The sequence below is a fragment of the Fusobacterium massiliense genome (genome assembly GCF_900095705.1).
Lineage (GTDB): Bacteria > Fusobacteriota > Fusobacteriia > Fusobacteriales > Fusobacteriaceae > Fusobacterium > Fusobacterium massiliense.
The window spans coordinates 1-57,671 of sequence record NZ_LT608324.1 but is presented as its reverse complement, the minus strand read 5'-3'; the positions used below and the strand labels follow the sequence as shown (position 1 = coordinate 57,671).

50 protein-coding genes, 1 rRNA gene and 1 riboswitch (1 of these 52 running past the window's edge) are annotated in these 57,671 nt (G+C 27.8%); of the genes, 38 read left to right on the top strand and 13 right to left on the bottom strand.

The window, feature by feature from the left end; translation table 11 throughout:
- From rplI to BQ2505_RS00255, 7 genes are all read left to right on the top strand, one after another.
- A protein-coding gene (rplI, locus tag BQ2505_RS00285) for a 50S ribosomal protein L9 (RefSeq protein ID WP_074015840.1) crosses the window boundary here: on the top strand, positions 1 to 7 show its end. Its footprint begins 443 nt before the window's first position; only the last 7 of its 450 coding nucleotides appear in the window; its start codon lies off the left edge, out of view; its stop codon occupies positions 5 to 7.
- A 28-nt stretch (positions 8 to 35) separates the two neighbouring features.
- On the top strand, positions 36 to 1,379 hold the full coding sequence (dnaB, locus tag BQ2505_RS00280) for a replicative DNA helicase (RefSeq protein ID WP_074015839.1): 1,344 nt from the start codon (positions 36 to 38) through the stop codon (positions 1,377 to 1,379).
- 30 nt (positions 1,380 to 1,409) lie between these two features.
- Positions 1,410 to 2,633, top strand: coding sequence for a peptidase U32 family protein (locus BQ2505_RS00275; protein ID WP_074015838.1), 1,224 nt, complete (start codon positions 1,410 to 1,412; stop codon positions 2,631 to 2,633).
- A 226-nt stretch (positions 2,634 to 2,859) separates the two neighbouring features.
- Positions 2,860 to 4,680 carry a molecular chaperone HtpG gene (htpG, locus tag BQ2505_RS00270; protein WP_074015837.1) on the top strand — a complete coding sequence of 607 codons (1,821 nt, stop codon included), beginning with the start codon at positions 2,860 to 2,862 and terminating at the stop codon, positions 4,678 to 4,680.
- A gap of 160 nt (positions 4,681 to 4,840) precedes the next feature.
- A complete protein-coding gene (locus BQ2505_RS00265; RefSeq protein ID WP_074015836.1) occupies positions 4,841 to 5,728 on the top strand; it encodes a fructose bisphosphate aldolase in 888 nt (295 codons plus the stop codon).
- Between the two features lie 247 nt (positions 5,729 to 5,975).
- A complete protein-coding gene (locus tag BQ2505_RS00260; protein ID WP_074015835.1) occupies positions 5,976 to 6,911 on the top strand; it encodes a PTS sugar transporter subunit IIA in 936 nt (311 codons plus the stop codon).
- 22 nt (positions 6,912 to 6,933) lie between these two features.
- The gene (locus tag BQ2505_RS00255; protein ID WP_074015834.1) at positions 6,934 to 8,208 is read left to right on the top strand and encodes an ArsB/NhaD family transporter; all 1,275 of its coding nucleotides are present in this window, start codon (positions 6,934 to 6,936) and stop codon (positions 8,206 to 8,208) included.
- A 187-nt stretch (positions 8,209 to 8,395) separates the two neighbouring features.
- On the opposite strand, the gene BQ2505_RS00250 is transcribed toward BQ2505_RS00255, so the two are convergent.
- The 4 genes from BQ2505_RS00250 to BQ2505_RS00235 form a co-directional block, all read right to left on the bottom strand.
- Positions 8,396 to 8,974, bottom strand: coding sequence for a cob(I)yrinic acid a,c-diamide adenosyltransferase (locus tag BQ2505_RS00250; protein WP_074015833.1), 579 nt, complete (start codon positions 8,972 to 8,974; stop codon positions 8,396 to 8,398).
- Between the two features lie 11 nt (positions 8,975 to 8,985).
- Positions 8,986 to 9,432: a single-stranded DNA-binding protein gene (locus BQ2505_RS00245; protein ID WP_074015832.1), complete on the bottom strand. Its 447-nt coding sequence runs from the start codon at positions 9,430 to 9,432 to the stop codon at positions 8,986 to 8,988.
- Between the two features lie 165 nt (positions 9,433 to 9,597).
- Positions 9,598 to 9,816, bottom strand: a complete 219-nt coding sequence (locus BQ2505_RS00240; protein WP_074015831.1) for a hypothetical protein — start codon at positions 9,814 to 9,816, stop codon at positions 9,598 to 9,600.
- An 81-nt stretch (positions 9,817 to 9,897) separates the two neighbouring features.
- Positions 9,898 to 11,517: an ABC-F family ATP-binding cassette domain-containing protein gene (locus BQ2505_RS00235; RefSeq protein ID WP_074015830.1), complete on the bottom strand. Its 1,620-nt coding sequence runs from the start codon at positions 11,515 to 11,517 to the stop codon at positions 9,898 to 9,900.
- Positions 11,518 to 11,853: 336 nt separating this feature from the next.
- Between BQ2505_RS00235 and yqeK the strand changes: the two genes are divergently transcribed.
- The 5 genes from yqeK to thrS all read left to right on the top strand — a co-directional run bounded on the left by yqeK (position 11,854) and on the right by thrS (position 20,621).
- Complete coding sequence (gene yqeK, locus BQ2505_RS00230; protein WP_074015829.1) at positions 11,854 to 12,426, top strand: bis(5'-nucleosyl)-tetraphosphatase (symmetrical) YqeK; 573 nt, start codon at positions 11,854 to 11,856, stop codon at positions 12,424 to 12,426.
- An 8-nt stretch (positions 12,427 to 12,434) separates the two neighbouring features.
- Positions 12,435 to 14,537, top strand: a complete 2,103-nt coding sequence (gene rnr / locus BQ2505_RS00225; protein ID WP_074015984.1) for a ribonuclease R — start codon at positions 12,435 to 12,437, stop codon at positions 14,535 to 14,537.
- A gap of 43 nt (positions 14,538 to 14,580) precedes the next feature.
- Complete coding sequence (gene smpB / locus BQ2505_RS00220; RefSeq protein ID WP_074015828.1) at positions 14,581 to 15,027, top strand: SsrA-binding protein SmpB; 447 nt, start codon at positions 14,581 to 14,583, stop codon at positions 15,025 to 15,027.
- Between the two features lie 59 nt (positions 15,028 to 15,086).
- Positions 15,087 to 18,587 carry a hypothetical protein gene (locus BQ2505_RS00215; protein ID WP_074015827.1) on the top strand — a complete coding sequence of 1,167 codons (3,501 nt, stop codon included), beginning with the start codon at positions 15,087 to 15,089 and terminating at the stop codon, positions 18,585 to 18,587.
- A gap of 120 nt (positions 18,588 to 18,707) precedes the next feature.
- Positions 18,708 to 20,621 (top strand): threonine--tRNA ligase, encoded by a 1,914-nt coding sequence (thrS, locus tag BQ2505_RS00210; RefSeq protein WP_074015826.1) that lies wholly within the window; start codon positions 18,708 to 18,710, stop codon positions 20,619 to 20,621.
- 213 nt (positions 20,622 to 20,834) lie between these two features.
- Here thrS and BQ2505_RS00205 read toward each other — a convergent pair whose 3' ends face one another.
- Both BQ2505_RS00205 and BQ2505_RS00200 read right to left on the bottom strand, forming a co-directional pair.
- Positions 20,835 to 22,121 (bottom strand): ISL3 family transposase, encoded by a 1,287-nt coding sequence (locus BQ2505_RS00205; RefSeq protein ID WP_083232296.1) that lies wholly within the window; start codon positions 22,119 to 22,121, stop codon positions 20,835 to 20,837.
- 220 nt (positions 22,122 to 22,341) lie between these two features.
- Positions 22,342 to 22,701 (bottom strand): hypothetical protein, encoded by a 360-nt coding sequence (locus BQ2505_RS00200; RefSeq protein ID WP_074015824.1) that lies wholly within the window; start codon positions 22,699 to 22,701, stop codon positions 22,342 to 22,344.
- A 225-nt stretch (positions 22,702 to 22,926) separates the two neighbouring features.
- On the opposite strand from BQ2505_RS00200, the gene BQ2505_RS00195 reads away from it, so the two are divergent.
- The 3 genes from BQ2505_RS00195 to mscL are packed head-to-tail and all read left to right on the top strand — an operon-like array spanning position 22,927 to position 25,111.
- Complete coding sequence (locus tag BQ2505_RS00195; protein WP_074015823.1) at positions 22,927 to 23,562, top strand: LysE family translocator; 636 nt, start codon at positions 22,927 to 22,929, stop codon at positions 23,560 to 23,562.
- Positions 23,563 to 23,583: 21 nt separating this feature from the next.
- Positions 23,584 to 24,672: a tRNA 2-thiouridine(34) synthase MnmA gene (gene mnmA / locus BQ2505_RS00190; RefSeq protein ID WP_074015822.1), complete on the top strand. Its 1,089-nt coding sequence runs from the start codon at positions 23,584 to 23,586 to the stop codon at positions 24,670 to 24,672.
- A 31-nt stretch (positions 24,673 to 24,703) separates the two neighbouring features.
- A complete protein-coding gene (gene mscL, locus BQ2505_RS00185; RefSeq protein WP_074015821.1) occupies positions 24,704 to 25,111 on the top strand; it encodes a large-conductance mechanosensitive channel protein MscL in 408 nt (135 codons plus the stop codon).
- 120 nt (positions 25,112 to 25,231) lie between these two features.
- On the opposite strand, the gene BQ2505_RS00180 is transcribed toward mscL, so the two are convergent.
- A complete protein-coding gene (locus tag BQ2505_RS00180; RefSeq protein WP_074015820.1) occupies positions 25,232 to 25,597 on the bottom strand; it encodes a hypothetical protein in 366 nt (121 codons plus the stop codon).
- 277 nt (positions 25,598 to 25,874) lie between these two features.
- Between BQ2505_RS00180 and plsX the strand changes: the two genes are divergently transcribed.
- The 11 genes from plsX to disA all read left to right on the top strand — a co-directional run bounded on the left by plsX (position 25,875) and on the right by disA (position 36,724).
- Positions 25,875 to 26,870 (top strand): phosphate acyltransferase PlsX, encoded by a 996-nt coding sequence (gene plsX, locus BQ2505_RS00175; protein WP_074015819.1) that lies wholly within the window; start codon positions 25,875 to 25,877, stop codon positions 26,868 to 26,870.
- A gap of 2 nt (positions 26,871 to 26,872) precedes the next feature.
- Complete coding sequence (locus BQ2505_RS00170) at positions 26,873 to 27,859, top strand: beta-ketoacyl-ACP synthase III (protein WP_074015818.1); 987 nt, start codon at positions 26,873 to 26,875, stop codon at positions 27,857 to 27,859.
- A 40-nt stretch (positions 27,860 to 27,899) separates the two neighbouring features.
- A complete protein-coding gene (fabD, locus tag BQ2505_RS00165; protein WP_074015817.1) occupies positions 27,900 to 28,799 on the top strand; it encodes an ACP S-malonyltransferase in 900 nt (299 codons plus the stop codon).
- A 66-nt stretch (positions 28,800 to 28,865) separates the two neighbouring features.
- Positions 28,866 to 29,090, top strand: a complete 225-nt coding sequence (acpP, locus tag BQ2505_RS00160) for an acyl carrier protein (RefSeq protein ID WP_074015816.1) — start codon at positions 28,866 to 28,868, stop codon at positions 29,088 to 29,090.
- Positions 29,091 to 29,404: 314 nt separating this feature from the next.
- Positions 29,405 to 30,646 carry a beta-ketoacyl-ACP synthase II gene (gene fabF, locus BQ2505_RS00155; RefSeq protein WP_074015815.1) on the top strand — a complete coding sequence of 414 codons (1,242 nt, stop codon included), beginning with the start codon at positions 29,405 to 29,407 and terminating at the stop codon, positions 30,644 to 30,646.
- A gap of 19 nt (positions 30,647 to 30,665) precedes the next feature.
- The gene (gene rnc, locus BQ2505_RS00150; protein WP_074015814.1) at positions 30,666 to 31,370 is read left to right on the top strand and encodes a ribonuclease III; all 705 of its coding nucleotides are present in this window, start codon (positions 30,666 to 30,668) and stop codon (positions 31,368 to 31,370) included.
- On the top strand, positions 31,357 to 32,367 hold the full coding sequence (locus BQ2505_RS00145; RefSeq protein WP_074015813.1) for an elongator complex protein 3: 1,011 nt from the start codon (positions 31,357 to 31,359) through the stop codon (positions 32,365 to 32,367). The genes rnc and BQ2505_RS00145 overlap by 14 nt, the downstream gene beginning before the upstream one ends.
- Before the next feature lie 28 nt (positions 32,368 to 32,395).
- Positions 32,396 to 33,799, top strand: a complete 1,404-nt coding sequence (locus BQ2505_RS00140) for a ribonuclease E/G (RefSeq protein ID WP_074015812.1) — start codon at positions 32,396 to 32,398, stop codon at positions 33,797 to 33,799.
- Positions 33,800 to 33,808: 9 nt separating this feature from the next.
- A complete protein-coding gene (gene coaD, locus BQ2505_RS00135; RefSeq protein ID WP_074015811.1) occupies positions 33,809 to 34,300 on the top strand; it encodes a pantetheine-phosphate adenylyltransferase in 492 nt (163 codons plus the stop codon).
- 2 nt (positions 34,301 to 34,302) lie between these two features.
- Positions 34,303 to 35,682 (top strand): DNA repair protein RadA, encoded by a 1,380-nt coding sequence (gene radA, locus BQ2505_RS00130; protein WP_074015810.1) that lies wholly within the window; start codon positions 34,303 to 34,305, stop codon positions 35,680 to 35,682.
- Complete coding sequence (gene disA, locus BQ2505_RS00125; protein WP_074015809.1) at positions 35,675 to 36,724, top strand: DNA integrity scanning diadenylate cyclase DisA; 1,050 nt, start codon at positions 35,675 to 35,677, stop codon at positions 36,722 to 36,724. Before radA ends, disA begins: the two co-directional genes overlap by 8 nt.
- Positions 36,725 to 36,946: 222 nt before the next feature.
- Here the strand turns inward: disA and groL are convergent, their stop codons facing one another.
- Positions 36,947 to 38,566, bottom strand: coding sequence for a chaperonin GroEL (gene groL / locus BQ2505_RS00120; protein ID WP_074015808.1), 1,620 nt, complete (start codon positions 38,564 to 38,566; stop codon positions 36,947 to 36,949).
- A 12-nt stretch (positions 38,567 to 38,578) separates the two neighbouring features.
- On the bottom strand, positions 38,579 to 38,854 hold the full coding sequence (locus BQ2505_RS00115; RefSeq protein ID WP_074015807.1) for a co-chaperone GroES: 276 nt from the start codon (positions 38,852 to 38,854) through the stop codon (positions 38,579 to 38,581).
- A gap of 185 nt (positions 38,855 to 39,039) precedes the next feature.
- A riboswitch (SAM riboswitch) is annotated at positions 39,040 to 39,124 on the top strand.
- A gap of 168 nt (positions 39,125 to 39,292) precedes the next feature.
- On the opposite strand from BQ2505_RS00115, the gene metF reads away from it, so the two are divergent.
- Together metF and BQ2505_RS00105 are read left to right on the top strand one after the other, a co-directional pair.
- Positions 39,293 to 40,159, top strand: a complete 867-nt coding sequence (metF, locus tag BQ2505_RS00110) for a methylenetetrahydrofolate reductase [NAD(P)H] (RefSeq protein WP_074015806.1) — start codon at positions 39,293 to 39,295, stop codon at positions 40,157 to 40,159.
- Between the two features lie 66 nt (positions 40,160 to 40,225).
- A complete protein-coding gene (locus BQ2505_RS00105; RefSeq protein ID WP_074015805.1) occupies positions 40,226 to 43,474 on the top strand; it encodes a homocysteine S-methyltransferase family protein in 3,249 nt (1,082 codons plus the stop codon).
- 198 nt (positions 43,475 to 43,672) lie between these two features.
- Here BQ2505_RS00105 and BQ2505_RS00100 read toward each other — a convergent pair whose 3' ends face one another.
- Together BQ2505_RS00100 and BQ2505_RS00095 are read right to left on the bottom strand one after the other, a co-directional pair.
- Complete coding sequence (locus tag BQ2505_RS00100) at positions 43,673 to 45,013, bottom strand: MATE family efflux transporter (RefSeq protein ID WP_074015804.1); 1,341 nt, start codon at positions 45,011 to 45,013, stop codon at positions 43,673 to 43,675.
- A gap of 252 nt (positions 45,014 to 45,265) precedes the next feature.
- The gene (locus tag BQ2505_RS00095) at positions 45,266 to 46,564 is read right to left on the bottom strand and encodes an ATP-dependent nuclease (RefSeq protein ID WP_074015803.1); all 1,299 of its coding nucleotides are present in this window, start codon (positions 46,562 to 46,564) and stop codon (positions 45,266 to 45,268) included.
- Positions 46,565 to 46,727: 163 nt separating this feature from the next.
- Between BQ2505_RS00095 and trhA the strand changes: the two genes are divergently transcribed.
- From trhA to BQ2505_RS00070, 5 genes are all read left to right on the top strand, one after another.
- A complete protein-coding gene (gene trhA / locus BQ2505_RS00090; RefSeq protein ID WP_074015802.1) occupies positions 46,728 to 47,375 on the top strand; it encodes a PAQR family membrane homeostasis protein TrhA in 648 nt (215 codons plus the stop codon).
- Between the two features lie 15 nt (positions 47,376 to 47,390).
- Positions 47,391 to 47,705: a thioredoxin family protein gene (locus BQ2505_RS00085; protein ID WP_074015801.1), complete on the top strand. Its 315-nt coding sequence runs from the start codon at positions 47,391 to 47,393 to the stop codon at positions 47,703 to 47,705.
- A 233-nt stretch (positions 47,706 to 47,938) separates the two neighbouring features.
- Positions 47,939 to 48,628, top strand: a complete 690-nt coding sequence (locus BQ2505_RS00080) for an AzlC family ABC transporter permease (RefSeq protein WP_074015800.1) — start codon at positions 47,939 to 47,941, stop codon at positions 48,626 to 48,628.
- Positions 48,628 to 48,951 (top strand): branched-chain amino acid transporter permease, encoded by a 324-nt coding sequence (locus BQ2505_RS00075; protein ID WP_074015799.1) that lies wholly within the window; start codon positions 48,628 to 48,630, stop codon positions 48,949 to 48,951. The genes BQ2505_RS00080 and BQ2505_RS00075 overlap by 1 nt, the downstream gene beginning before the upstream one ends.
- Positions 48,952 to 48,988: 37 nt before the next feature.
- Positions 48,989 to 50,476, top strand: a complete 1,488-nt coding sequence (locus BQ2505_RS00070; RefSeq protein WP_074015798.1) for a subtype B tannase — start codon at positions 48,989 to 48,991, stop codon at positions 50,474 to 50,476.
- A 188-nt stretch (positions 50,477 to 50,664) separates the two neighbouring features.
- Here the strand turns inward: BQ2505_RS00070 and BQ2505_RS00065 are convergent, their stop codons facing one another.
- Both BQ2505_RS00065 and BQ2505_RS00060 read right to left on the bottom strand, forming a co-directional pair.
- Positions 50,665 to 51,198 (bottom strand): phosphoribosyltransferase family protein, encoded by a 534-nt coding sequence (locus tag BQ2505_RS00065; protein WP_074015797.1) that lies wholly within the window; start codon positions 51,196 to 51,198, stop codon positions 50,665 to 50,667.
- Positions 51,199 to 51,216: 18 nt separating this feature from the next.
- Complete coding sequence (locus BQ2505_RS00060) at positions 51,217 to 52,281, bottom strand: NCS2 family permease (RefSeq protein ID WP_074015796.1); 1,065 nt, start codon at positions 52,279 to 52,281, stop codon at positions 51,217 to 51,219.
- A 155-nt stretch (positions 52,282 to 52,436) separates the two neighbouring features.
- Between BQ2505_RS00060 and BQ2505_RS00055 the strand changes: the two genes are divergently transcribed.
- The 5 genes from BQ2505_RS00055 (at position 52,437) to BQ2505_RS00035 (ending at position 57,659) form a co-directional block, all read left to right on the top strand.
- A complete protein-coding gene (locus tag BQ2505_RS00055; RefSeq protein WP_074015795.1) occupies positions 52,437 to 53,501 on the top strand; it encodes an alanine racemase in 1,065 nt (354 codons plus the stop codon).
- A gap of 13 nt (positions 53,502 to 53,514) precedes the next feature.
- The gene (locus BQ2505_RS00050; RefSeq protein ID WP_074015794.1) at positions 53,515 to 54,297 is read left to right on the top strand and encodes a DUF368 domain-containing protein; all 783 of its coding nucleotides are present in this window, start codon (positions 53,515 to 53,517) and stop codon (positions 54,295 to 54,297) included.
- A gap of 15 nt (positions 54,298 to 54,312) precedes the next feature.
- Entirely contained in the window at positions 54,313 to 55,176 is an 864-nt protein-coding gene (gene lgt, locus BQ2505_RS00045) for a prolipoprotein diacylglyceryl transferase (protein WP_074015793.1), read from the top strand.
- 315 nt (positions 55,177 to 55,491) lie between these two features.
- On the top strand, positions 55,492 to 55,851 hold the full coding sequence (locus BQ2505_RS00040; protein ID WP_074015792.1) for an MliC family protein: 360 nt from the start codon (positions 55,492 to 55,494) through the stop codon (positions 55,849 to 55,851).
- Positions 55,852 to 56,153: 302 nt separating this feature from the next.
- A 16S ribosomal RNA gene (locus BQ2505_RS00035) occupies positions 56,154 to 57,659 on the top strand.
- The last annotated feature ends 12 nt before the right edge of the window (positions 57,660 to 57,671 follow it).

Genomic DNA, 57,671 nt, shown 5'->3' with positions numbered 1-57,671 from the left:
TAAGTAAAATAACTAAAAAATTTTAGGAGGATATCTTGGAAGAAAGTATTTTACAAAAAATTCCTCATAGTTTAGAAGCTGAAAAAGCTTTGATAGGGGGGATATTTTATGATAATGAAATTTTTGATGAGATACAAGATTTAGTAAGAGCAGATGATTTTTATAACTCAGAAAACAGTGCTATTTTTGAGCTTATGAATAAATTACATTCTGAGAGTAGAGGAATAGATCCTGTCTTAGTTGCTGATGAAATCAAAAGAAGTAATTTTAAAAATAAGGAAGAAATTCAAGAAGTTTTGAGTGAAATATTAGAAGATATTACAAGCTCATATAATTTATTGGAATATGCAGAGCTAATAAAAGAAAAAGCTATGCTTAGAAAATTAGGTAATATTGGAGCTAAGATAACAGAGATAGCTTATAGAGAAGAAGGAACAGCAGATTCCATAGTAGATAAAGCTGAAGAAATGGTTTTAAATTTATCTAATAAAATATTAAAAAGCGAGATAATAAATATAGGTTCCTTGTCTGTTGATGAATTGACAAGACTTGATGAGATGAGAAAAAATAGAGATAAAATTTTAGGAATCCCAACAGGTTTTGTTGATTTAGATAGAATGACAGGGGGACTAAATAATTCGGATTTAATAATTCTAGCAGCTAGACCTGCAATGGGAAAGACAGCTTTTGCTTTAAACTTAGCTTTAAATGCAGCAAATATTTCTAATAAAAATGTATTAATATTTAGTTTAGAAATGCCAGCTCAACAACTATATCAAAGATTACTTGCTATGGAAAGTGAAATTGGTCAAGGAAAGATAAAAATGGGTAATCTTACAGAAGATGAATGGGCAAGAATGGCTTTTTCTATGGGAAATTTATCTTCAAAAAATATATTTGTTGCAGATTTGCCAAATACAAATGTATTGGAGATAAGATCTTATGCTAGAAAAATGAAAAGTAATGATAAATTAGATTTAATAGTAATAGATTACTTACAATTAATAAATGGAACGAGAGTGTCTAGGGGAGAATTTAATAGACAACAAGAAGTTTCAGATATATCGAGAGCTTTAAAAGGGTTGGCAAGAGAGTTAAATGTACCAATAATAGCTTTATCACAACTCTCAAGAAGCGTTGAGCAAAGAATGGATAAAAGGCCAATGCTTTCAGATTTAAGAGAATCGGGAGCAATAGAACAAGATGCTGATATAGTTGCTTTCTTGTATAGAGAGGATTACTATATACCGGAAACTGAGAATAAAGGAATAAGTGAACTTATAATTGGAAAACATAGAAATGGTGCTGTTGGAACAATTAAGTTACTTTTCTTAAATGAAATTACTAAATTTAAAAGTTATACAGATAAAATAAAATAATAAAAAGATAATTTAGAAGGGATTGATATTTTGAAAAAGGTTGAATTACTAGCACCTGCTGGAAATATGGAAAAATTTAAAATGGCTTTACACTATGGAGCAGATGCTGTTTTTATGGGTGGAAAGATGTTTAACTTAAGAGCAGGGAGCAACAATTTTTCAGATGAAGAATTAGAGGAAGCTGTACAGTATGCACATGAAAGAGGGAAAAAAGTATATGTAACTTTAAATATAATACCTCATAATGATGAACTTGAAGCTTTACCTGATTATGTAAAATTTTTAGAAAAAGTTGGAGTAGATGGAGTAATAGTTGCTGACTTAGGAGTTTTTCAGGTTGTTAAGGAAAATTCTAACTTAAATATAAGTATAAGTACACAAGCAAGTAATACTAACTGGCGTTCTGTAAAAATGTGGAAAGATATGGGAGCCAAGAGAGTAGTGTTAGCAAGGGAAATTTCACTTGAAAATATAAAAGAAATAAGAGAAAAAGTTCCAGATATAGAACTAGAAGTTTTTGTTCATGGAGCTATGTGTATGGCTATTTCTGGAAGATGTCTACTAAGTAACTATATGACTGGTAGAGATGCAAACAGAGGAGACTGTGCTCAAGCATGTAGATGGAAATATTCATTAGTTGAAGAAACTAGACCTGGGGAAACTATGCCTGTTTATGAAGATGAACATGGAACATATATTTTTAACTCAAAAGATTTATGTACTATTGAAATGATAGATAAAATCTTAGATGCAGGAGTGGATTCACTTAAAATTGAAGGTAGAATGAAAGGAATTTATTATGTGTCTAATTGTGTAAAAGTATATAAAGATGCATTAAATTCTTATTATAGTGGGAATTATGAGTATAATCCTGAATGGAAAACTGAGCTTGAGTCTATTTCAAATAGGTCATATACAGAAGGTTTCTATCATGGAAAAGCAGGTAAAGAATCTTTAAACTATAATAATAGAAATTCTTATAGCCAAACTCATAAATTAGTTGCAAAAATTGAGAAAAAGTTAAGTGATAACGAATATCTAGTTGCAATTAGAAATAAATTATTTGTTGGACAAGAAGTTCAAATTGTTAGTCCTGAAATAAAGGTTAGAGATTTTGTGATGCCTGAAATGATTTTACTGGATAAAATGGGTAGAGAAACTGAAAGTGTAGAATCGGCAAATCCAAATTCTTTTGTAAAAATAAAAACAGATGTGCCTATGAATGAACTTGATATGTTAAGAATAATTTTGTAAGAAAATTAGCTGTTGCAAATTTGTAACAGCTTTTTTATTTATTATCACTATCTCATTATTACATAAAAAATTAACTATTAATTGAAATTTTTTCCAGAAACACCATTTAGTAATACAACCAAAATAATTCTCTCGTTTGACAAAATAAAAAAAATGTGATATATAATATATAAAATTATTAGCCATATATAGTATAGAGTGCTAAAAATAAATGGGAGGAAATTTTATGAAAAAAGAAGCAAAGGTTTTTAAAGCAGAAACAAAAGAATTATTAAATCTAATGATACATTCTATTTATACAAATAAAGAAATATTTTTAAGAGAATTAATTTCTAATGCTAACGATGCAATAGATAAATTAAAATTTAAGGCATTAACAGATACTAATATTTTAAATGGAGATGATAGATATAAAATAGAAATTTCTATTGATAAAGAAAATAGAATTTTAACTATATCTGATAACGGTATAGGAATGACTTATGATGAAGTTGATGAAAATATTGGAACTATTGCAAAGTCTGGGTCAAAATTATTTAAGGAACAGCTTGAAGAAGCAAAAAAAGGTGAAGTTGATATTATAGGTCAATTTGGAGTAGGATTTTATTCAGGATTTATAGTAGCTGATGAAATAACTATAGAAACAAAATCTCCTTATTCAGAAACAGGAGTAAAGTGGGTATCTTCTGGAGATGGAGATTATGAAATTGAAGAAATTTCTATAGAAAATAGAGGTACAAAAATTAGTCTTCATATAAAAGAAGATGATACATGTAATGAATTTTTAGAAGATTGGAAAATAAAAGAACTTGTAAAAAAATATTCTAATTACATAAGATACGAAATTTATTTTGGAGATGAAGTTATTAATTCAACAAAACCTATTTGGAAAAAAGATAAAAAAGAATTAAAAGATGAGGATTATAATGAATTTTATAAAGCTACATTCCATGATTGGAACGACCCTTTATTACATTTTAATCTAAAAGTTCAAGGAAATATAGAGTATAATGCTTTACTATATATTCCTAAAAAATTACCTTATGATTACTACACTAAATCTTTTAAAAGAGGTTTACAACTATATACAAAAAATGTTTTTATAATGGATAAATGTGAAGACTTAATTCCGGAATACTTTAGCTTTATAAATGGTCTTGTAGATTGTGATAGTTTATCACTTAATATTTCAAGAGAAATATTACAACAAAATAGTGAATTACAAACTATATCTAAAAATTTAGAAAAGAAAATTATTTCTGAACTGGAAAAAGTCTTAAAAAATGATAGAGAAAAATATATTGAACTTTGGAAAGAGTTTGGAAGAAGTATTAAAGCTGGAGTTCAAGATATGTTTGGTATGAACAAGGAAAAGCTACAAGATTTATTAATATTTATGTCTTCAAATGAGGATAAATATGTAACTTTAAAAGAATATGTAGATAGAATGGGAGAAAACAAAGAAATTCTTTATGTTCCTACAGAAAATATAGATACAGTAAAATCACTTCCAAAAATGGAAAAATTAAAGGAACAAGGTAGAGAAGTTTTAATTTTAACTGATAAAATAGATGAATTTACTTTAACAGCTATGATGGATTATAGTGGAAAACAATTCAAATCTATAAATAGTTCAGATTTTAAACTAAGTGATGATGTAGAAAAAGAAGAAAAAGTAAAAAAGATAGCTGATGAAAATAAAAAGGTTATTGAAAATATTAAAGAAATTTTGAAAGATAAAGTTTCTGAAGTTGAATTAAGCAATAATATAGGAAGTGGAGCTTCAGCTTTACTTGCTAAAGGTCCTATAAGTTTGGAAATGGAAAAAGTACTTGCTGACATGCCAGGTGGAGAAATGAATAAGGCAACAAAAGTTTTAGCTTTAAACCCAGAACATACACTTTTTGATAAATTAACTTCATCTGTTGGAACAGAAGATTTTGATAAATTAGTAAATGTTTTATACAATCAAGCTTTAATTTTAGAAGGATTTAATATTGAAAACCCAAGTGAATTTATTAAAAATTTAAATAGTTTAATAAAATAAAGTTTTTTTGATAATATACTTATCTTTTTAGAGTATAAAGTATCCATTTAAAAAAAAATTAAAAATAGTGATTTAAAAAAAACAAAAAATATGGTAAAGTATACTAGGTAATTTGAAAAAACTTTCAGGTTGATATTTTTTTAATATAAGGAGTGAGATAATGAACGAAAAATTAGAAAAAATGAGAAATGGAAAAGGTTTTATAGCTGCATTAGACCAAAGTGGTGGAAGTACTCCAAAAGCATTGAAACTATATGGTGTAAATGAAGATCAATATTCAAATGAAGCTGAAATGTTTGATTTAATCCATAAAATGAGAACTAGAATAATCAAAAGTCCTGCTTTCAATGAAAATAGAATATTAGGAGCTATTTTATTCGAACAAACTATGGACAGTAAAATTGATGGGAAGTATACAGCTGACTTTTTATGGGAAGAAAAAAGAGTATTACCTTTCTTAAAAATAGATAAAGGACTTAATGATTTAGATGAAGATGGAGTTCAAACAATGAAACCAAATCCAGGTCTTGCTGATTTATTAAAGAAAGCTAATGAAAGACATATATTTGGTACAAAAATGAGATCTGTTATTAAAAAAGCTTCTCCTGCAGGAATAGCAAGAGTTGTTGCTCAACAATTTGAAGTTGGAGCTCAAATAGTAGCTGCTGGACTTGTACCTATTATAGAACCAGAAGTAGATATAAACAATGTTGATAAAGTTCAATGTGAAGAAATATTAAGAGATGAAATTAGAAAACATCTTAATGCTTTACCAGAAACATCAAATGTAATGTTAAAATTGACTTTACCAACAATAGAAAACTTCTATGAAGAATTTACAAAACACCCAAGAGTAGTAAGAGTTGTTGCTTTATCTGGAGGATATTCAAGAGAAAAAGCAAATGATATCTTATCTAAAAATACAGGAGTTATTGCAAGTTTCTCAAGAGCTTTAACTGAAGGTTTATCTGCACAACAAACTGATGCGGAATTTGATAAAACTATAGGAGAAACAATAGAAGGAATTTACGAAGCATCTATAAAATAATAGAATAATTAAAAAATAAATTAGAGAGCTATTAATAATTGATGATTTTATCATTAACTATTAATAGCTTTTTATTTACAAGGGAAGTATAAATTTAAATAATGAAAATTAGTCTCTGACATCTGTATTAGTTTGAAGAGACTATGTTCATTGAGTTTATAAAATATGAATCGAGGAACTTTATTTGTTTGCAATAGACATTTTTTAGATGTATAATACTATATTATTAGAAATCGAGGAGGAACATATGAAATTTTCAAGTTATCTAAATCCGGATTATATATTTCCAAGTTTGGAAGTAAATTCTAAAGAGGAAATAATTAGAAAAATAGTTGAAAAAGTTGCAGAGGATAATAAGACGGTATCTAAACAAAAAGATGAAATTATTAAAAATATTTTGAAAAGAGAAGAAGAAATATCTACTTGTATAGGAAGTGGAATATTTTTACCTCATACTAGAATGAAAGATTTCTCAGATTTTATAATAGCTGTTGCTACTGTAAAAAATGATTTAGAAGCAGAAGTTGGTGGAACTAATGAGAAAGATAATATTAAAATAGTGTTTCTAATAATTTCAGATGTTTTGAAAAATAAAAACTTATTAAAAACTATGAGTGCTATTTCAAAAATAGCTTTAAAACGTCCAGAAATAATAGAAAAATTAAAAGGAACATCTCATCCAAAGCAAATAATAGAATTATTAACATCTAATGATATAGAAATAGAGCATAAAATAACTGCAGAAGATGTTTTAAGCCCAGATCTTACAACTGCAAAAGAAGATGATACTTTGGAAGAAGTAGTAAAAAGATTAATACTAGAAAAAAGATCAGCTTTACCAGTTTTATCTGATAATGGTGAACTTTTAGGAGAAATTACAGAAAGAGAATTAATAGGTTTTGGTCTTCCAGAACATTTATCACTTATGAGTGATTTAAATTTTTTAACTGTTGGAGAACCTTTTGAAGAATATTTGATTAACGAGGATACGGCAACAATCAAGGATATTTATAGAAAAGATGTCAAATATTTAGTTATTGATAAAGAGACTCCTATAATGGAGATTTGTTTTAAGATGGTGTACAAAGGTATTCACAGACTTTATGTTGTAAATCCTAAAACAAATAAATACATAGGAACAATAAATAGGTTTGATATTTTGAAGAAAGTTTTACATATTTAGTAGTAATAATGAAGGAGAAAAAATGTTAATTATAGGAATAATTATATTTGTAGCAGTTTTTTATTGTATAATCACAGAAAAAGTTCCTAGTTCTTGGGCAACAATGGCTGGTGGATTACTTATGACTTTAATAGGAATTACCACACAAGAGCAAGTTCTTGAGACTATATATGAAAGATTAGAAGTTCTATTCCTTTTAGTAGGAATGATGATGATAGTTTTACTTGTTTCAGAAACTGGATTGTTTCAATGGTTTGCAATAAAAGTTGCTCAACTTGTTAGAGGAGAGCCATTCAAGTTGATAGTACTTTTATCTGTTGTAACTGCTTTATGTTCGGCATTTTTAGATAATGTTACAACAATATTACTTATGGCACCAGTATCAATATTGTTAGCAAAGCAGTTAAAATTAGATCCATTCCCATTTGTAATAACAGAAGTTATGTCAGCAAATATTGGAGGTTTAGCTACTTTAATAGGAGATCCGACTCAACTTATTATTGGAGCTGAAGGAAAATTAACTTTCAATGAATTTTTGTTTAATACAGCACCAGTAGCTGCACTTTCAATGATATCTCTATTAGCAACAGTATATTTTATGTATGCAAAAGATATGAAAGTATCTAATGAATTAAAAGCTAAGATTATGGAATTGGACTCAAGTAGATCATTGAAAGATATAAAACTTTTAAAACAATCAATGATAATATTTTCATTAGTAATAATTGGTTTTATATTAAATAATTTTGTTGATAAAGGACTTGCAATGATATCTTTATCCGGAGCTGTTTTATTAGCTCTAGTTGCTAAAAAGAAGCCAAAAGAAATGTTTGAAGGAGTAGAATGGGAAACTCTATTCTTTTTCATAGGTTTATTTATGATGATAAAAGGAATTGAAAATCTTGATATAATTAAATATATTGGAGATAAAATGATAAGTTTAACAGAAGGAAAATTTGCAGGAGCTGTGTTCTCAACAATGTGGATGTCTGCTATATTTACATCAATTATTGGGAATGTTGCTAATGCTGCAACTTTCTCGAAAATTTTACATATTATGATTCCATCTTTTGATTCTCTTGGAACAACAAAAGCATTTTGGTGGGCATTGTCATTTGGTTCGTGTTTAGGAGGAAATTTAAGTTTGTTAGGTTCTGCAACAAATGTTGTTGCCGTTGGAGCTGCAGATAAAGCAGGATGTAAGATAAATTTTGTTCAATTTTTTAAATTTGGTGGCTTAATAGCCATAGAAAATTTAATAATAGCAAGTGTTTATATTTATTTTAGATATTTATAATTTTAAAGCAGAATAATTTTTATAAAAAAAGTCTCTTGACAGCCGTATGAGTTCTACGAGCTTAATGAACACAGGCTCTTCGAACTAATGGACGTCAGAGACTAATTTTCTCTACTTATTTTTTATACTTTTCTATACAATAAACAAAAAGCCGTAAAAAATTTTACGGCTTAATTTTTTATAAGTTCTAAATATTTAAGTTAGATGATCTCCATTTTTTATTTTCCACTTCTTCAGAGTATCTTGCTAAAACAAACATTAAATCTGATAATCTGTTAACATATTTTTGAATAAGAGGATTTAAACCAGGTTCTTGAGCAGTAAGAGATACAATTCTTCTTTCAGCTCTTCTGACTACTGTTCTAGCAACATGAAAGTAAGCAGCTACTCCGTCATCACCAGGTAGTATAAAATGTGTTAGAGGAGGTAATTTTTGGTTATACTCATCTATATACTCTTCTAACAATTTGATATCATCTTCTTTGATTTGATCTTTCATCATTTCTTTACCTTTTTCATCACTGGCTAAGAAACCACCAAGAACAAGCATTTTATTTTGTATTCCTTTTAATCTATCTTTCATAACTTTATTTTTTGTATGAAATCTTGCAAGTCCTATAAAAGAAGATGCCTCATCGATGCAACCATAAGATTCAACTTTTAGACTATCTTTTCTAGCTGCACTACCACCAAGTAAGTCAGTTTCTCCTTTATCTCCTCTTTTAGTATAAACTTTTGTAATATTAACATATTTTTTTTCTTCCATTATTACCTCCACTAGAATGGGAACTCATCATCAACATCTGCTCCAGAATGTTCCTCAAAACTTGGTTCTTCAATATGATTATTTGTATTATTTTTATTGCCAGCAGGAGCTGAATAACTATTGTTTGAATAAGAACCTTCACTAGTTCCCTTGCTTTCTCCAAATTCAACATTATCAACTATGACATTATAGGTAGTAAGCTTTTTACCTTCACTTTCATATTGGCTCATTTGTAGAGAACCTTTTAATAATATTTTTCTACCTTTTCTAAAGTATTCACCAACAAATTCAGCCGTTTTACCAAAAGCAACACAATTTATAAAATCAGCCGTTTTATTTTCTCCAGAAGAGAAAGGTCTATCAACAGCTATTGAAAATCTAGAATAAGCATTTCCACTTTGTCCATATTTTAATTCAGGATCTCTTGTAAGTCTTCCATTCAATATAACTACGTTCATTTTAACCTCCTAGTATATAAGAAATTTCATTATTTTTTAATTTTAATATTAATTTAAGATAAGAGAAAGTTATTAACTTTAAATAATTAATATATTTCTATAAAATGAAAAAAGGCTATTGCAAATATTCAAAATTAAGAAAAAATGCAATAGCCTTAAAAAAGACTATAAATCACGTGGAACAAATACTGGAGCTCCAACTCCTTCTTTAGCTTCAACTATAATTCTAACAAATTGTAGATTAATTAGCACTTTTTCTTTTTCATCTGTTTCAATTAAAACAAAGTTATCACTCACATCTAAAATAGTAGCATCTTCAAATTTATGATTTACTGTTGAGATGTGACATTTTTTCCAACCTAATTTTGCAACCAATTCTTTCATAATAAAGCCTCCCTACAAAACTAAAATTAATATAATATATTTTACCATTTCTTTTAAGAAAAAAAAAGAAAAATTTAAAAATTAATTATACATTTCTTCCAATCTAGCTTGAATATTTTCATCTTCTAAATATTCATCATAAGTCATCATTTTATCAACGACACCTTTAGGAGTAATTTCAATTATTCTATTAGCAACTGTTTGAATAAATTCGTGGTCATGTGCTCCAAATAAAATTGTTCCATTAAATTTTATAAGAGCTTTGTTTAAAGATGTAATAGATTCCAAATCTAAGTGGTCACTAGGGTTATCAAATAACAATACATTTGCCCCAGAAAGCATTAATTTTGATAACATACATCTAACTTTTTCTCCTCCTGATAAAACTGAAACTTTTTTCAATGTTTCATCACCAGAGAATAACATTCTACCTAAGAAACCTCTTATAAATGCTTCGTGTTCATCTGGAGAATATGGTCTTAACCAATCAATTAAATTCAAATTAGAATTGTTAAAGTATTGGCTATTATCTCTTGGCATATATGCTTGACTTGTTGTAACTCCCCAAGTATATGAACCAGAATCAGGCTCTATTTCTCCAGATAAGATAGATAATAGAGTAGTTTTTACTAGGTCATTTTTAGCTAAGAAAACAACTTTATCCCCAGTTTCAATTGTAAATGATACATTATCTAGAACTTTAACTCCATCTATTGTTTTTGTTAGATTTTCAACTTTTAACATATTGTTTCCAGCTTCTCTATCTGATTTAAATTCAACAAACGGATATTTTCTGTTAGACATTTGCATATCTTCAAGTTGTAATTTTTCTAATTGTTTCTTTCTTGAAGTAGCTTGTTTAGACTTAGAGGCGTTAGCACTAAATCTAGCAATAAATTCTTGTAATTCTTGTCTTTTTTGTTCCAATTTTTTGTTTTTATTGTTGATTAGAGTTTTCATAAGCTCATTTGATTCATACCAGAAATCATAGTTTCCAACGTACATTTTTATTTTTCCATAATCAATATCTGTAATATGAGTACAAACTTTATTTAAAAAGTGTCTATCGTGTGATACAACAATAACTGTTGAATTTTCAAGACCCATAATAAAGTTTTCTAGCCAAGCTATTGCTTTAACATCAAGACCGTTTGTAGGTTCGTCTAAAAGTAGTACATCTGGCTCTCCGAAAAGTGCTTGTGCAAGTAAAACTTTTACTTTTTCAGGCTCTGTTAATTCTTTCATTAATTTGTGATGTAATTCTGCTCCAATTTTTAATCCCATAAGTAAAGTTTCAGCTTCAGTTTCGGCTTCCCAACCATTTAGTTCAGCAAACTCTCCTTCAAGTTCAGAAGCTCTCATACCATCTTCATCAGTAAAATCTTCTTTTGCATAAATAGCATTTTTTTCTACCATTATATCCCATAATTTTTTATTTCCCATTAAAACAACATTCAAAACTTCTTCTTCTTCGTATTGGAAGTGGTCTTGTTTTAAAACAGACATTCTTTTTGTTTTTTCAAAAATAACTTCTCCCTCAGTTGCTTCTAATTCTCCAGAAAGTATTTTAACAAATGTTGACTTTCCAGCTCCGTTAGCTCCTATAACTCCATAGCAGTTTCCAGGAGTAAATTTTAAATTTACATCTTCAAATAATTTTCTACCTGAAAATCTCATTCCAAGATTAGCAGTTGCTATCATTAATATCAAACCTCCATATTTTTTGTTTCTTACACATTATAACATATAATCCAATATTTCTATTCTATTTTTTTGATTTATTAGAAAATTAGGTAAATTACAATAGTAAGTTTTCCATTATTAATAAAAATTATAAATAAATAAAGTCTTTTGACAGTTGTATGAGTTCTACGAGCTCAATAAACACAGGCTCTTTAAACAAATATGGACGTCAGAGACTAATTTTACTATTTAATTTTATACTTTTTAAATAAGCATAAAATATAAAACCTAATTTTTTATTTTATAAAGAATGTGATATAATTAAATGTTAAGAATAAAATGTTGAGGTATGTTATGAAATACGATTTTAAAAGTTTAGAAAAAGTTGTAAAAGAAAAAGTTAGTCTAAAAAGATTTAAACATATAATGGGTGTTGTTGAAATGGCAACAAGACTTGCAAAATTAAATAATGCGGATATTGAAAAATGTCAAATAGGTTCTCTTTTACATGACATTGCAAAAGAAATGGATATAGATTGGATGAAAAAAGTTTGTAGAGAAAATTATATGAATGATTTGACAGAAGAAGATTTAGAAAATAATGAAATTTTACATGGTTTTGCTGGAGCTTATTGGGTAGAAAATAATTTGGGAATAAAAGATACAGATATATTAAATGCAATTAAATATCATACTATTGGTTGTGAAAAAATGAATTTAGTATCAAAAATTGTATATATTTCAGATGCAATAGAACTTGGAAGAAATTATCCAGATGTTGTTGAAATTAGAGAGGAAACTTATAGAAATTTAGATAAAGGAATACTTCTAGAAATAGAAAAAAACGAAAAATTTTTAAAAAGTATTGGTAAAAAACAACATATCAATACAGTAAAAATGAAAAATGAAATTTTAAAGGAGGCATGATGGTGTATATAAATATAGAAAAAGATCTTTTAAAAATAAAAAAAATTTTAAAAGATGTAAAATGTTTATCTTTTAGACAAGTATCAAGTCTTTTAGATTGGTCTCCTAAAAAGAGAAAAGATAACAATATAATTATAATGTCTTGGGTTGAACAAGGAGATTTAGCCTTAGATAAAAATAATAAACTTGTTTTGCCAGATGATACAAAGTTTATTAAAGGAATATTTAGAATAATAAAAAATAAATTTGCTTTTGTAGATGAAATAGATAGTGAAGATAAAAAGGGAATATTTATTCCCAAAGAATATTTTGCTACAGCTCTTGATGGAGATACCGTACTTGTTGAAATATTAAAAGATAAAACAAGTGATAGAGGAGCAGAAGGAAGAGTTTTAAAAATAATAGAAAGAAGAAAAAATATTGCTGTAGGAATATTAGATATGAATAAAAACTTTTCTTTTGTTATACCGACAAACTCTTTAGGAAAAGATATCTATATTCCAAAATCAAAATTAGGAAATGCTAAGGATAGAGATTTAGTAGCAGTAGAAATAACTTTTTGGGGAGATGAAAGTAGAAAGCCGGAAGGAAAAGTTATAAAATGTTTGGGCTCAGCCAATGACAGTGATAATATGATAGAAGCATTAATCTTTAGAGAAGGTTTAAGTGAAACTTTTTCAGATGAAGCTATGAATGAAGTTAAGACTATAATTAATAATGAAAAGATAACTTATAAAAACAGAAAAGATTTAACTAAGCTATCAATTATAACAATAGATGGAGCAGATGCAAAAGATTTGGACGACGCTGTTTATGTTGAAAAGTTGGAAAATTCGAACTATCGACTAATTGTGTCTATTGCTGATGTATCTCACTATGTAAAAAAAGATTCGGCTCTTGATATAGAAGCAAGAGAAAGAGGAAACTCAGTTTATTTGGTAGACAGAGTATTGCAAATGTTTCCAAAAGAAATATCAAACGGTATTTGTTCTTTAAATGAAAAAGAAGAAAAACTAACTTTTTCTTGTGATATGGAAATAGATAAAAATGGGAATGTTGTAAATTATGAGGTCTATAAGTCGGTAATTAAATCTGTTCACAGAATGACTTATTCTGATGTCAATAAAATATTGAATGATGACCAAGAATTAAAAAATAAATATATAGATATTTACGATATGTTAAAAGAAATGCTTGAATTATCAAAAATATTAAGGGAAAAGAAATATGTAAGAGGAAGCATAGATTTTGAATTGCCGGAAATAAAAGTTATACTTGATGAAAATAAAAAAGTTATGAAAGTAGATCTAATAGAAAGAGGAGAAGCAGAAAAGATAATAGAAGATTTTATGATAGCTGCAAACGAGAGTGTAGCTGAAAGAACCTATTGGATGGAACTTGCTTCTGTATACAGAACTCATGAAAAACCAAACAGAGAAAAAATATATAGATTAAATGAAATATTGGCAAAGTTTGGATATAAAATTCCAAATATAGATAATGTCCATCCTAAACAATTTCAAGAAATTATTGAAAAATCAAGAAATAAAGATGTTAGTATGCTAGTTCATAAAATGATTTTGACCTCTTTAAAACAAGCAAAATATACAGTAGAAGATATAGGACATTTTGGGCTATCTTCATCACATTACACTCACTTTACATCACCAATTAGGAGATATGCTGATTTGTTAGTTCATAGGGTCTTATTTTCTAGTATAGATGAAAGCGTGAAAACTTTAAAAGCTTCACTTTTAGAAGAGATAGCTAATCATATATCGAAAACAGAAAGAATTGCTATGAGAGCCGAAGATGAAAGTGTAAAAATAAAATTAGTTGAATATATGAGAGCTAAAGTTGGATCTGTATTCGAAGTTATGGTTACAGGCTTTAGTCAAAGAAAAGTTTTTTTTGAAACAGAAGAACATATTGAATGTAGTTGGGATGTAACAACGGCAAAACATTTTTATGAATTTGATGAAGAACATTACTGTATGTTTGATAGAGATGATAAAGAAATTGTATTTAATTTAGGAGATAAATTAGAAGTTCTTCTTGAAAAAGTTGACATGTTTAATTTAGAAATAGTTGTTAGTCCGATATCACTTTAAAATAAAAAATATAAAGATAAAAGATAAAAGATAGAGGTGAAATATGATAATTGCAAACAATAAAAAAGCTTTTTTTGATTATTTCATAGAAGATAGATATGAAGCTGGAATAGAACTTAAAGGTAGTGAAGTAAAATCTATAAAAGCTGGAAAAGTTAGTATTAAAGAATCTTTTGTGAGAATAATAAATGATGAAATTTATATAATGGGAATGTCGGTTGTTCCATGGGAGTTTGGAAGTGTTTATAATCCAGAAGAAAGAAGAGTTAGAAAGTTATTGTTACATAAAAAAGAAATAAAAAAAATACATGAAAAGGTAAAAATTAAAGGTTATACAATAGTACCTATAGATGTTCATTTATCAAAAGGCTATGTGAAAATTCAAATTGCCATAGCAAAAGGAAAGAAAAATTATGACAAGAGGGAAAGTATAGCTAAGAAAGATCAAGAAAGAAATATAAAAAGAGAATTTAAAACTAATAATAGATAAAATTGACTATTTGTGATATAATTCTTTAAATATAATCAAATGTTTTTAGGGAGAGTTAAATGAAAAGAAAAGTTATTTTTTTACTTATCTTATCGGCAATAATAACAAATTCATATGCAGAAACTGTTACTTCAGATGCAGATGAAGTTGTAATAGATTTAAATGAAAATACTCTAACTTCAGATAATGGAGTAAAAGTAACTAATGGGACTATGAGTGCTTTATTTTATAAACTTAAGAGAGATCCTGCTACAGGTGAAATGTTTTTTTCGGATAATGCTCTTATAAATATAGATCAACCAACGGGAAATATAAAGATTGAAACTGAAAAAGGAAATGTTTCACAAAAGAATGAAAAAGGAGAGCTTTATAATAGTTTTGCCTATATGAATGTGGCTAAAACTACCGGGGCAGAAGCTCCTAATGATAGAGTTTTTTTTGGAAGTCCTTATATAAAATATGAGAACGAGAACATATATGCAAAAGATGCTTGGGTAACAACTGATTTTAAAATAGTAAACTTCCCTAAAGAACCGAGTAAAGCGGGCTATCATTTATTATCTTCTGATATGTTTATAGAGCCAGATAAACAAATAACTTTAAAAAATACTAATTTGTATATAAAAGGAACAGATATTACTCCTTTTAATTTTCCTTGGTTTAGAGCAAATATTCGTAAAGATTCGAAAGTACCTTTATTTGTAACAATTCAATCATCAGATGATTATGGAACAGCAACATCTATGGGAGTTCTATATGGAAATAGAGGAGATAAGTTTAGAGGAGGAATTTCTCCAAAATTTGCAGATAAAATGGGTTGGTTAATAGGTAGATGGGAAAACTGGTATAAAACTGACACCATGGGAGAAACAAGAGTAAATATAGATGATCTTTTGTTAATATCTAAAGCAAAGAAAAATTCTGAAAATAGATTAGAAATCTCAGACTATGAAAAAAAACATAAAAGATATAAAGTAGAAGTTAGTCATAAATATAATGGAGAAAATGGAAGTTTTGATTTTACATCTCAAAACTCTACTAGAAGCATGGTAAGTAGTTTATCAGATGTAATGGAAAAATATGATAATAACAATGTATACAAATCTTTAAAAATGGATAGATATAAATTTGATAAAAATATAGGTTTTTATAATTTGAATGCCAATTTGTATAATTTAGGAGAAGCAAAAGATCTAAGTTTTTCTGGGAAAATGAACTTAGTTAGTGATAAGAAAGCCTATGGCTTAATTGTTTATGATAAAGTTGATGATATTTCGTTCGATTCAAGTATAGATCATGATTTATACACTAATCTAGCTATGAAGAAAGACAATGATAAGTATACTTTAACTACAAGTTATGATTATTTACATGACTTAGACCCTGGATCAACTTCAAATGATTTAATGTCAAAAAATGAAAGAATAAAAGCAGACTTAATACATAAAGAAAATGGAGCTAGTATTTCATTTGACAAAAGAAATGGTGATGATTTTAGAAGATTTAGCTTATGGGAAGAAGATATAAATACAACAACAAAACATAAGAATGTTTTAGGTATAGATGTAAATTATACTCCAACTACTATTGCAAAATATGAACTTAATAACTTTGAAAATATAACAGCATCTTTAGGAAACTATAAAGCTGGAAACTATATTTTTACACCAACAGTTTCATATAAGGCTCTTAATAGAAAATTAGATACAGTTAGAGACAATTATAGAAGTGTTATTTTGGGAGATAATAGAACAGCAGAGTACAATAGATTTGAGAATATAATTTCTGAGGATAGTCTTGAAAGAAGAGCAGATCTTAATCTGAAAAATGACAATGAAATTTATAGAGTAGCTATTGGTAAAACTGATTCAGAAGTTTGGTCTAGAGAAGGACTTTTTGATGATAGTTATAAAGATTATGTGAATAAATCTAAATTTTATGAAGTTGAATTAGGTAGACAAAATATTGAACTTGGAAATTTTGGGAAACTTGGATTAGATGGTACATTTAGAGAAGATAAATACGATGCTTCAAGTGATAAGTCTAACTCTATTAATTTGAAAATGAATAATGATTTATATTTATATAAAAGCCAAGATTTAAATGTTACAAATAAATTTAAAGCTGAATTTCAAAAGTATTCTTTCTCTGGAGAAAAAAATAATGAAGAAAGAAGACTTTATACGAAGAAAAATTATATAAAATTAGATAATAGTGTTGATATTGAGACTAAAAATGTTAATACTACTTATGATATAGGATATAAAGAAACAAAAAATCCATATGGTTTAAAAAATAAAAGTGGAGAAGAATTTTCAACAGGTTTAAAATTTAAGTTTGATAATGATAATAAATTAAGTTTAAATTATAAAAACAATAAAAGGTTTACTGATAAGACAAGAAGTCAAAAAAATATAAATGATTTTTCTGAAGAAAATTATTCATTTGATTATGAAACAAAAAAACATGAATTAGGTTTTTCTAATACAAATATTGATTTTAAAGCTGATGATTTTACTACAACTACAGACTTTAAAGAAAATATTAACGAACATAGAATAAAATATGCTTATAAATTTGATAACAGTAAATTGACAACATCATATGCTCAAGGTAGTGATAAATTAAAAACAGAAGATGATAAATATTTAAACAGAAAAAATAGAGAATATACTGTTTTATACAATATTTATGGAGATGTAGAAAAAGATTTCTACGGTTCGTATAAAACTTATAGATATGGTAATTCTCGTTCTGAAGATGAAATTAGAAATACAGATGTTTACAGATTTTCATTTGATTATAGAGATAAGAGATTTGAAGAAGAAGAACTTATGAAATATGCAACTCTTGAGTATGAAAAACCAAATGAACAAGTTACTTCAGAAGATATTGCTAATATTAGAAGTGTTTTAGATAGAAGACAAGAATATAATAGAAACTTTATGTTTACAAAAATTTCTGATGAAAGTTTTAGATTAGGAAATTATAAGAAAACGTTTAATGGGTATGTAAAACTTGAAAAAAATAATTTAAGATATTCTAAGACAGGAAACTTAAAGGACTCACTATCAAAATTTGAAGGTGGATTGACTTATTCATACAATAGATTAGGAGTAGGATATAAATTTACTGAAAAATCTAGTTGGAAAAAAAGAACAGGAGATTATACTTGGAGTAAAGATACAAGACAACATGAGTTAAGTGCTTTTGCTAAAGTTGGAAAACCAAGTGAAGGTTGGAGAGTAAAAACTTATGCAATGTTTTATGATAATTTTAATGACCAAGATAAAGCTAAAAACAGAAAAAATTCTCTTGACAGTATAGGAATTGAAATAGGAAAAGAAATGGGATTCTACGAATGGGCAATCTCTTATGAAAATAGATATAAAGTTTCTTCTAGAGATTATGAATGGAGAGCAGGAATACACTTTACATTGTTAACATTCCCAAATAATTCATTATTTGGTGCTGGAGCAAAAAATGGTGGTGGAACTTCTTCAACAAAACCTGATGGATACCTACTTGATAAACCAAGTCAATTAAAAAATAGTTATTAAGATTGAATAATTAATATAAAATATAAAACTATAATATATAAATAAAATTTAAAAAGTAAATAATATTATAGTTTTCTAAAAAGTGAATAATATAGAAATAGAAAATTATAAGGAGGAAATATGCTAATAAGTATTAACGGTGAAAAGAAAGAGTATAATAATAATATAAATATGTTTGAGATAGCAAAAGGAATAAGTAATTCACTTGCTAAAAAATCAGTTGGAGCAAAAGTAGATGGAAAAAATGTAGATATGTTCTATGTCTTAGATCATGATGCTACAGTGGAATTTATTGATATGGATAGTCCAGAAGGAGAGGATATAATCAGACACTCAACAGCTCACTTAATGGCTCAAGCTGTTATGAGACTTTATCCAGAAACAAAAGTTACAATAGGACCAGTAGTTGATTATGGATTTTATTATGACTTCGATCCAGTAGAACAATTTACAGAAGAAGATATTCAAAAAATTGAAGATGAAATGAAAAGAATAGTGAAAGAAAATATAAAATTAGAAAAATATGTATTACCTAGAGATGAAGCTTTAGAATACTTTAGAGATGTGGATAAAAATAAGTATAAAGTTGAGATAGTTGGGGCTATTCCTCAAACAGAAGAAGTATCATTCTATAAACAAGGCGATTTTACAGATCTTTGTAGAGGAACACATGTACCATCTACAGGTTATTTAAAAGCATTTAAATTAAGAGGAGCTGCTGGGGCATATTGGAGAGGTAACTCAAAAAATAAAATGTTACAAAGAATATATGGATATTCTTTCTCAAATGAAGCTAGATTAAAAGCACATTTAAAATTTATGGAAGAAGCTGAAAAAAGAGACCACAGAAAATTAGGAAAAGAATTAGAATTATTCTTTATTAGTGAGTATGGACCAGGTTTTCCATTTTTCTTGCCAAAAGGTATGATATTTAGAAATGTGTTGATTGATTTATGGAGAAAAGAACACGATAAAGCAGGATATCAACAATTGGAAACACCTATAATGCTAAATAAAGAATTATGGGAAACTTCAGGACACTGGTTCAATTATAGAGAAAATATGTACACTTCAGAAATTGATGAATTAGAATTTGCTATAAAACCGATGAACTGTCCAGGAGGAGTATTATCATTTAAACATCAATTACATTCATATAAAGATCTACCGGCAAGACTTGCTGAACTAGGAAAAGTACATAGACATGAATTTTCTGGAGCCTTACATGGACTTATGAGAGTAAGATCATTTACTCAAGATGACTCTCATATATTTATGACACCTGATCAAGTTCAAGATGAAATAATTGGGGTAGTAAATCTTATAGATAAATTTTATAGTAAATTATTTGGTTTTGAATACGAAATAGAATTATCAACAAAACCAGAAAAAGCAATAGGATCTCAAGAAATTTGGGATATGGCTGAAGCTGCTCTTGCAGGGGCATTGGATAAATTGGGAAGAAAGTATAAAATTAATCCAGGAGATGGAGCTTTCTATGGTCCTAAATTAGATTTTAAAATAAAAGATGCTATTGGAAGAATGTGGCAATGTGGAACTATCCAATTAGATTTCAATTTACCAGAAAGATTCGATGTAACTTATATTGGTGAAGATGGAGAAAAACATAGACCAGTAATGTTACACAGAGTTATTTATGGTTCAATAGAAAGATTTATAGGAATATTAATAGAACACTATGCAGGAGCATTCCCTATGTGGCTTGCACCGGTTCAAGTTAAAGTTTTAACTCTTAACGATGAATGTATTCCTTATGCAAAACAAGTTATGGATAAATTACAAGAATTAGGAATAAGAGCAGAGCTTGATGATAGAAATGAAACAATAGGATATAAGATAAGAGAAGCAAATGGTAGATATAAAATACCTATGCAACTTATAATTGGAAAAAATGAAGTTGAAAATAATCAAGTAAATATAAGAAGATTTGGTTCTACAGAACAAGAAGCTAAGTCTCTTGAAGAATTTTATAATTTGGTTGTTGATGAAGCAGCTATAAAATTTGATAAATAAAATAAATTATAAAAGAAAAAAGTCCCTTGAATGTAGTACAGTCAAGGGACTTTTATTAATTCTATAGGAAAGTATAAAATTAGGCTATTTGTCAAATAGTGTTGATGAAAAAGTTTAGACTATGACTTAGCATAATTAAGAGAATTTTTGAGAATAAAAACTTGAAAATTCTCTTTTTTTATTGTTACTAAAATTCATTATTGCATAAAAAAATTAGGCATTAATTGAAACAATTCCTTCTTGAATTAATATACGCTTTTTAAAATTGCTAAATTTTGAATATCCAAATGCAGTTCTTTTTATTGATTTAATTTTATTATTTAAACCTTCTATTACTCCATTAGTAATATTAGTTTCAAACATATTTTTAATATATTCCATATATTTTTTAAGAGTTTTTAAAGCAACTCTCATTTTCTCAGAAATTTTTTCTTTACTTCCAAGATATTTTTCTACTATTCCTTCAAATTTTTTAAAATTATTATGTTTAATTGCTTGGATAATATCTTGATATATATTAAAATTAATTTCTAATTCAGGTATTTTATCAAGAATATAATCTACTTTATCTTTACTACTTAATTTGTACTTAAAACTTTGACAGTAGTATTTTATTTCGCAAAGGTCAGGGTAATATTTTAATAATAACTTCCAAAATCTCTTTAATTTTCTTTTTAAAGAAGGATCTTGAATAGAGTTCATAATATATATTCTAGTTTGATTAAATGCTCTGTTAATAAGGTTAACAATATGAAATTTATCTAAAACTATTTCTCCATTAGGAAAGATAGATTTAACTAAGCTAATATATGGAGCATACATATCCATACAAATATATTTCACATTATTTTTAGATTTTAAAGAAAATCTAGAAAAATATTCTGTAAGAGAAGGAAGTCTTCTATCTTCCACTATATCGATAATGCTCTTACTTTGAAAGTCAGCAAAAACAAAAGACATAGCGCCATCAATATTTTTAACAGATTTAAATTCATCAATACAAATAGTTTCTGGTAAATGTTCTCTATTAACTTTAAAATTAGAATAGCAGGTATCCATAATTCTTTGCACAGAAGAGACGGAAATATTATATCTCTTAGCAATAGATGTAAGAGAAATATTTTTTTGAAGTTCAAGCGCGATAGTATATTTAAGATTATTAGATATACTAGAATTATTACTAACAACATTAGTGGAAGGTGAAAAAGTTTTTTTACAATCCTTACAAATATACCTTTGTATAGTAAGCTCAAGTTCAATATTGTAATTCTGGTAAGGAATATACCTAACTTTACGAATTCTTGAACCATTTTTAACAATATTTTTAGAGTTACAATGTGGACAAGCACAGTGATTAGATTTAAGAAATCCTTTAAAAACTTTAATAAAGAAATCGTTTTTTTTAATAATTTGAAAATAGTTTTCTTCTGGAAAAGAAATATTATTATCTTGAATATTTAAGATATTTTTGATAAAATCAGATGGAGACAATGAAATCACTTCCTTTATGGTTATTTTGAGCGATTTAATTTTAACAGGAAAATTTCATTGTCTCAATTTTTTTTTTATTAAAAAATGGCATTAATAGAAATTTTTTCTATCAACACCATTTAGTATACAACCTAAAATTAAATAACAAAATTGGTCTCTGATGTCCGTATTAGTTCTGAGAGCCTATGTTCATTGAGCTTGCAGAACTCATAGGACTGTCGAGGTAAAACTAACCAAATTTTTCTACGGCTTTTATAGTTAGTACTTTTATTTTAGAAAAATCATCGATATTACTAAAAATATTATTACTACAACAACTGCCGGAAGAACATGAGTTTGAAGAATTACAAGATGAGCAACCTCCACCACAACCAGAACTTGCTTTGGATTTACAACAATCCATATCTTCATTTAATTTTTCTCTTTTTATGAAATCATCATAGTTTTCAAGATAACCTTTTTCAGTTAAATTTTGAAAAATATTTTCTAAAGTATTTTTATCTATTCCAAAATTTTTCATTATAGCATTTTCACTAAAAACAGATGCTGACAATAAAAATTTTATAATTTTTATTTCTAATTCTGACATTTGAGCTCCTTTCTATTTTATTTTTCTATAGGAAAGTATAAAATTAAATGCTTATTAGTCTCTGACGTTCATATTAGTTCGAAAAGCCTGTGTTTATTGAGCTCGTAGAACTCATACGGCTGTCAAGAGAGCTTTTTATTTAGTATAGCATTAAAAATTGGAAAAAAAAAGATAAATATGATAAAATAAAGAAAGATTTTTATCAAAAACTATAAGGAGCGAATAGTGGACTTAACTATTTTTAAAGGAATAATAATGGGTTTAATACTATCATTGCCTTTTGGTCCTGTTGGTATATATTGCATGGAACTGACCATTCGTGAAGGAAAATGGAAAGGATATATTACTGCTTTAGGAATGGTAACAATTGATGTAGTATATTCAGGAGTGGCTTTGATTTTTTTAACAAGAGTAAAAGATTATATTATAAAATATGAAAATTATCTTTCTTTAGTCATAGGAATATTTTTATTGATAATTTCTGTAAGAAAACTTATGAATAAAGTTGAAATAAATGAAATTAAAATTGATTTTAAAAGTATATTACAAAATTATTTGACAGGGTTGGGCTTTGCAATTGTAAATATATCAAGCATTTTAATAATTGCATCTGTATTTACAGTATTAAGAGTATTGCAACCAGAAATTCCACTAAAAAAGACTGTTATAGAAACTTTAATAGGAGTTGGGACAGGTGGAATGAGTTTATGGTTTTTAACTTGTACTTTGATAACACATTTTAAAAAATTGTTTAGTGAAGAAAAAGTAATAAAGGCTATAAAGATAGCAAATATAATGATATTTGTTTTAGCACTTATTTTAATTATAATATCATTAAAAAAGTTAATTTTATGCTTTTAAGTAAATAAAGAAAGGAAATAAATGGGAAACACAAATAATATTACAGATGAATTAAAAAAGTATTTAGAATTTAAAGAAGAAAATAAAGGAAAGAAAATAGGAGTTGCAATGAGTGGAGGAGTTGATAGCTCAACGGTTGCATATATTCTAAAACAACAAGGATACGATATTTTTGGTGTTACAATGAAGACTTTCAAAGATGAAGATTCTGATGCAAAAAAAGTCTGTGATGATTTAGGAATAGAGCATTATGTTCTAGATGTTAGAGATGAATTCAGAGAAAAGGTAATGGATTATTTTGTAAACGAATATATGAATGGGAGAACTCCTAATCCTTGTATGGTTTGCAATAGACATATAAAATTTGGAAAGCTTCTTGATTTTATAATAGAAAAAGGTGCAGATTTTATGGCAACAGGTCACTATACTAGGTTAAAAAAAGGTTTTCTTAGTGTTGGAGATGATGCAAACAAAGATCAAGTATATTTTTTGTCTCAAATAAAAAAAGAGAAGCTATCAAAGATAATGTTTCCGGTAGGGGATTTAGAAAAACCAAAACTTAGAGAACTTGCAAAATTCCTTGGAGTTAGAGTCTACTCAAAGAAAGATTCACAAGAAATATGTTTTGTTGATGATGGAAAACTAAAAGAATTTTTAATAGAAAAAACACAAGGTGAAGCAGAAAAAGTTGGAAATATAGTGGATAAAACAGGGAAAATCTTAGGAAAACATAAAGGTTTTTCATTTTATACTATTGGACAAAGAAAAGGTTTAGGGATTTCAACAGAAGAGCCTTTATATGTTTTAGAATTTGATAAAAAAACAAATTCTATAATAGTTGGAAGTAATGAAGATTTACAAAAAGATGAATTGATAGCAACAAACTTAAATTTATTTTTAGTTAATTCAATAGAAAACTTAGATGGATTAGAATGTTTTGCAAAAACTAGATCGAGAGATATTTTACATAAATGTGTATTGACAAAAATCGGAGATAAATTTAAAGTGAAATTTATAGAAAATAAAGTTAGAGCTGTTACACCTGGTCAAGGTATAGTTTTTTATAATGCTGAAGGAATTGTAATAGCCGGAGGCTTTATTGAAAAATAATATATTAAAATTTTAAGGAGAGATGTACAGAATGAAATTTTTTGAAGAATTTAAGTCATTTGTAATGAGAGGAAACCTAATAGATATGGCTGTTGGGGTAATCATAGGGGGTGCTTTTGGAAAGATAGTGACTAGTCTTGTTAATGATGTAATAATGCCAATATTTGGAATTATTTTAGGTAACATAGATATATCTAGTCTTGAATATAAAATAGGCACTCCGGTTGAAGGGGTTGAACAAGCTGCAATAAGATATGGAATGTTTTTACAAGATGTAATAAACTTTTTAATTATAGCTTTTTGTATCTTTATTTTTATCAAAATAATGAATAAATTACATAAAAAGAAAGAAGAAGCACCAGCTCCACCAAAACCATCAAATGAAGAAATATTATTAACAGAAATTAGAGATGCTTTAAATAATATTGCTAAAAAATAAAAAGTAAAAAAAGTCTCTTGACAGCCGTATGAGTTCTATGAACTCAATAAACACAGGTTCTTTAAACTAATACGGACGTCAGAGACTAATTTTATTATATTTTTAAATATACAACCTTAATTAATTTTGTTTAGTAGTACTATTTTTGATTTCATTAACAACTTTTTTAACTTTTTTTTGTACTTTAGTTTTTATTTCTTTTATATTTTTGTCTTCTGAGATTTCTTTCTTTAAATCTGCTGTTTTTTCTTCTAAAGTTATTTTCATATCTTTCATATCTTTTTTCATCTTATCCATATTATCCATCTTCTCAGTAGAACATGCATGACCAGAGCAACAATCAGATTTTTTATCTCCGCAACAACAATCATGTTTTTTTTCACTAGAGCAACAATCAGTTTTTGTGTCAGCAGAACAACAATCTTGAGCATTTACAACTCCACTAATACTTAAAACAAGACCTAAACAAATCATTAATTTTTTCATAAAAAAACCTCCTTAAAATTTTTTCAAATACATAATATAATTTTATTTTATATATGTCAAACTTATATTGAAACAAAATTTTAGCTCTTTACAATTTTAAAGACATAGCATATAATAGATAATATAAAAAACACTTGTTTTTTTATTTTTAAAACATTTTAGACTATTTATGAAGTTTTTAAGTCTAAAAAATAAGAAAAAGATATTTTGGATAAAGAATCTAAGAATTTGTGATATAATAAGCTGATATAGTAAAAAAATTAAGGAGTTAAAAATTATGAAAGTAGCTTTAGATGCTATGAGTGGAGATTTTGCCCCTTTCTCGACAATAAAAGGTGCTATTGAAGCTTTAGAAGAAAATAAAAAATTAAATATTATTTTAGTTGGAAAAAAAGAAATTGTAGAAGAAGAATTAAAGAAATATAAGTACGACGATTCAAGGTTAGAGATTGAAAATGCAGATGATGTTATAGAAATGACAGATGATCCTATAAAAGCTGTTAAAGATAAAAAAAATTCATCTATGAATGTTTGTATTGATTTGGTAAAAAATGGAAGAGCTCAAGCTTCTGTTTCTTGTGGAAATACAGGAGCTTTACTTGCTAGTAGTCAGTTAAAACTAAAAAGAATAAAAGGTGTCTTAAGACCAGCAATAGCTGTCTTATTTCCTAATAAAAAAGGAGAAGGAACTTTATTTTTAGATTTAGGAGCAAATGCAGATTCAAAACCAGAATTTTTAAATCAATTTGCAATAATGGGTTCTAAATATATGGAAGTATTTTTAAATAAAAAAAATCCAAAAGTTGCACTTCTAAATATAGGAGAAGAAGAGAGTAAGGGAAATGAACTTACTAGAGAAACTTATAATTTATTAAAAGAAAATAAAGATATTAATTTTGCTGGGAATATAGAAAGTACTAGAATAATGGATGGTGAAGTTGATGTTGTTGTAACAGATGGTTTCACTGGAAATATTTTATTAAAAACAACAGAGGGAATAGGGAAATTTATATTTCATATAGTTAAAGAATCTATTTTAGAAAGTTTAATTTCTAAAATAGGAGCATTATTAATAAAAGGTTCTATGAAAAAAGTTAAAAAGAAAATTGATGCTTCAGAGTATGGAGGAGCTATTTTCTTAGGCTTAAATGAGTTATCTATAAAAGCACATGGAAATTCTGATGATAGAGCAATAAAAAATGCTTTAAAAGTAGCTGGGAAATTTATAGAATCTAAATTTATTGAAGAATTAAGAAAAATAATGGAGGTATAAAATTGATAAATGTTGGAATAAAAGGAATGGGGTACTATGTTCCAGAAAATATAGTTACAAATTTTGATCTAGAAAAAATTGTTGAAACAAGTGATGAGTGGATTAGAACGAGAACTGGTATAGAGGAAAGAAGATTTGCAGACAAAGATGAAGCTACTTCTGATTTAGCATATAAAGCGGCTTTAAAAGCATTAGAAAATGGAAAAATTAATAAAAATGATATTGATTTAATAATTCTTGCAACTTGTACACCAGACTATATGGCTCAGGGAGCTGCATGTTTAGTACAACATAAGCTAGGCTTAACTAATATACCTTGTTTTGATATTAATGCAGCTTGTAGTGGATTTATTTATAGCCTTTCAGTTGCACATTCTATGGTTAGTGCTAAAATTTTTAAAAATATTTTAGTTATAGGAGCAGAAACATTATCAAGAATAATAGATATGCAAGATAGAAATACTTGTGTACTATTTGGAGATGGAGCAGGAGCGGCTATTGTAGGAGAAGTTGAAGAAGGTTATGGAATCTTAGGTTTTTCAATAGGAGCTGAAGGTGAAGATGATATGATACTTAAGATACCAGCTGGAGGAACAAAGAAACCAAACAATGAAGAAACAATAAAAAATAGAGAAAATTTCTTGGTTATGAATGGTAAAGAAGTATTTAAATTTGCAGTAAAAGTATTACCTAAAGTTACCTTGGAGGCTTTAGAAAATGCAAAGTTAAATGTTAATGATTTAAATATGATATTCCCACATCAGGCAAATTTAAGAATAATAGATTCTGCTTCAAAAAGAATGGGATTCCCATTAGAAAAATTTTATATAAACTTAAATAAATACGGGAATACTTCTGCGGCTTCAGTAGGAGTAGCTTTGGGAGAAGCTTTAGAAAAAGGTTTAGTAAAAAAAGGAGATAATATAGCTTTAACTGGATTTGGAGCAGGACTTACTTATGGTTCTGTTGTTATGAAGTGGGCATATTAATTTTATAGAGTAAAAAAATGGAACAACGAGGAGGAATAAAATGTCAAAAATAGCTTTTGTTTATCCAGGACAAGGAACACAATATGTCGGAATGGGAAAAGAACTATATGATAAAAATGAAAAAGCTAGAGAACTTTTTGATAAAATTTTTAATTCTTTAGATTTAAATTTAAAAGAAGTTATGTTTGAAGGAACAGAGGAATTATTAAAAAGAACAGACTATACTCAACCAGCTATAGTTAGTTTTAGCTTAGTTTTAACAGAACTTTTAAAAGAAAAAGGAATAAAAGCTGATTATGTTGCAGGGCATTCTGTTGGAGAATTTGCAGCTTTTGGTGGAGCGGATTATTTATCAGTAGAAGATGCAGTTAAATTAGTTGCTGCAAGAGGAAGAATTATGAAAGAAGTTGCTGAGAAAGTAAATGGAAGTATGGCAGCAGTTCTTGGAATGGAATCTGAAAAAATAAAAGAAATATTGAAAAATATTGATGGTGTAGTTGAAGCGGTTAATTTCAATGAACCTAATCAAACTGTTATAGCTGGTGAAAAAGTTGCTATTGAAAAAGCATGTGTTGCTTTAAAAGAAGCTGGAGCAAAAAGAGCATTACCTCTTGCTGTATCTGGACCATTTCATTCATCTTTAATGAAAGAAGCTGGAGAAAAATTGAAAATAGAAGCTGAAAATTTTAATTTTAATGTAGGAACTACAAAAATTATAGCAAATACAACAGCAACAGAATTAAATACAGATATTGAAGTTAAAGATGAAATATATAGACAAAGTTTTGGTCCTGTAAAATGGATAGATACTATAAATAAATTAAAAGAATTAGGTGTAACTAAAATATATGAAATTGGCCCTGGAAAAGTTTTATCTGGTTTAATTAAAAAGATTGATAAAGATATAGAAGTAATAAATATTGAAAATTTAGAAAATTAAAAAAAAGTTGGAAAATATACTAAAATAGTGTATAATAATATTAATAATAACTTTAAGGAGGAAAAAATGTTAGATAAAGTAAAAGAAATTATAGTTGAACAATTAGGAGTGGAAGCTGATCAAATTAAACCTGAATCTAATTTCGTAGATGATTTAGGAGCAGACTCACTAGATACAGTTGAATTAATCATGGCTTTTGAAGAAGAATTTGGAGTAGAAATTCCAGATACTGAAGCAGAAAAAATCAAAACTGTTCAAGATGTTATCAACTATATAGAAGCAAATAAATAATATGTTCTATTAAGTATAAAACAGGGCTGTTGTAACTTAATCTTAATAGCAAATTACTTTCTATTTAATGTAGTTTTCTTAGGTTTTCTAAGACAAATGTAATTGCTATCTAAATAGATTTACAACAGTCCTTTTTCTTTAATTTTATAAAGAAACTATAAATAATTTAAAAAGTATAAAAATAAATAACAAAATCAGTCTCTGACGTCCGTATTAGTTCGAAGAGCCTATGTTTATTGAGCTCGTAGAACTCATACGGCTGTCAAGAGATTTTATTTATATAAAAAATAATAAATAGCTAAAGAGGAGAAATTATGAAAAGAGTTGTAGTTACTGGATTAGGTCTTATTTCTTCATTAGGAATAGGTCTTGAAAAAAGTTGGGAAAAATTAATAAATGGAGAAAGTGGAATAGATTTAATAACATCTTATGATATTGAAAATGAAGCTGTGAAAATAGCAGGAGAAGTAAAAGATTTTGAACCTACTGAATATGGAATAGAAAAGAAGGAAGTAAAAAAATTAGCAAGAAATACTCAATTTGCTCTTGTTGCAACAAAAATGGCTCTTGAAGATGCAAATTTAAAAATCGATGAAAATAATGCTGATGAAATAGGAGTTTTAGTATCTTCTGGTATAGGTGGGATAGAAGTATTAGAAGAACAATATAAAACTATGCTTGATAAAGGAGCTAGAAGAATTTCTCCTTTTACTATACCAGCAATGATTGAAAATATGGCAGCAGGAAATATTGCTATTTATTATGGTGCAAAAGGACCAAATAAATCAATAGTTACAGCTTGTGCTTCTGGAACACATTCTATCGGAGATGGTTTTGATTTAATTCGTCATGGAAGAGCAAAAGCTATGATAGTTGGAGGAACTGAAGCTTGTATAACTTCATTTTGTATAAATTCTTTTAACAATATGAAAGCACTTTCTGGAAGAAATGAAGAACCAAAAACTGCTTCAAGACCTTTTTCAAAAGATAGAGATGGATTTGTAATGGGAGAAGGAGCAGGAATATTAATATTAGAAGAATTAGAAACTGCTTTAGCTAGAGGAGCAAAAATATATGCAGAAATGGTTGGATATGGAGAAACTTGTGATGCACACCATATTACAGCACCTGTTGAAAATGGAGAAGGAGCTATAAAAGCTATGAGAGTAGCATTAAAAGATGCTAATTTAGATATAAAAGATGTAACTTATATTAATGCACATGGAACATCAACTCCAACTAATGATGTTGTTGAAACTAGAGCAATAAAAGGACTTTTTGGTGAACAAGCTCATAATTTATATGTTTCATCTACAAAAGGAGCAACAGGTCATGGACTTGGAGCTGCTGGAGGAATTGAAGGGGTTATAATAGCTAAATCTATAGCTGATGGTATAATACCGCCAACTATAAATTTACATGAAACAGAAGAAGAATGTGATTTAAATTATGTTCCAAATAAAGCAATAAAAACAGATGTAAAAGTTGCAATGTCAAATTCATTAGGATTCGGAGGACATAACTCTGTAATTATAATGAAAAAATTTGAAAAATAATTTTTGAAGGGGAGTTACTATGAAAAATCTATTAGATTTAGAGCATAGATTAAATTATTATTTTAATAATAGGACTTTATTAAAAACAGCTCTCATTCATAAATCCTTTGGTAATGAAAATAGAAAATATAAAAATGTAAGTAATGAAAGACTAGAACTGCTAGGAGATGCAGTTCTAGATCTTGTCGTTGCAGAATACTTATATAAAAAATATCAAAATGCATCTGAAGGAATGATAGCTAAGATGAAATCAATGGTTGTAAGTGAACCTATACTAGCTAAAATAACTAGGAAAATAGGAACTTCAGATTTTTTAATGCTTAGTAGGGGAGAGGAATTATCTGGAGGTAGAGATAGGGAATCAATACTTGCAGATCTGTTTGAAGCTGTTCTTGGAGCTATTTATATGGATTCGGGAATTGATGAAGCTAGAACTTTTGTTTTAAATTATATAAAAGAATATATAGAACATGTTGAGGAAAATGAAGAGATTTTAGATTTCAAAAGTATATTGCAAGAGTATATTCAGAAAAAGTTTAAAATCGTACCAACTTATGAAATGATAAGTACAAAAGGACCAGATCATCTAAGAGAATTTGAAATAGAAGTTACAGCAAAAACTTTTAAAGAAAGAGCTGTTGCAAGAAATAAGAAAAAAGCTGAACAATTAGCAGCAAAAAAATTGTGTGAAAGACTTGGAGTAAAGTATAATGAAACATTATAATATACCAGTATTTATAAGTCATTTTGGTTGTCCAAATGCTTGTGTTTTTTGTAATCAAAAAAAAATAAACGGTAGAGAAACAGATGTTAGTTTGGAAGATTTAAAAAATATAATAGAAAGCTATTTAAAAACTCTTCCAAAAAATTCCATTAAACAGGTGGCATTTTTTGGTGGAACTTTTACTGGCATATCTATGGGGTTACAAAGAGAATATCTTGAGGTTGTTAAGAAATATATTGATAATGGAGATGTTGAAGGTGTAAGAATTTCAACAAGACCAGAATGTATAGATGATGAAATATTAACTCAGTTAAAAAAATACGGAGTAAAGACTATCGAATTAGGAGTACAATCTTTAGATGATGAAGTTTTAAAGGCGACAGGAAGAAACTATAATTATGAAATAGTTAAAAAATCGTGTGATTTAATTAAAAAATACGGATTTGAATTAGGAGTTCAACTAATGATAGGACTACCAAAGTCAACTTTGGAAAGTGATTTTTTATCAGCTATTAAATCTTTAGATTTTAATCCAGATATTGCAAGAATATATCCTACACTCGTTATAAAAGGAACAGAATTAGAATATATGTATAAAGCTCAAAAATATAAAGCATTAGAGATAGAAGAGGCTGTTGAAAGAACAGTAAAAATATATTCACTTCTTGAAAAGAATAAAGTTAATATAATAAGAGTAGGTTTGCAACCAAGTGAAGATTTAACTGCTGATGGAGTTATTATAGCTGGTCCATTTCATCCAGCTTTTAGAGATTTAGTAGAAAATAAACTATATTTTAATTTTTTAAAAAGAATCTATGAAAGAGAAAATACTTTAAATATTGAAGTCAATGAAAAAAATATTTCAAAAATTGTAGGTCAAAAGGGGATTAATAAAAAATTATTTTATCCAAACTTTAAAATAAAGATAAATAATAATTTAGATATAAATGTTTTAAAAATTAACGAAAATATTTATAAACGAGAAAATATTTTATAGAAATATTAAAATGAAAAAAGAGGATTTTATGCAAAGATTAATATTTAATAAGAATAAATATGAAATAAAAATTGCATACACTGTAAATGAAAAACTAGAGGAAATTTATATTTCTAATATTTTTCAAAAAGAAATTATAGGAAATATCTATAAAGGTAAGGTTGTAGATATTTTAAATGAAGGAAAAATTGTTTTTTTAGATATAGGACTTGAAAAAAATGCCTTTTTATCATTTGAAAATAAGAATGATGGATATTTAAAAGATAAAATAAGTATAGGAGATAATTTAATAGTTCAAGTACTTATTTCAGAAAGGGATAGCAAGGGAGCAAAAGTAAGTTTAGATTATTCTATTAATAGTAAAAACATGGTTTTATTACCTTATTCCAATGGAATTTCTATATCTAAAAAAATAAAAGATGAAGCGAAGAAAGAAAAATTAAAAAAATTTTTTGAAATTTATAGTGAATTAGAGGAAAAAGGTATAATTTTTAGGACATCTTCTGAAAATATAGACTTAGATGTTTTAGAAAAAGAATACAAAAAAATACTAGAAATTAATATAGATATTACAAAAAAATTCAATCAAAAAAAAATAGGTTTATTATTTGATAATAATATAATTATTGATAAAGTCTTAAATAAAAAAAATATTGATGAAGTAGACGAAATTATTACTAATGATGAAGAAACTTATTCATATATAAAAGAATATTTAGAAAAAAATAATAAGTTTGAAATTTTAAGAAAAATGAAAAAATATTTTTTAGATGAGAATATTTTTCAAAAATATAATATAAAAAAGCAAATAGATACAGCACTTTCAAAAAAAGTATGGTTGCAATCTGGTGGATATTTGATTATTGAAAAAACAGAGGCTTTAGTAAGTATTGATGTAAACACTGGAAGAAGTGTAAGTGATGATTTGGAAAAAACTATATTTCAAACAAACTTAGAAGCGAGTGAAGAGATTGCAAGACAAGTAAAACTTAGAAATTTATCTGGAATTATAATAATAGATTTTATTAATATGAGAAAGCTAAAATATAAAAAAATTGTTTTAGACAATTTAAAAGAAAACTTAAAAAAAGATAGTGCTGAAACATATGTGTTTGATTATACAGAGCTAGATTTAGTTCAAATGACAAGAAAGAATGAAGGAAAATATCTTTTTGAATACTATTTAGATAAAAAATTATCTTTTAATGAAAATGAATTTAATTTTTTAGAAGAAAGAATTATTTTAAATCTAATAGAGGAGTTAGATTATTTAAAGGAAGATAAGGATATAAAAAATATAAAAATAAGAATTTCAAAAAATTTAGAAAAAATCTTAGAAGAAGTATTTAAAAAAGAATTTTTTATTAAAAATATAGTGATTGAGAACGATAAAAATTTAGAAAATACATATAAAATAGAACTTTATAAATAAGGGGAAAATATGAAAGTAGCCGTTTATGCTGGAAGTTTTGATCCAATAACAAAGGGACATCAAGATATTATAGAAAGAGCATTAAAGATAGTAGATAAGTTAATAGTTGTTGTAATGAATAATTCTAGAAAAAGTTATTGGTTTAACCTAGAAGAAAGAAAAGACTTAATAAGTAGAATTTATAAAGAAAATGAAAGAGTTGAAGTCCAAGAACATGCAGGTTTATTGGTTGATTTTATGCTAAAAAATTCTTCTTGTATTCTGATTAAAGGGTTGAGAGATATTAGGGATTTTTCTGAAGAAATGACTTATTCTTTTGCAAATAAAAAGTTATCAGATGGAAAAGTTGACACTTTCTTTATTCCAACATCTGAGAAATATACTTATGTGAGTTCGACCTTTGTAAAAGAGTTAGCATATTATGAACAAGATTTAACTGAATATGTAGATAAAGAAAATATAAATATAGTATTAGATAGAGCAAAGAAATATAGAGGTTAATTATGGCTACGAAAGGAACGATGTATTATTGTGTTGAATGTGGTTATAGAAGTGCAAAATGGCTTGGAAGATGTCCACAATGTGCTTCTTGGTCAAGTTTTGAGGAAGAAGATGATTTACCAAAAGATGTAAAAAAAGCTATTAATAATGCTAGTAATTCGAATTCTGATTTAAAAGTGTATGAATTTAAAGATATAGAATATAAGGACGAAGATAGATATAAAACTTCTTATGCCGAATTTGACAGATTATTAGGAGGAGGACTTTTAAAAGGAGAAGTTGTACTAATAACAGGAAATCCTGGCATAGGAAAATCAACTTTACTTTTACAGGTTGTAAATTCATACAAGAAATATGGAGAAGTATTATACATATCTGGGGAAGAATCTCCCGCTCAAATAAAGAACAGAGGAGAAAGATTAAAAATTTCCGGTGATGGAATCTATATCATGGCTGAAATGGATATTTTAAATATCTATGAGTATGTTGTTACAAGAAAACCAAAAGTTGTAGTGGTAGATTCAATCCAAACCTTATATAATTCGACAATGGATTCTATTTCTGGAACTCCTACGCAAATAAGAGAATGTACTTTAAAAATTATTGAAATGGCTAAAAAATATAATATTTCTTTCTTTATTGTTGGACATATAACAAAAGATGGAAAAGTAGCAGGTCCAAAACTTCTTGAACATATGGTTGATGCAGTTTTCAATTTTGAAGGAGAAGAGGGGCTTTACTATAGAATTTTAAGAAGTATTAAAAATAGATTTGGTTCAACAAATGAGATTGCTGTTTTTAGTATGGAAGAAAATGGAATGAAAGAAATAAAAAATTCATCTGAGTATTTTTTAAGTGAAAGAGAAGAAAAAAATATAGGAAGTATGGTAGTTCCAATTTTGGAAGGAACAAAAGTTTTTTTATTAGAAATTCAATCTTTAATTGTAGACAGTGGAATTGGAATACCTAGAAGAGTTGTTCAGGGCTATGATAAAAATAGAATACAAATATTAACAGCCATAGCTGAAAGAAAATTAAATGTTCCATTAGGAACAAAAGATTTATTTGTAAATGTACCAGGAGGACTTTCAATAGAAGACCCTGCTGCAGATTTAGGAGTCTTAATATCAATTTTATCAGTATCAAGAGGTTTTGCAATAAGCCAAAAAATTGCAGCCATAGGAGAGCTAGGACTAAGAGGAGAAATAAGAAAAGTATTTTTCGTAGATAAAAGGCTAAAAGAATTAGAAAAATTAGGTTTTTTAGGTGTTTATGTTCCTGAATCTAATAGAAAAGAAATAGAAAAAAAGAAATATAAATTAAAAATAATTTATCTTAAAACTTTAGATGATTTATTGGAAAGGATGAAAAAAAATGACTGATAATAAATTAATAGATATATTAGCAAAAGTAGCTCCAGGAACACCACTTAGAGCTGGAATAGATAATATTTTGGCTGCAGGAATAGGAGCTTTGATAGTTATAGGATATGATGATGAAGTTGAAAAAGTTAGAGATGGGGGCTTTAATATTAATTGTAAATATAGCCCTGAAAAAATATTTGAATTATCAAAAATGGACGGAGCTATTATTTTGAGTGAAGATTGCACAGAAATACTTTATGCAAATGTCCATATTCAACCTAGTAAAATATATACTACAACAGAAAGTGGAACTAGACATAGAACAGCTGAAAGAACTGCAAAACAACTAAAAAGAGAGGTTATAGCTATTTCAGAAAGAAAAAAAGTTGTAACTTTGTATAAAGGTGATATTAAATATAGATTAAAAAATTTAGAAGAATTAAATATAGAAGTTTCTCAATATTTAAAAATATTAGAAAGTTATAGACATGTTTTAAATAGAAATCTAGATAATTTAACAATATTAGAATTAGATGACCTTGTAACTGTACTAGATGTTGCAAATGTATTACAAAGATTTGAAATTGTTAGAAGAATAAGAGCAGAGTTATCAAGATATTTAGTTGAGTTAGGAACTTCTGGAAGAGCAGCTGGAATACAAGTTTCGGAGCTTATATTTGAATTAGATTTAGAAGAAGAAAATTTCTTAAAAGATTATCTTGAAGACGAAATTGAAATAAATGATGTAAAAAAAATACTATCTTCTCTATCTGACTCAGAGTTATTAGAAATAGAAAATTTAGCTTTTGCTCTAGGATATAATAAGTCTTATACAGTATTAGACAATAAAATTAATGCAAAAGGGTATAGAATTTTAGAAAAAATAAGTAAATTAACAAAAAAAGATGTTGAGAAAATTATAATAACTTTTAATAATATTGCTGACTTACAAGAAGCATCGGATGATGATTTAGTAGCTATAAAAATAAGTAAATTTAAAATAAAAGCGTTGAGAGCTGGTATAAATAGATTGAAATTTACAATAGAGATGCAAAAATAAAAATATATTTTTTAAATAAAAAGACAGAAAAAAATTCTGTCTTTTTATTTTTCCATAGGAAAGGATAAGATTAAATAACAAAGTTTAGTCTCTGACGTCCGTATTAGTTCGAAGAGCCTGTGTTTATTGAGCTCGTAGAACTCATACGGCTGTCAAGAGACTTTATTTATGACATTAGAAAGTATAAATTTAAAATCAAAAAATAATCTCTAATTATTAAATTTACATCATTCCAGGCATCATACCTGCTCCATTCATAGAAGATTTATCATCTTCTTTTTTATTAGCTATAACAACTTCCGTAGTTAGAAGTAATGAAGCAACAGAGGCAGAATTTTGAATAGCTGCTCTTGTAACTTTAGCAGGGTCAATAATTCCTGATTCTATCATATTTACATATTTTTCATTTTTGGCATCAAAACCAAATCCTTTTGGAGAAGTTCTAACTTTTTCTAATACTACCCCACCATTAAGTCCAGAATTTTCAGCAATTTGTTTAATAGGAGCTTCAAGTGCTTTCTTAACAATTTCAATTCCCATAGCAATTTCACCTGTTTCAGAAAATTCTTTCATTGAATCAATTATATCAAGAAGTATAGTTCCTCCACCTGAAACAATTCCTTCTTCAACAGCTGCTCTTGTTGCATTTAGAGCATCTTCTATTCTTAATTTTCTTTCTTTCATTTCAACTTCAGTAGCAGCCCCAACTTTTATTACAGCTACTCCACCAGCCAATTTAGCAAGTCTTTCTTGTAATTTTTCTTTATCGTATTCAGATGTAGTTTCTTCTATTTGAGATTTAATAGAATTAGCTCTAGCTAAAATTTCATTTTGTTGTCCAGCACCATCAACTATAACAGTTAAATCTTTTGTAACTTTTACTGTTTTAGCTTTTCCTAATTGTTCAACACTAGCTTCTTCCAGTTTCATACCTTTTTCTTCAGAAATAACTTCTCCACCAGTTAAAATAGCAATATCTTCTAAGATAGCTTTTCTTCTATCACCGAATGCTGGAGCTTTAACTGCAACAACATTTAAAGTTCCTCTCAATTTATTAATAACTAAAGTTGTTAGAGCTTCTCCTTCTATATCATCTGCAATTATTAGAACAGGTCTAGACATTTGCACTGTTTGTTCCAGTAATGGTAGTAACTCTTTCATAGATGAAACTTTTTTATCAGTTAAAAGTATAAAAGGATTCTCAAGTTCAGCAGTCATTCTTTCACTATCTGTTACCATATAAGGAGATACATATCCTTTATCAAATTGCATTCCTTCTACAACTTCTAAAGTAGTTTCTAAAGATTTTGCTTCTTCTACTGTAATAACTCCAGTTTCACCAACTTTTTCCATAGCTTGTGCTATAAGTTTTCCTATTTCTTCATCACCAGCCGAAATAGAGGCAACTTGTGATATTTCTTCATTTGATTCTATTTTTTTTGCTTTTTGTTTTAAAATTTCAATAGCTTCTCTAGTTGCAAGTTCAATTCCTTTTTTTAAGAATATTGGATTGGCTCCAGCACTTAACATTTTTAGTCCCTCTTTTACAATGGCTTGTGCTAGAATGGTAGCTGTGGTAGTTCCATCTCCCGCAACATCATTAGATTTTATTGCAACTTCTTTTACAAGAGCAGCACCCATATTTTCAAAAGGATCTTCAAGTTCAATTTCTTTTGCAATAGTAACTCCATCATTTGTTATTAATGGAGCACCATAAGTTTTTTCTAAAACAACATTTCTTCCTCTTGGACCTAATGTAACTTTTACTGCATCAGCAAGAGTATTAACTCCTATTTCTAATTTTTTTCTAGCTTCATCATTAAAATTTATAATTTTTGACATTTTTCCTCCTTATTATTCAGAAATAGCTAATATATCTTCTGCATTTATAATAATATATTTTTCATCATCTTCTTTTATTTCATAGCCAATATTTTTAGGACATATAACGGTTGCCCCAACTTTTATATCTGCTAAACTTTCTCCTTTTCCTATTGCTAATACTTCGGCATAAAAAATTTGGTTATCTGAATTTAAATTCTTACTAGCTAATATAATTCCACTTTTTGTTTTTTCTTCTTTTTTGATAGCTTTAATTACCACTCTTTCTCCTAAAGGTCTGATATTCATAATTTCCTCCTTTTTATTAGCACTTATATTAATAGAGTGCTAATTTTTATAAAATAATAATATTATATATTTAATGTTTTGTCAATAGGAAAAGATTTAGATTTTTCTAAATTAAAATAAAAAAATTATTGTAATTTAGAATTGACAAATTAAAAAAAATAGTGTATTATTTTTCCTAATAAAAAAAACCATAAAGAGAGACGGAGGGACAGGCCCAGTGAAGTCTCAGCAACCTGCAAAAGTGTGGTGCTAATGCCTGATCGATGGAGGAATAATTAAAAGTTTCCTAAGTCGTAAGGCTTAGGTTTTTTATTATATATAAAAGTATGAAAATAAATAATGATACTTAGTTTCTGACATCCGTATTAGTTTGAAGAGCTTTTAATTATTTATTTAGGGTTATAAGATATTGTTTTTAGTTTTAGATTGGGGGTAATTATGAAAATTGGAGATATTTTTAAGAATAAAGTTTTAACAACATCGTTTGAGGTTTTTCCACCAAATGATAAAGTAGGATTAGATCAGGTTTATAATTGTTTAGATATATTAACATTAGAAAATCCTGATTTTATAAGTGTTACATACGGAGCTGGTGGAAATACTAAAGGAAGAACCGTTGAAATAGCAGAGAGAATAAAAAGTCAGAACAATGTTGAATCATTAGCTCATTTTACTTGTATAGGTTCTAAAAAAGAAGAAATAGATAGAGTTTTAAATGAGTTAGAAAAAAATAATATAGAAAATATTTTAGCTTTAAGGGGGGATTACCCAATTGATAGGGATTTAGAGCCTGGAGATTTTAATTATGCTAAAGATTTAATAAAATATATTCGTGAAAAAAAGGGAGATAAATTCTCTATAGGTGCAGCATATTATGTTGAAGGTCATAGAGAAACTAATGATTTATTAGATTTGTTTCATTTAAAAGAAAAAGTTGATACAGGTGTAGATTTTTTAATTTCACAAATTTTCTTAGATAATGAATTTTTTTATAGCTTTAGAGATAAACTAGAAAAATTACAAATAGATAAGCCTTTAGTAGCTGGAATTATGCCAGTAACAAATGCAAAACAAATAAAGAAAATAACTTCACTTTGTTCTTGTACTATACCTAAGAAATTTTTAAAAATTTTAGAAAAATATGAAGATAATCCAGCTGCACTTAAAGAAGCAGGACTTGCTTATGCAATAGAACAAATAATAGACTTGGTTGCTTCTGATATAAATGGTATACATATTTATACAATGAATAAACCAGAAACTGCAAAAAAAATTATAGATGCAACAGGAATAATTAGAAAATAGTTCATTAGTGAATAGATTTTTTAATAAAATATAGAAGAATTGATTGAAATAGAAATGAGGAAAATAATGTTTGAATTTGAAAAAGAATTAAGGGAAAGAATATTGGTATTAGATGGGGCAATGGGAACTGTTTTACAAAAATATGAATTAAGTGCAGAGGATTTTAATGGTGCCAAAGGTTGTTATGAAATTTTAAATGAAACAAGACCAGATATTATTTTAGAAGTTCATAAAAAATATATAGAAGCTGGAGCAGATATTATCGAAACCAATAGTTTTAACTGTAATGCTATTTCACTTAAAGATTATCATTTAGAAGATAAAGTATATGAACTAGCTAAAAAATCTGCTGAAATCGCTAAAGAAGCGGTTATTCAAAGTGGAAAAAAAGTCTATGTTTTTGGTTCAATAGGTCCTACAAATAAGAGTTTATCATTTCCTGTAGGAGACATACCTTATAAAAGAGCTGTTAGTTTTGATGAAATGAAAGAAGTTATTAAAGTTCAAACGGCAGGTCTTATTGATGGTGGAGTTGATGGAATATTACTGGAAACTATATTTGATGGGCTTACTGCAAAAGCTGCTTTACTTGGTGTTGAAGAAGTTTTTGAAGAAAAAAATATAAAACTTCCAATTTCAATATCAGCCACTGTTAATAGACAAGGTAAATTGCTTACAGGTCAAAGCATGGATTCTCTTATAACCAGTTTAGATAGAGATTCCGTTGTTTCTTTTGGTTTTAACTGTTCTTTCGGAGCAAAAGATTTAGTTCCTTTGGTTATTAAAATGAAGGAAAAAACAACAAAGTTTATTTCTTTACATGCTAATGCTGGTCTTCCTAATCAAAATGGTGATTATGTTGAGACAGCTCAAAAGATGAGAGATGACTTATTTCCACTTATAGAAAATCAAGCTATAAATATTTTGGGTGGTTGTTGTGGAACAGCTTACGATCATATAAAAGCAATTTCTGAATTAGTTAAAGGTCAAAAAGCAAGAATTTTACCAGAAGTAAGTTTGTTGGAAGACTGTCTTTCAGGTAATGAAACATATAATTTTAAAGATAAGTTTACTTGTGTTGGAGAAAGAAATAATATATCAGGTTCTAAATTATTTAGAACAATGATAGAAGAGCATAATTACCTAAAAGCTTTAGAGGTCGCTAGACAACAAATTGATGCCGGTGCAAAAGTTTTAGATATAAATGTAGATGATGGAATATTAGATTCTGTTGAGGAGATGAAAAATTTCCTAAGGGTTTTACAAAATGATAGTTTTATTGCAAAAGTGCCTATTATGATAGATTCATCAGATTTTTCAGTTATTGAAGAAGGGCTTAAAAATACCTCGGGGAAAGCAATAGTAAACTCTATTAGTTTAAAAGAAGGAGAAGAAGAGTTTTTAAGAAAAGCAAAAATTATCAGAAAATTTGGAGCAGCCATAGTTGTTATGGCTTTTGATGAAAAAGGTCAAGGAGTTAGTGCCGAAAGAAAAATAGAAATCTGTCAAAGAGCCTACGATTTATTAAAATCAATAGGTGTAAAAAATTCTGATATAGTTTTTGATCCAAATATTTTAAGTGTTGGAACAGGACAAGAAGCTGATCGTTATCATGCTAGAGAGTTTATTAAGACTATTGATTATATACATCAAAATCTAAAAGGTTGTGGTATTGTTGGAGGATTAAGTAATTTATCATTTGCTTTTAGAGGAAATAATGTTTTAAGAGCAGCATTTCATCATATCTTTTTAGAGGAAGCTGTACCAAGAGGATTTAATTTTGCTATTTTGAATCCAAAGGAGCAAGCTCCACATTGGTCTGATGATGAAAGAGAAAAAATAAAATCTTTTATTTTTGGTGATAGTACAGACATGGAAGAACTTCTATCATTAAATCTTGTTAAAAGAAAAGAAGAAGCACAAATATTTGCTGAAACACCTGAAGATAAAATAAGAAAAGCTCTTATTCAAGGGGGAAGTGAATCTTTAAAAGAAGTTATAGATGAACTTCTAAAAAAGTATAAAGCTCTTGAAATTTTGGAAAATATTTTAATGTCATCTATGCAAGAAATTGGAAAATTGTTTGAGCAAGGGGAGCTTTATTTACCTCAACTTATTCGTTCAGCTTCTGTAATGAATAATTGTGTTGATATTTTAACTCCTTTTTTAGAAAAGGTTGATAAATCATCATCTAAAGGTAAAATATTAATGGCTACTGTTGATGGAGATGTACACGACATAGGTAAAAATATAGTTGGAACTGTTTTAGAATGCAATGGTTATGAAGTTATAGATTTAGGTGTAATGGTTCCTAAAGAAAAAATTGTTGAAACTGCAAAAGAAGTAAATGCAGATGTAGTAACTTTAAGTGGACTTATAAGTCCTTCATTAAAAGAAATGGAAAGAGTAGCAGACTTATTTCAAAAAGTTGGAATGCAAGTACCTATCTTAATTGCTGGAGCTGCTACATCAAAACTTCATACAGGTTTGAAAGTATTACCTAATTATGATTATTCATTGCATGTAACAGATGCTATGGATACTATAACAGTAGTCTCTCAATTATTATCAACAAAAAGAAAAGACTTTTTAGAAACAAAACAAAATCAATTAAGAAAATTAGCTAAAAGATATTTGGATACCAATGAAAATAAAATAGAAGAAAAGAAATTGCTTCCAGAAGTTTCTAAAACTAATAGATATACACCAAAAGTACTGGGAAAACAATTTTTATCTTTACCAGTTGAGATTTTTGAAGATGAATTAAAATGGGATATCGCTTTATATGCTTTAAGAGTTAAGAATACTCCAGAAGAAGCTAAGACTTTAGAAGATTTGAAAAAAATCTATGAAAAAATGATAGAAGAAAAAGTCGAATTTAGAGTAGCTTATGGATATTTCAGAGCTAAGAAGACAGATGAAGTACTTGAAATGGGAGGATTTACATTTGAAATTTCTCCAGAAATTGCTCAATATATAGAAAAAGATGATTATGTTGGTGCTTTTGTAATATCTGTTGGAAGTAAAATTTTTGCAGATGATAAATATTTAAGTTTACTTGAAACTTTATTGTGTAATGCAATAGCTGAAACTGCATCTGAATATATGGAAAAAAGAGTATCTGAAGATATAATTCCTACTTTCTTAAGACCGGCTATTGGTTATCCTATATTACCAGACCATTCATTAAAGAAAGTTGTATTTGATATGGTTGATGGAGAAAGAACAGGAGCAAAATTAAGTACATCATTTGCTATGAGTCCTTTAAGTTCTGTATGTGGCTTATATTTATGTAATGATAATTCGAAGTATTAATAATATAATTGTAAAATATTTTAAAGTATAAAAATAAAAATTAATTTTTATATTAAATTTATACTTTCCTTATAAACAAAAAAGTCTCTTGACAGCCGTATGAGTTCTACGAGCTCAATGAACACAGGCTCTTCGAACTAATACGGACGTCAGAGACTAACTTCTATATTAAATTTAGTTTTGTGAGAAATAGAATTTTTAAACAAAGCTTTTATTTTGCCATTTTTTACTCTTCCATCTAAAATACATTGCAAGTCCTCTTATCCACTCATCACTAGCATTGGCTATCCATATTCCAATCAGTCCCCAACCAAATGAAATTCCAAATAAATAAGATAAAGATACAGCAACAGCAAAAACACAAGTCATTCCCATTATCATAGGAAACTTTATATCTCCTGCAGCATGTAATGAGTTAATAATAACTATATTAAATACTCTTCCCATTTCTAAAAATATCATAAAAGGAAATATTTTTAGAGAAGCTTCTAATATTTTAGGATTAGTTGTAAATATATGCATAATAGGAGTTCTAAATATACAAACAATTGTAGTTGTAACAAAAGCAAAAATAAATGCAATTTTTACACTTTTTAGACATTTATTATAAACTTCATGATTTTTACCAGCTCCTACTAAATGACCAATCTGTATTGCAGTTCCTTGACCTAAAGCTATAGATAAAGTCATTATAAAACTACTAATAAGCATTAAATAGGTACGGGCAGCTATTATTTCTGTTCCCATTGTATTTACCATAGCTACAACAAGTAGTTGTCCTATATTCCAAGTCAAATTTTCCCCAGCAGTTGGTAAGCCAATAGATAAAATATTTTTTATAATTTTAAAAGGGAAAGGTTTCAAAAAAGATTTTTTAAATGTGAAATTACAGTACTTACACATTATATAATAGGCTACAATACAACCAATGGCTCTGGATATAATTGTTGAAATTCCAACACCTGTAGGTCCTAAAATAGGGAATCCTAGCCAACCAAATATAAATAAACTATTTCCAATAATATTTAAGATATTTACTCCTACATTTATAATTAAAGTTTCAGTGGCTCTACCATGACTTTTAAGTATAGCTCCACAAGATAGTATTATTCCTTGGAAAATACAAAGACCTCCAACCATTTGAAAATAATTTTTTCCTATACTGATAAGTTCTTCAGGAAGATTAATTTTTTGTAGTAGAATTTTCCAAAAAAATAAATAAATTCCTCCTAAGATAATTCCCAAACTGATATTTAATACAATAGATACACTTATTACTTGCTTGACTCTTTTATGATCTTTAGCACCTAAGAATTGGGCAATTAAAATAGAAGTAGCCATATTGATAAAACTAAATATAACATTCTGAATATTTAAAAGTTGAGTTATTCCTCCGATAGTTCCAACAGCTTTATCACTATAATAACCCAACATTAAAGTATCTATATTTCCAACAATAGTCACTAATAGTAATTCTAAAAATATTGGAATTGTTAAAGCAATTAATGCTTTTTTTTCTATGCTTCCTATACTATTCACTTAACTCCTCCTAAATAAAATTTCTTGATAGTCGTTGTTAGAGACTAATTTTATTCTATAGGAAAGTATAAAATCAAATAATGAAAATTAGTCTCTGACATCCATATTAGTTCGAAGAGCTTGTGTTCATTGAGCTCGTAGAACTCATACGGACGTCAAGAGATTTTACTTATAGAATAAAAAATAAATAATAAATAATAAGTTTTATTCTATAATATTTTACAGGAAATTACAAGAAAAATAAGTATAAAATTATTCAAAAATTTTTCGAAGCTTTTTTTCTAGATTTATAGGTATTTTATAATTTTCATCAACAACTGTTTCTAAGGCAAAGAAAGGTTTGTTCTTATAGTTCTTTCTTTCTCTGCTTTCGTGATAAATTTCTTCTTCAATATCATTTTCAAATTCTATAAAACTACCTAAATTTCTTTTAATTGTTTTTTGAATTAAAATATTTTTTTGATTAGAGTTAAATAGTTCACTTTCATTTCTCCAGTAGTGATTATCTTTATCATAGACAGCAACATATGGTATCTTAAAAGCATTTAAAAGCCTTATAAATTGTGGTATAGTACTTTTACTACCACATTCTATAATAGAATAGCTATAATTATAAATTTTTAATTTTTTTGCTAGATATGAAAGTACAATTTTATCTGTTTGTCCTTCAACTAATATTACTTTTTTAGCAAAAAATATTTCACTTCTATCTGGATTAATCCAATAATTCATATTAAAATTTGTTATCTCATCTCCAGAAAAAAGTTTACCTTGATATTGAAAAATTTCAATATCATTATTAGTTTTTCTAAATAGGCATAGAGAATGATAATTGTTAAGTTCTATAAATCTACTAGAAGTTGTTGAAACGAGAATCATTAAATTTAAATGAGAATTTTTTAATAGTATTTCATAACATTCTCTTTCTTCTTGAGGAGTTAAGTAAAATTCAGGCTTTTCCCATAAAAGAATACAATTTTCCCAAAAATTATTATTTTCATTAGAACTAACTTCATTCAATAAATCTATCAATAAATGTCTGTAATAACTAAAACTTATTTTTTCTTTTATCGCTGAATTAAATGTATGATAAAAATTTATATATTTTTCTAAGCCTTTTCTTTCAAAAAGCTTGTTTAACAAGTATTTTAGTTGTTCTAAATCTAAGTTAGCAGGTATGTAGAATAAAGATATTTTTGAAATGTACTTTTTATATTCTTTTTCTGTTATCTCGTGCCAACTAGATTCGGATTTTTTAGATATATTGTTATTTATATAATACTTTTCTTTTTCATTAAATTTTCTTGTGAGTTTTAAATTAAATAAATCTCCATTATCATTTTTAAAAGTTCCACTTATTTCAACATCTTTAGTTATATCTTTAATGTCGTCTTTATGTAAACTACAAACTTGAAAAAAGAAAAGCATAGCCTTAAAAAATGCAGATTTCCCACTATTAAAATTTCCAGTAAAAACTAAAAAATCTTTTAATTCTAGTCTTATATTTGAAAATAGTTGCCAATTTTTTATTTGTATATTTAATAATTTCATATATTAGCCTCCTAAATCTCATATAGTATTATGGCATTTTAAAACCTTCTTATTATTATAACATTTTTTTCTATATATGATATAATAAGTCACATTAATATTTATAGATTATAAATATGATAAATATAGATGAAATAATTAATAAAGTAGGGGATGTATTTTTATGGATTTAGATAGAAAACTTTCTTTTTCAGAAGAACTTGCAAATGTAATAAGTCATGGAATAATGGCTGTTGCAACTTTAGTTTTACTTCCTATTGGAAGTATTTGGGGATATTCTCATGGTGGATACACAGAAGCTACTGGGATAAGTATATTTTTAATTTCGCTTTTTTTAATGTTTATGAGTTCAACTTTGTATCATGCAATGGAATACAATAGTTCACATAAAGTCGTATTTAGAGTGCTTGACCATATTTTTATATATGTGGCAATTGCTGGAAGTTATACACCGGTAGCTTTAGTAATTATTGGTGGTTGGAAAGGGATTTTAATAGTTATTATACAGTGGATAATAGTTTTGATTGGTGTTTTATATAAATCAATATCAACCAAAAGTATGCCAAAATTAAGTTTAACTCTTTATTTAGTCATGGGTTGGATTGCCATATTTTTCTTTCCAACTTTAGTAAAAAAAGCAAATTTAGTTTTTTTAATATTAATTATTCTTGGTGGACTTATGTATTCGATAGGAACTTATTTTTTTATGAAAGATTATAAAAAATACTATCATACAATATGGCATATATTTATAGATATTGCTGCTATTCTACATTTAATAGCAATTGTATTTTTCTTATATAAAAGATAGAAAAGGAGAATTTTAATGAATAGAATAAAAAATTACAGTGAGCTATTAGATAAAATTAAGACAGAAGAAAAATTTTTATTATATATAAAAACAGAAAATTGTTCTGTATGTGAAGTAGATTTTCCAAAAGTTAAAGAAATAATTGATGAAAATAACTATCCAGCTTACTATATTCAAGCAGAAACAATGCCAGAAGCAGTGGGACAGTTAAATTTGTATTCTTCTCCAGTAGTAATATTATTTTATCAAGGAAAAGAATTTCATAGACAAGCTAGAATAATAGATTTTATTGAATTAGACTACCGAATAAAACAAACAAAAGGGATTTAAATTTTATTAATTTTAATCTATAGAAAAGTATAAAATTAAAAAATAAAAATTAGTCTCTGATGTCCATATTAGTTCGAAGAGCCTGTGTTCATTGAGCTTGTAGAACTCATATGGCTGTCAAGAGACTTTATTTATTTTATAAAATTTGTTAAAAATTTTTAAAATATATTTTTTATTGTTTTTTAAATATATGATATAATAAACGCCATTAATATTTATTGTTGGGGTGTTTTATGGAAGAATTTAAATTTGCAATGAAAAAAGTACTTCCTATAAGTTTTGCTTATATATTTATAGGTGTTGCTTTTGGTATACTAATGAAAGAAGTTGGATATGGACCATTATGGTCTTTTTTATCAGCACTTTTAATATATGGGGGTTCTATTCAAATATTAATGGTGGGATTTTTAAAAAATCATACACCTTTATTTAGTATATTTTTAATTTCACTATTTGTAAACTCAAGGTATATTTTTTATGGCTTGACACATATAGATGAATTTAAAAAAATAAAGAAAGAATCTTGTTTAAAATATATTTTTTTAGTTTTGACACTTACAGATGAAGTTTATTCAGTCTTTACAAGTTCCAAAATACCTAATTATTTAAATAGAACAAAAACAATGCTATGGATAGCATTTATAGCTTATGCTAGTTGGGTTTTAGGATGTACAGTCGGAGGCTTTATTTCAATATCTATTCCAGGAATAGATTATGTAATAACTGAGTTTTTCTTTTTAGTTATGTTGTCACAATTATTGCTTGATAAATCTTATGTACCGACAACAGTAGGATTATTTTGTTCTGTTGCTGCATTTTTGTTAGTAGGGAATAATTTTATATTACTAGCAATAATTTTTTCAATGTTAGCTTTACTTTTACTTAAGAAAAAATTAGCTACAAACAAAGGGGGTAAAATTTAATGTATAGTAGCTTAGAAATTTTTATAATTATTTTAGTTATTGCTCTTAGCATTATAATTACAAGAACTTTACCTCATATTATCTTTTCGAAAAGAGATTTACCTAATATTTTAAAATATTATGAAAAATACTTGCCATTCTCATTAATGGCAATTTTGTTTTGCTTCTGTTTTAGTACAGTAAAATTCTCTATTTATCCATATGGTATACCAGAGATTTTAACTTTAATTGTTTTAACTATATTACAAGTTTTGAAAAGAAATTTGATGCTATCAATTTTGCTTGGAACAATTTTTTATTTATTAATATTAAATCAATTGTAATAAATTATTTTTATATTATTTTAGGAGGAATTTTTTTATGAGAAAATTAAATCTATTTTTATTTTTTAATCTTTTTTCAACTTTATTATTTTCACAAGAGAAAGAAATTTCTATCAATAGTAAGTTAAAATTTGATAAGAATAATTATTTAATAAAGGAAGCTAGTATAAATGGGAAAAATATAAAATATTGTTCTTTTGAAAATATAATTTATGTTGCTAAACCTGTTGATATAGCTTATCAAAGTATGAATGTATATATTCCTGAAGAATATTTTAAAAATGAGAGCATAGGAAAATATAACTCGGAAACGGCTCCGATATTTTTACCTAATTCTGTTGGGGGATATATGCCGGGTAAAATAGAAAAACCTGATTTAAAAAAAGATGGGAGTCCAAATTCTATTTTATATGCTTTATCAAAAGGATATGTTGTAGTTTCTCCTGCATTAAGAGGTAGAACATTGACAGATAAAGAAGGTTTATATACCGGAAAAGCTCCTGCAGGTATAGTAGACTTAAAAGCAGTAGTAAGATATTTACATTACAATGATAAAGATATGCCGGGTAATGCAGAAAAAATTATTTCAAATGGAACAAGTGCAGGAGGAGCTCTATCAGCTCTTTTAGGAGCTAGTGCTAATTCTAAAGATTATAATAAATATTTAGATGAAATTGGAGCAGTTGAAGGGAGAGATGATATCTATGCAGTTTCATCATATTGTCCTATTACAAATTTAGAAAATGCAGACATAGCATATGAATGGCAATTTAATGGTATAAATAATTATTCAAAAATGATTATAACAAGAAATACGAGCTCTGAGGAATTCAATGATAGAAGTCTTAAACGTTCTATTCAAAAGGGTGAATTAAATAAAAATGAAATAGAAATTTCAAATACTCTAAAACCGCTTTTTTCAATTTATTTAAATAATCTTTCTTTAAAAGATGAAAATGGAAATACTTTATATTTAGATGAAGAAGGAAATGGAAGTTTTAAAAATTATTTGTCAACTGTGTTAAAAGATTCAGCTAATAAAGCAATATCTGAGGGAAAAGACTTGAAAAATGAAAAATATTTAATATTTGAAAATTCAAAAGTTGTATCAGCTGATTGGGATAAATTTATAAAATCAGGAGATAGAATGAAAACACCTCCAGCTTTTGATTCCTTTAATTTAGATTCTGGAGAAAATAATCTTTTTGGAACTAAGATAGTGGATAATAAGCATTTTGCTAATTTTTATAAAGAAAAATTTTCAGAAGAGAAAGCTGATTCAAATATTATAAAATTAATGAATCCAATGAATTACATAGAAAATCCTGAGTCTCCTAAATATTGGAGAATTAGACATGGAATTATAGATAAGGATACATCTTTAGCTATACCTGTAATTTTATCTTTAAAATTAAAAAATATAGGTAAAAAAGTTGATTTCTTTTCTCCTTGGGGACAAGGACATGGTGGAGATTATGACCTTGAAGAACTATTTGATTGGATTGATGAGATAGTTAATAAATAATTGTATATTTCATTTAAAAAAAGATAAGTTGTATTATTAAATTTTAGGTATTTTTAATAATTAAATATAAAAAAATCATAAAAAATAGTCTCTGATATCCGTATTAGTTTGAAGAGTCTGTGTTTATTGAACTCGTAGAACTCATACGGCTATCAAGAGACTTTATTTAGTTTAAAAATCTAAATTATTTAAAATAAAGGTAATTCTTGTAGAAAAATGATGTCTTTTCTATTTTTAGCATCTCCCTCTGCAAGTATTGCTGCTTTAGCAACCACATTTCCTCCAGCTTTTTTGACAAGATATTCGATAGTTGAAAGAGACTCACCTGTTGAAATTACATCATCTACTAAAGCTATATTTTTACCTTTAATTTTTTCAGCATCTTCTCCATTTAAATACATTTTTTGTGGATTAGTTGTTGTAATAGAATTAACCTCAGCTTCAATTACATCTTTCATATATGCTTTTACGCTTTTTCTTGCCACTATATATGATTTTAGATTTAAAATTTTAGAAATTTCATAGGCTAAAGGAACTCCCTTAGCTTCAGCTGTAACTATATAATCAATTTTAGGTAATTTTTCTGCTATTAAAGGAGCAGTTTTTTCTACAATTTCAGTATCTCCTAAAATAACAAAACTTGCTATTGATAAGTCTTCTGATAATTTTATAATAGGTAATTTTCTTTCTAAATCTCCAATTTTCAAAGTGTAATAATCCATTTTTATTTTCCTCCCTAATTAGAATAAAACAAATATATATTTAACAATAAGAGCTACAAGTAATCCAATAAAAGGGTCATTTGCAGCAGTTACAGCCATAGCAGTTGCAGCTACAATGTAGTCTTGAGGACTTCCAGTTGAAAAAGCCATAGCAGTGTTAGTTGGCACAGTAACAACAGCTCCTAGTATAAATAAAAATCCATGAACTGAGTGTCCAGGAATATATTTACTAATTTTTGGTAATAGACCAAAGAATAGTATAGTAGCCATAATTAACATCATTAAGACACCACTTAATAAAGGATTAGGGGCAGCAGCAGTAGCTGAAATTATAGCTTCAACAGGACCTCCACCAAATAAAGAAGATACTGCATCTGCAAGTCCAGAATAAATAGTTAATTGGTCTATGTTTGCAGTATATTTACCTGTCATAGAGGCTGTAATATTACCAAAAGCAATATTTGCTCCTATAGTCAAACAAGCTAAAGCTAAAGCTCCTCTTATTACATTTAAGTTAATTATAGGTTTTTTTATTTCAATTTTTTTATAATTTTCTATAATTCCACCACCAAAATTAATTTTAAATATATTGGCAACTAAGCTAGAAAAAATCACACAAACAACTATAGTATAAACTAAATTTTGTCCAAAGAAAAAATAAGTAATGAAAGCTGAAAAAATTGATGAGGCTGTTACAACCTTACTTTCTTTTAAACCTTGTAAAGAAATTCTAGTTAGCATAAGCCCAACACCAGCCATCATTGCATTTATTATATTTTCACCTGCAAAATTAACAATGGAAGATAAAAATCCAGTTATTCCTAAAAGTGCCATAGTAACCCCAGAGAAAAATATTATAGATAATCTTTCTCTAATATCTTTACCTAAAATTCCAGCAAGTGCTATAGTTTCTGCCTGGAATGAAATTGGAATAGCAGAACCGTAAAACAAACAAGCTGCTGCTCCAAGTATAAAACCAAAAGCCGTCGGAACAGAAGAAAAACCATAAGATGCAGCGAGTAAAGCTTGAGGTATACCATTTAATACAACGCCTAGAGCTGCAAGTACATCATTAACATTCATAATAAAACTCCTTTTCATATTTTTATATTTTTAGACAGCTTTCATTTTATCAGTAAATATGGAATAATACAAGAGGATATAAAACTAATAAAATTTATTAATCTATGATATAATACTAAGATAAAATAATTAGTAAATTTACCGGAGGATTGAAAATGGATACTTCATTTTATATGGAATTAGATAAAAAGGCTTTATATTCAAATATTAATTATTTAAAAAATTATAGAGGAAAAGAATTGTTACCAATTATAAAAGCAAATGCGTATGGGCATGATATACTTCAAATTTCAAAAGCACTATATGATTTTGGAATAAAAACATGGGCAACAGCTAGATTTTCAGAAGCAATATCTGTTATAGAGTATTTAAAAGAATATTCTATCGAAGATTTTAGAATTTTAGTCTTAGAAAGTGTTGAAGATATTGAAATTATAAATAAATATAAGCAAATATGTCCTAGTGTAAACAATATAAAAGATTTAAAAGATTTCTTGGCTAATAAAATAGATAGTGAGAGATTATCATTAAAAATAGACTTTGGTTATGGAAGAAATGGGATAAAATATGAAGAAGTTGATGAAGTAAAACAAATTGTTAAATATAATAGTTTAAAATTTATGGGAATATATTCACATCTTTTTTCATCTAGTTATGATGATGGCTTAGAATTGATTAAAAAATTTACTGAGCTTGTAAATAGTTTTGGAAAAGCAAATTTTCAAATGATACATTTACAAAATGCGGCTGGAATTTTTAATTATGACTGTGAAATTGTAACTCATTTAAGAACTGGGATGCTTATGTATGGACTTCAAGAGGCAGGTTTTTATGATATGGAGTTAAAGCCGGTTTTTACAGGTCTTATGGGGAGAGTTGCTTCAGTTAGCTATGTTGATGAGTTAAAATATATAGCTTACGAAGGCTTAGATAGTTTAAATACTAGTACACAAAAAATAGCTAAAATAAAATTAGGATATGGAGATGGTTTTTTAAAGGCAAATTTACATACAGTTTGCTTAATAAATAAAAAAGAATACACTGTATCTCAAGTAACTATGGACTATTCTTTTATAGAAGTAGATGATAGAGTAAATGTTGGAGACCCTGTTCAAATATATCATAGACCAAATGAAATAAAAGCTAAGACAGGTTGTAGTATGCTTGAGCTTTTAATAGCTATATCTCCATTGAGAATAAAAAGAATTTTTAAAAGATAAGGAGTTTTGATTAATGTTATTACTTTTTTTGAAATCAATTATTATAGGGATAGCAAATATTATTCCAGGAGTGTCAGGTGGAACTTTAGCTGTTATGCTTAATGTATATGACCCAATAACAGAAAAAATAGGAAATTTTTTCTTGGTAGATAGGAAGACTAAAGTTTCTTATTTTCTTTATTTGTTGGTAGTTTTAATTGGAGCAGGGACAGGAATATTCTTGTTTGCAAATTTAATAAAATACTCCATAACTAATTTTCCAAAAATAACAGTTGGAGTATTTACATTACTTATATTGCCATCTATACCTTATATTGTAAAAGGTCTAGATTATAAGAAAAGAAAAAATATACTTTCTTTTATATATGGTGCAATAATTATGATAGTGTTTATATTTTTAAGTTTAAAATTTGGAGATAAAACAACAGGAGCTGTAACTATTCAACTTGTAGAAAACACTAACTTTGCAACTTCATATTTAATAAAATTGTTTTTCTGTGGACTTGTTGCAGCAGGGGCTATGATAATACCTGGAATATCTGGTTCACTTTTGTTGATGATGCTTGGAGAATATTATAATGTAGTTTATTTAATATCTTCTTTATCTTTAGCATTAAAAGATAAAAATTATATAATATTTATTCCATTGATAGTTTTAGCCTTAGGAGTAGGGGCAGGTTTGGTGATATTTTCTAAAGGAATAAATTATTTGTTAAAAAATTACAGAGAGAGAACACTGTTTTTTATTGAAGGCATTATAGTATTTTCAATAATTCAAATGTGGTTAAGTATATAAAAAAGGAGAAATTAGATGAATCCAATACTTTTGAAAATAGGAAATTTTGAAATACATTACTATGGGCTTATGTATGCCATAGCTTTTATAACAGGAATATCTATAGCTAAAAAGATGGCAAAAGATGAAGGTTTTAATTCAGAATTGATTGAGAATTATGCTTTTGTAGCCATTATATCTGGACTTATTGGAGGTAGAATATATTATGTTTTATTCAATTTAAACCATTATTTACAATATCCGGCTGAAATACCAGCTGTTTGGCATGGTGGAATGGCTATACACGGTGGAATTATTGGTGGAATTATTGGAACAGTAATATATGGAAAAATAAAAAAGATAAATCCCCTAAAATTAGGAGATTTTGCAGCTGCACCTTTTATTTTAGGACAGGCTATAGGTAGAATAGGAAATTTTATGAATGGAGAAGTTCACGGTGTTCCAACTTTCACACCTCTTTCTGTAATATTTAATTTGAAACCAAAGTTTTATGAATGGTATAATTATTATCTAGGATTATCTGTTACAGAGAAAAGTTCTTTTAAAGACTTAGTTCCATGGGGGGTTGTATTTCCAGTGAGTTCTCCAGCAGGAAGTGAGTTTTCAAATTTAGCATTACACCCTGCTATGCTTTATGAATTAGTCTTAAATTTGATTGGGTTTTTCATAATTTGGTTTGTTCTTAGAAAAAAAGAAAATAGACCGGTTGGTTATTTATGGTGGTGGTATATTATAATCTATTCGATAAATAGAGTTCTTGTAAGTTTCTTTAGGGCAGAAGATTTAATGTTTTTTGGATTTAGAGCTCCTCATGTGATAAGTGTAGTGTTAATTCTTATTTCTATATTTATGTTAAAAGTTGGCAGAAATAAAAGATAAAATGTAAGAATTCTTTATTATGTTTGTATTTTATTATGTTTGTATTTTGATATATTTTTATAGTAAATAATTACTAAAGTTAAATTTCTTTAATATATTAATAAAATATAAAATATTCATTTTTTTTATCAAGCTTATTTAAAGAGTTAATTCAAAAAGAATAAAAGTGTTTTAAAAACAAACATAGCATAAAAAAGAAATTAAAAAATTCAAAAAACAAACATAAATAAAATTTTAAAAAAAATAAAAAAAAGCTTGATTTTTAGAAAAAAATGATGTATTATAACGAAATAAAATCAAGGAGGGATTATAAAGATGAAAAAATTTGCTATGTTAGCACTAGCTATGAGTTTATTTTTAGTAGCTTGTGGACAAAAAACTGAGGAAAAACCTGCTGAACAACCAGCAGCAGAAGCAGCTGCACCAGCAGAAGCAACTGCAGTAACTTATGAAGCTAAAACTGAAGATGGAAAGGTATTCACTGTATCAATCGCTGACGGTGTTGCAACTGTAACTGATGAAGCAGGAACTGCATATGAATTAAAAGCAGCTGAATCTGCTGACGGTGAAAGATATGCTGATGAAAATGGAAATGAAATCCATATCAAAGGTGAAGAAGGAAACTTTACTTTAGGTGACCTTAAAGAAGCAGTAGTTACTGTAACTCAAAAATAGTTTTTAAATCTTAGTAATCAAAGCCGTGCTATTGGGTACGGCTTTTTACTTTTATAATCTATATAAAAAAATAAAATTATTTATTTATTAAAAAAAAGTAAAAAATATTGAAATTAAAAAAGAAAAAAACAATAAAGAAAAAAAGTGAAAAAAAGTAAAAAAAATATTGACATAAACCATAAAGAGTGATATCATTATGGAAGTCGATATGACAAAGGACATTAACAACAGAATAGAGAAAAGACAAAAAGCAACCATAAATTTGGTGTAAACAAAAAAAGCAAATGAGCTTTAAAAAAGATTGAACGAAGAGTTTGATCCTGGCTCAGGATGAACGCTGACAGAATGCTTAACACATGCAAGTCTACTTGAACTTCGGTTTGGGTGGCGGACGGGTGAGTAACGCGTAAAGAACTTGCCTCACAGTTTGGGACAACATTTGGAAACGAATGCTAATACCGAATATTATGATCGAATGGCATCATTTGATTATGAAAGCTATATGCGCTGTGAGAGAGCTTTGCGTCCCATTAGCTAGTTGGAGAGGTAACGGCTCACCAAGGCGATGATGGGTAGCCGGCCTGAGAGGGTGAACGGCCACAAGGGGACTGAGACACGGCCCTTACTCCTACGGGAGGCAGCAGTGGGGAATATTGGACAATGGACCAAAAGTCTGATCCAGCAATTCTGTGTGCACGATGAAGTTTTTCGGAATGTAAAGTGCTTTCAGTTGGGAAGAAGAAAGTGACGGTACCAACAGAAGAAGTGACGGCTAAATACGTGCCAGCAGCCGCGGTAATACGTATGTCACAAGCGTTATCCGGATTTATTGGGCGTAAAGCGCGTCTAGGCGGTTAATTAAGTCTGATGTGAAAATGCGGAGCTCAACTCCGTATTGCGTTGGAAACTGGTTAACTAGAGTACTGGAGAGGTAAGCGGAACTACAAGTGTAGAGGTGAAATTCGTAGATATTTGTAGGAATGCCGATGGGGAAGCCAGCTTACTGGACAGATACTGACGCTAAAGCGCGAAAGCGTGGGTAGCAAACAGGATTAGATACCCTGGTAGTCCACGCTGTAAACGATGATTACTAGGTGTTGGGGGTCGAACCTCAGCGCCCAAGCTAACGCGATAAGTAATCCGCCTGGGGAGTACGTACGCAAGTATGAAACTCAAAGGAATTGACGGGGACCCGCACAAGCGGTGGAGCATGTGGTTTAATTCGACGCAACGCGAGGAACCTTACCAGCGTTTGACATCTTAGGAATGACGTAGAGATATGTCAGTGTCCCTTCGGGGAAACCTAAAGACAGGTGGTGCATGGCTGTCGTCAGCTCGTGTCGTGAGATGTTGGGTTAAGTCCCGCAACGAGCGCAACCCCTTTCGTATGTTACCATCATTAAGTTGGGGACTCATGCGATACTGCCTGCGATGAGCAGGAGGAAGGTGGGGATGACGTCAAGTCATCATGCCCCTTATACGCTGGGCTACACACGTGCTACAATGGGTAGTACAGAGAGTCGCAAACCTGCGAGGGGGAGCTAATCTCAGAAAACTATTCTTAGTTCGGATTGTACTCTGCAACTCGAGTACATGAAGTTGGAATCGCTAGTAATCGCAAATCAGCTATGTTGCGGTGAATACGTTCTCGGGTCTTGTACACACCGCCCGTCACACCACGAGAGTTGGTTGCACCTGAAGTAGCAGGCCTAACCGTAAGGAGGGATGCTCCGAGGGTGTGATTAGCGATTGGGGTGAAGTCGTAACAAGGTATCCGTACGGGAACGTGCGGATGGATCACCTCCTTTCTAAGGAGTATA

Excerpts from the sequence above, each read along its gene's own strand:
- htpG (WP_074015837.1), top strand. The coding sequence starts at position 2,860 with ATGAAAAAAGAAGCAAAGGTTTTTAAAGCAGAAACAAAAGAATTATTA.
- BQ2505_RS00265 (WP_074015836.1), top strand. The coding sequence starts at position 4,841 with ATGAACGAAAAATTAGAAAAAATGAGAAATGGAAAAGGTTTTATAGCT.
- BQ2505_RS00260 (WP_074015835.1), top strand. The coding sequence starts at position 5,976 with ATGAAATTTTCAAGTTATCTAAATCCGGATTATATATTTCCAAGTTTG.
- BQ2505_RS00255 (WP_074015834.1), top strand. The coding sequence starts at position 6,934 with ATGTTAATTATAGGAATAATTATATTTGTAGCAGTTTTTTATTGTATA.
- BQ2505_RS00250 (WP_074015833.1), bottom strand. The coding sequence starts at position 8,974 with ATGGAAGAAAAAAAATATGTTAATATTACAAAAGTTTATACTAAAAGA.
- BQ2505_RS00245 (WP_074015832.1), bottom strand. The coding sequence starts at position 9,432 with ATGAACGTAGTTATATTGAATGGAAGACTTACAAGAGATCCTGAATTA.
- BQ2505_RS00240 (WP_074015831.1), bottom strand. The coding sequence starts at position 9,816 with ATGAAAGAATTGGTTGCAAAATTAGGTTGGAAAAAATGTCACATCTCA.
- BQ2505_RS00235 (WP_074015830.1), bottom strand. The coding sequence starts at position 11,517 with ATGATAGCAACTGCTAATCTTGGAATGAGATTTTCAGGTAGAAAATTA.
- yqeK (WP_074015829.1), top strand. The coding sequence starts at position 11,854 with ATGAAATACGATTTTAAAAGTTTAGAAAAAGTTGTAAAAGAAAAAGTT.
- smpB (WP_074015828.1), top strand. The coding sequence starts at position 14,581 with ATGATAATTGCAAACAATAAAAAAGCTTTTTTTGATTATTTCATAGAA.
- BQ2505_RS00215 (WP_074015827.1), top strand. The coding sequence starts at position 15,087 with ATGAAAAGAAAAGTTATTTTTTTACTTATCTTATCGGCAATAATAACA.
- thrS (WP_074015826.1), top strand. The coding sequence starts at position 18,708 with ATGCTAATAAGTATTAACGGTGAAAAGAAAGAGTATAATAATAATATA.
- BQ2505_RS00200 (WP_074015824.1), bottom strand. The coding sequence starts at position 22,701 with ATGTCAGAATTAGAAATAAAAATTATAAAATTTTTATTGTCAGCATCT.
- mnmA (WP_074015822.1), top strand. The coding sequence starts at position 23,584 with ATGGGAAACACAAATAATATTACAGATGAATTAAAAAAGTATTTAGAA.
- mscL (WP_074015821.1), top strand. The coding sequence starts at position 24,704 with ATGAAATTTTTTGAAGAATTTAAGTCATTTGTAATGAGAGGAAACCTA.
- BQ2505_RS00180 (WP_074015820.1), bottom strand. The coding sequence starts at position 25,597 with ATGAAAAAATTAATGATTTGTTTAGGTCTTGTTTTAAGTATTAGTGGA.
- plsX (WP_074015819.1), top strand. The coding sequence starts at position 25,875 with ATGAAAGTAGCTTTAGATGCTATGAGTGGAGATTTTGCCCCTTTCTCG.
- fabD (WP_074015817.1), top strand. The coding sequence starts at position 27,900 with ATGTCAAAAATAGCTTTTGTTTATCCAGGACAAGGAACACAATATGTC.
- acpP (WP_074015816.1), top strand. The coding sequence starts at position 28,866 with ATGTTAGATAAAGTAAAAGAAATTATAGTTGAACAATTAGGAGTGGAA.
- fabF (WP_074015815.1), top strand. The coding sequence starts at position 29,405 with ATGAAAAGAGTTGTAGTTACTGGATTAGGTCTTATTTCTTCATTAGGA.
- rnc (WP_074015814.1), top strand. The coding sequence starts at position 30,666 with ATGAAAAATCTATTAGATTTAGAGCATAGATTAAATTATTATTTTAAT.
- BQ2505_RS00145 (WP_074015813.1), top strand. The coding sequence starts at position 31,357 with ATGAAACATTATAATATACCAGTATTTATAAGTCATTTTGGTTGTCCA.
- BQ2505_RS00140 (WP_074015812.1), top strand. The coding sequence starts at position 32,396 with ATGCAAAGATTAATATTTAATAAGAATAAATATGAAATAAAAATTGCA.
- coaD (WP_074015811.1), top strand. The coding sequence starts at position 33,809 with ATGAAAGTAGCCGTTTATGCTGGAAGTTTTGATCCAATAACAAAGGGA.
- radA (WP_074015810.1), top strand. The coding sequence starts at position 34,303 with ATGGCTACGAAAGGAACGATGTATTATTGTGTTGAATGTGGTTATAGA.
- disA (WP_074015809.1), top strand. The coding sequence starts at position 35,675 with ATGACTGATAATAAATTAATAGATATATTAGCAAAAGTAGCTCCAGGA.
- groL (WP_074015808.1), bottom strand. The coding sequence starts at position 38,566 with ATGTCAAAAATTATAAATTTTAATGATGAAGCTAGAAAAAAATTAGAA.
- BQ2505_RS00115 (WP_074015807.1), bottom strand. The coding sequence starts at position 38,854 with ATGAATATCAGACCTTTAGGAGAAAGAGTGGTAATTAAAGCTATCAAA.
- metF (WP_074015806.1), top strand. The coding sequence starts at position 39,293 with ATGAAAATTGGAGATATTTTTAAGAATAAAGTTTTAACAACATCGTTT.
- BQ2505_RS00105 (WP_074015805.1), top strand. The coding sequence starts at position 40,226 with ATGTTTGAATTTGAAAAAGAATTAAGGGAAAGAATATTGGTATTAGAT.
- BQ2505_RS00095 (WP_074015803.1), bottom strand. The coding sequence starts at position 46,564 with ATGAAATTATTAAATATACAAATAAAAAATTGGCAACTATTTTCAAAT.
- trhA (WP_074015802.1), top strand. The coding sequence starts at position 46,728 with ATGGATTTAGATAGAAAACTTTCTTTTTCAGAAGAACTTGCAAATGTA.
- BQ2505_RS00085 (WP_074015801.1), top strand. The coding sequence starts at position 47,391 with ATGAATAGAATAAAAAATTACAGTGAGCTATTAGATAAAATTAAGACA.
- BQ2505_RS00080 (WP_074015800.1), top strand. The coding sequence starts at position 47,939 with ATGGAAGAATTTAAATTTGCAATGAAAAAAGTACTTCCTATAAGTTTT.
- BQ2505_RS00075 (WP_074015799.1), top strand. The coding sequence starts at position 48,628 with ATGTATAGTAGCTTAGAAATTTTTATAATTATTTTAGTTATTGCTCTT.
- BQ2505_RS00070 (WP_074015798.1), top strand. The coding sequence starts at position 48,989 with ATGAGAAAATTAAATCTATTTTTATTTTTTAATCTTTTTTCAACTTTA.
- BQ2505_RS00065 (WP_074015797.1), bottom strand. The coding sequence starts at position 51,198 with ATGGATTATTACACTTTGAAAATTGGAGATTTAGAAAGAAAATTACCT.
- BQ2505_RS00060 (WP_074015796.1), bottom strand. The coding sequence starts at position 52,281 with ATGAATGTTAATGATGTACTTGCAGCTCTAGGCGTTGTATTAAATGGT.
- BQ2505_RS00055 (WP_074015795.1), top strand. The coding sequence starts at position 52,437 with ATGGATACTTCATTTTATATGGAATTAGATAAAAAGGCTTTATATTCA.
- BQ2505_RS00050 (WP_074015794.1), top strand. The coding sequence starts at position 53,515 with ATGTTATTACTTTTTTTGAAATCAATTATTATAGGGATAGCAAATATT.
- lgt (WP_074015793.1), top strand. The coding sequence starts at position 54,313 with ATGAATCCAATACTTTTGAAAATAGGAAATTTTGAAATACATTACTAT.
- BQ2505_RS00040 (WP_074015792.1), top strand. The coding sequence starts at position 55,492 with ATGAAAAAATTTGCTATGTTAGCACTAGCTATGAGTTTATTTTTAGTA.